Below are 56,632 nucleotides of genomic sequence, written 5' to 3' on the forward strand. Positions count from 1 at the left end.
GACACGGACTTTTAGTAGTCGTCATCGTGAGTTGAGGCCCGTGGATGTGGTATGATAGGAATAACCTGAGATTCAAGCCCAACTCACCCTGTTTTTCATTCTGTAGATGACGGGGTAGGTGGATGAACCCGACGTGTGCGCTAGGCACAAGGATTCGGAGCCGACACGACGATTGGCGGGTACACAGGCAGGCACGTGGCCGTCCCCACCATGACAGTCACAAGCGCTCGTTGCATGTCATACCTCCCCTACTTTCGCTTGTACTCCGAGCAAATGGATGACGTGCGGTTCAGAAGAGATCCACGTAGGAAGCCTCTGCAACCGCTATTCAATCTGTCACACAGTCGATGATGGGCAGCAACCGTTACGCAAACGTTACATAGGCATTCACGACGAGGATAGCTTGCGTGTGAGAAAGGCGGGGAACCTTAGGTGAGCGGCCCTGCGATGAAAAACGTGCAGACTGACAAGCATCCGGTTTTCATATTGATTCCTGGCTTAGGAATGGACTGTACAGCCTACCACCAGCTCGTTCCTTTCTTATCTCCATATGGGCATCTCGTCCTGTACGATTTCCCAGGCCACGGAGGCCGTACACAATCGAAATGGCATCGCGACGTGGATTGGGGCTCTCTCATCAACGACGTCATTTGTCATCTGCGCAACCTCCATCAACCTCCGTATCACGTCGTTGGCCACGGGTTCGGCGGTACCATGGCCCTTCGGCTGGCCAAGTTGATGCCAGATTGGGTCTCCACATTGACCATTCTTTCACCTCACGCTTCTCATGGCACGCAAATGGGGACTGAATTCATTGAGGTTGTCAAGGAAATAGAGACAACTCACAGCCTCAGGCCCATGTGGGATACGCTCGCGCCCTTATTAGTGCGCAATCCTACTGCGGCCTATCTTGAGCGCATTCAACAAATGACGGACTCAGTAAATCCAGATATTTACGTACGCATGCTCAAACTCTCGTACCAAACCTCAAGCATGAAGGATTTTGTCGGTATTGAACCCCCAACGCTCATCATTCAGGGTGAACATGATCCCCTGACCGTCGTTGATCTTTCTGTCTTGGTGGTTAACGTTCCGAAGACCAAGCTGTGGACATGCCCAGACGCCGCAAATCTTGTGCACGTGGAACAGCCAAAAGCGGTCGCGCGTGAGATTGTCAAATTTGCATTGGGTCAAGAGGTCGATCGTAAATTTTCAGAAAACCATTCCGCCGTGAACCGATATCTTGTTCATAGAAGCGATGAGACAAAGAACATCTACGTCCAGTGTATCAACGAGTTCCATGTCACCGTCGATCACGACACCATTCGGCACGGTTGGGAAAAGCGCCAAGCGCAGGTACTCATGCTGTATCTAGCACTGCACAGGCGTGCTTCTCGAGATGAACTTTGCGAAGTCCTTTGGCCCTACGAGGACCCAGCCAAGTCAAGGCTCAGATTGCGCGTTTCACTTCACTACCTGCGCACGCTTCTTGGGAAGCACGAAGACATTCTTCACACCACAAAAGAGTACGTAGAATTGAGAGGGCGCGTCGTTTGTGACATCGCCGATTTCTTTGAAAAGCTGAAGATGCTTCGGGGAATGGAACCTGAAAACCGCAGAATTGCAGCAAAGAAGCTGTTGCGACAACTACCCCTTCAAATGATGAAGAACATGTACCACCCATTCGCCACGAGAATTCAGCAATTATTAGAATTTGAAATTGAGCATCTCATCGACTAGAAGTTCATAACTCGCGATTTCATCCTGACGGCCCATGCCTGTGCCTCAGCCGACAGACGCCTACCCGCGCATCCACCGCCTGACTTCTCCGTCCATCGCCGAGGTCACCTCGCCGCGGCTCTCCATCAAATCGAGGTGGCCCTGCACCTCGGACAGCCCGAGCATGACGACGGGGCCCTCCAACTTCGGGAAGAGGAAGCGGGTGATCTCCGCCACGGTCGTCGCGCCCTGAGCCAGTGCTTCTTGGATCTGTGCGCAGCGCGCCTCGTGCTCGGCGAAGCGCCTGTCGATGAGCGCCCGATGATCGGAAAACGGATCTCCGTGCCCCGGGTAGACCATCGTGAGATCCAGCGCGCGCGTGCGCTCCATCGATGCGCGGTAGTCGAGGAGCGGCTTCGGGCGAGGGGCGGACGGATCGACCGGCGGCTCGACAAACGCGTTCGCCGAGATGGTGGGCAGCAGGTGATCGCCCGCGATGGCGTGGCCAGCGGGATCCACCAAGAGGATATCGGTCCGGCTGTGGCCGGGGACGTACATCACCCGCCAGTCGCGGCCGCCCGCGCGAACCACGTCGCCGTCGCGAACGTAGACGACGTCGCGCCAATCGTGCTTCTGCATCCAGATGCGCGACTCCCAGCGGACGTCCGATCCGGCCTCGCGGGCAAACGCCGCGTAAAACGCGTCGAAGCGCCTGTGTTCTTCTTCGCCGAGCTCGACGATTCGGCGCGCCGCCTCGGAGACGACGATTCGCGCACCGGACGCCTGTTGCACGGCGGACACGCCGCCGATGTGGTCCAAGTGCATGTGCGTGACGACCACCTGCTCGATGTCCGCAAACCGCAACCCGTGCCGCGCGAGCCCGGCCTCGAGTTGCGTCAAAGACTTTGGAAACAGAAGCCCTGTGTCCACCAGCGTGAGCGGATCGCCCAAAATGAGGTACGCGTTCACGTGATCTTCGGGATACGGCGTTTCGATCCGCACCCGCTCAATGCCCGTCTGCATAGCCATCCCTCGGTTCGTCGTTGAAGTTCTCTCTCGAGGTTACCACACTTTGCCGGAGCGTGCGCAGGAATATTCAAACATGAAATCCCGTTTTGCCTGTGCAATCCGAGGCGCGGCCGGCGGGACAGGGGTAGGCGCTACCGCGCGCGCGAACGCGCCTCGAGCCATTGGCGGAGGAAAGCGGCGAGATGGTCCCAACTCGGAGCGCCGGGTGCGTCCGGCGCGAACCCGTACAGCTTTGCCTCGGCGGCGCGAAGCCAGGGACCGAACGCATCCGAAGCGCCGGCGCCATCGGCGAGCGGCCTCAGATGGCGCAACGTGGCGCTTGGAGGCAGGCCGAGCGCCGTGCGCGCCTCCTCCACAGCGCGCAGGAAAGCCTCGATCTCGCCCTGCTGCGCCGAGCGCGAGCGGCGCCGGCGGGATCGCCCGAGGGCGCCAAGCGCAAAGGCGGCGGCGACAGCGGCACCAAGCGCGACGCACGCCGCGAGTGTCCCTCGCCGGAACGTGGGCGACGATGCGCGGTGCTCGAGGTGCCACTCGGATGCCGGCGGGAGCTTCGCATGCGGGCTTCGCATCGGCGCCGCGACGGGCGCAAACGTCATGGAAAACCCGGGCGTCGGATCGAAGGGAATCCAGCCGTACTCCGGGAAAAAGACCTCGATCCACGCGTGCGCGTCGGCTTCGGAGACCACGTAGGTATGCGGCGCCACCTGGTTTTGCGCGCTCACGGCAAATCCCGTGACAAAGCGCGCGGGCACGCCGAGCGTGCGGAGCATCACGGCGGCGGCGCTCGCGAAGTTGTCGCAGTATCCGCGGTGCGTGTCCAAGAGAAACTGCGCGACGTAGTCTTGCCCTGGCTGCGGCGCGGGCACGTCCGACACGTCGTACGTTTCGTGAGCGACGAGATATTGGATGATGGCATTGACCATCCCGTACTCCGTTGCGGCGTGCGCCTGCGCCACGGTACGCGCCGCCAACTGCCTGACGCTCGCAGGCAACTCGGCGGGCAACTGCGTGTCGACCGCGCGGATGCTCTCCGGAATATCCCGTCGAACGGCATTGAACGGCGCCCTCAGGGAGGCGAGGCGCGCGTACGGATTCACCGGCACGTCCACCTGCACCTCATACGATTCGCCGGGACCAAGCGGCGCCACCTTGATGTTACCCTGCACCGTGTCGATGGCGAACTCGTTGCCGTAGAGCCCCGGCAGGCGCAGGACGCGATCGACCGCATACGGCGCGAGGAGGTCGGTGGTGTTCACGGCGCCTTTGACCGACACCAGGACGTCTATGGCGCGGTAGGGAAGATGCGCGAACGGAAGCCCGCTCGGCAGGGCCTGGCCGACAGCTGCCGCGGCGACGTCCGATCCGTCGAGCGGCACCGACATCCACCCCTGCCCCGTGTAGTCGGACAGCACCTGTCCACGCAGGTCGAGCGGCAAAGGCGCCCGCACCTCGAGGATCGGCTGTGGATCCGTGACAAGGGATCCGCCGAGATGGCTGTCGTCCAAGCTGTAGCCCGTGCGCGCAGGCGTTCTTGGCACGACGGACATGACCATCCGCGCCACGCCAGGAAGGAGGGGAGCCTTCGGTGCGATCACGGCGCACACCGCGCCGCAGAGCATGACGCCAGCGCCCACGCCCGCGGCGCGGCGCCAATCGGAAGCGGCGGAAAGCCTGGCCGTGGCCCCCTCCCGTCGGGCAAACGCGAAGAGCGCGAGCATGGTTCCGAGACAACTGAGCTCCAACGCCGCGCCTAGGGCTGGGTGCGTCAGCGAGACGGCCACGAGCCCAATCTGAGCCAAGCCGTTGTAGAGCAACCAGGTCAGCGGCCGCCGATACGCGTAGCGCACAAGCCCCATCGCGGCAAGCCCCGCCACGCTGAACGCGTACAGCCGCCAGGGCACGGCGCCGAGTCCCGCGATCCCGCCCGCGACGCGAGCCGTTTCGAATCCCGCGGGGATCTGAGCGAGGACAAGTGTGGCCCAAGCGACGCCGCGTGTCCAAACGCTCCTCGGCGCGGCGCCCAGGCACATGGCGAACCAAAACGCGGCCACTTCGAAAGCCTGGCGCCACTCGAAGTTCAACGCCACCGGCGCGAGCGCCGTCATCACCCACGCGAAACAGAGCAGGCTTCGGACCATCCGTCGAGCCGGCCGTTGGGCCATCCACTGTCCCCCCTTCCCCGTGAAGCCCGAGCGCCGGGCGGTTCTCACCTGCGCATCCCGACGCTGCCGTCCAATCCCGTCGCTCGGCCATCAGCCGCCGACACCACGAGCGCGCGGCCGCCTCGCGTGGGTTCCCGTCCTTGCCAAGTCCCCGCCGTGACATAGACGGCCGCGGGCCATTGTGGCACGTCTGCGCCTCGCGGGGCCGTGCCAGCGCACAGGTCGATCTCGGCCAGCGCAACCCCCGCCTCGTCCAACGTGCGGCACCGCCGCCACGCCGACCGGTGACCTTGGCCGGCGGGAATGACGCATTCCATCGGCAGGCCCCTGCGCCTCCCATAGACGAAGATCGACAGCACCACCGAAAGCGCGCGTTCCGCCGCGTGCGGCGGATCGCCCGGGCGGATCCACGGCACGATGCGCCACGGCCGGAGTCCCTCCGCCGCCATCTCTCGGGCGTACAAGTCTCCTGTTCTCAGCGATGTCGGCCAGTGCATGAGGCTCAGCCGCTCGCCCGGGCGATACGGCGCCACCCCACCCGTCGGCGCCAGCTCGGCCTCGCGCGCGGTCAAGCCTTGAGCCCGAATCCTTCGCTCGATCTCGCCCACCCACTCGTCGACGGGCACAAGCTTCGGGTACACCGCGATGGCGCGTTGGACCGGCAGGCGGCGTTCGACCGCAACGAGGCCGAATGCATCGGCCCATAAGAGCCGCACCGCGCTCAGCGCGTATCGCCCGCGGCGAAGTGAACAAGCCTCGAGTTCCACGCGGCAGCCCTCCCGCCGCTTGCGCCAGGCCACCGCGTTCACGGCGTCGCTCGGCTCGCGGTGGCCTTTCCACTCGAGCCACAGCTCTGCGCGCCGCTCCCATTTCCCCAACGCGCGCGCCCGAGTGGCGATCTCGACCGCGATGCGCACGCTCTCCCCCGCGAACGCGCGGGGCGGGAGCTCTGCGCGCGCGTTCGAGATGGCGATGGCGGCCGTGACGACCGACAGCTCGTACAGACAGAGCGCGTCCAGGGCGCCCCCCAGCGCCCGCAATCCCACCTGCCCCGTGCCGAGCGCGAGAGACGTCACGGCGGCACTCGCAAACAGGAGTGCCATCAAAATCCAGGGCCTGCGGACACGCGTGGTCATCGCCGGTCACCCAATTTGGGCGCGGGGATCTGATTCAAGACCTCTTCGAGGATGTCATCTGATGAATCTTCGATCCATGAGTCAGGGTTTGGACGAAGGCGATGCCGCCACACGGGCCGAGCGAGCAGGCGTACGTCGTCCGGGACGACGTACGTTCGCCCCCAGACGTAGGCGCGGGCCTTCGCCGCGCGGATCAGCGCGAGCAGCGCGCGCGGGCTCGGCCCCATCGGCGCGCGTGGATGGTCGCGAAGCGCACGGGCGAGAAGCACGGCGTAGCGGAGAATGGCCGGATCGACGTAGATCTGGTCCGCCTCGCGCTGCCACCGCAGGACGTCGGCCGCAGTCGCCACGGGCTGAAGGCGCGAGAGTTGGGCCTGTCCGCCGCCTGAAGCGAGCATGCGGATCTCGTCTTCCATGGATGGATACCCGAGCTCAACGCATATGAGGAAGCGATCCAGCTCCGACTCGGGCAAGGGATACGTGCCTTCGAACTGCCGGGGATTTTGCGTGGCGAGCACCCAAAAGGGCTGCGGAAGCGGATACCGCTGCGCGTCCAGCGTCACGGAGCCCTCCTCCATCGCCTCGAGAAAGGCGCTTTGCGCGCGCGGTGAGGCGCGATTCAGTTCGTCCACCAGCACCATTTCGCTGAAGATGGGCCCCTTGCGGACTTCCACGGCGCTCCGCTCCTTGTCGTACACCGCGTAGCCAAGGATGTCCGCCGGAAGAAGATCCGAGGTACACTGCACCCGGCTCAACGCGAGTCCAAGGAGGCGCGCGACGGCCATGGCAAGGGTCGTCTTGCCGACGCCTGGCACGTCTTCAATCAGGACATGGCCGCCCGCGACAAGCGCGCACAGGACGAGATCGACCGCGTCGTCGTGTCCGTACACGACGGATGAGATGGCGTCCCGCAGGCGCGCGAACGTCGGAGACATCGTTTCCAACTCTATCTTGGTCTGACGCGAAGCCAAGGTCCGAATCCCCATTCCCGTGTCATGTCTTCTTCCCGATTCTAGCAAACCGGCCGACCACCGCATAGCTCGCGCAAAGGGCCATATAGTGGATAGGGAAGAGACGTGCTTTCGATCCGGCCAACGGCATCATGCTTGGAAGGAGATGGGCAATTGAAAGCCCCCACCGCGCGCTTCCCCAGGGCCATCCGCATCGGAACCGCTTGGCTACCGCTCGCCGCTCGTCGCAATCCGCGTGGTCTTGTGATACGATCCATAGAGGAGACAGCGCCGAAGAGCTCGAGTCCACTGCATGAACTTCCACCGCAGCCAAAGCGTCTTTTTGCGCGGATGGAGCGGCCTCCGGACAGGCCGAAGCCCTTCGACCAAAGGAGGGAGACGCACGTGGCGAGGGACACCGAGGAGATCTCGCTGTCGGCCCTCAACCCTGAGCCTGTACCCCTGTACGGCAAGAAGCCCTTCCCCAAGAGCGCGAGCCGATGCAAGCGGTGCAAAATGCCGTCGGATCTTCAGTTTTGTGTGATGTGCCAGACGGAGTTTGTCACGCAGGCTCGGATGTGCTTTCAAGCCATTTTGGACGCGCTCGAGATTCAGCGCGATCCCAACCGGTCGTACGAGGAGAAGCGGGCCGCGTACAAGTCGGCGAAGCGCCGCTTGAAAGCCCTGCAGGAACTCAAGACGTACGGCGTGACGTTCGAGCAGACGAAGGCGTTTCGAAAAGCATTGCGCGCGCTGCGCGAGGCGCTGCGGGCGGAAAAAGCGGAGCAGCGGTTCGTGAGCCTCTCCTAGCACGGGCGATGACGAACCGCGAGCGGGCCTTGGCCTCTGAAGGTCCGCTCGGCTGCACCCCGTTCAAGCGACCAGCGGCGCTCGGAGGCTGAGCGTTTACAAACATTTCAGGCATTCGCGTCGATTGGCCCTCCCGGCAACGGCGGATCCACAAGCCCGCTCTCGTAGGCGTAGCGGATGAGCGCAGCGCGGGACGTCGTGCCCAGGCGGCGTGCGATGTGCTGACGGTGCGTCTCCACCGTTTTGACGCTGATGTGAAGGGCATCTGCAATCTCGCGATTCGTATACCCCTTCGCCAAGAGCACCAGCACCTCCGCCTCGCGCGGCGAAAGGCGGACATCGACGCGCCCACGGGCTTGCCTCTCGCACCCGGCTTCGCGCTCCACGTTCCAGCGGCGCGAGATGTAGGGGCAATCCGACCGCCCATGGTGAATGGCCTCCACGATTTCCTGCGCGTCGTCGTGCTTGAAGACGATGCCAGCGACTCCGGCGTCCAGCATCTTCTCGACGTGCAGCCGGTCGTCAAACATCGTCAACATGATGACCCGCACCCCAGGCGCGACCTGGCGGACATGGCGCGCCGTTGTAATCCCGTCGAGCCCCTGCGGCATGTGCACATCCATCAGCACCACGTCCGGGTGTTCTCGCGCGATGACCTTGAGTGCCTCCTCGCCGCTCGCGCACTCGCCCACCACGCGGATGCCGGCAATCCCGTTCAAAATCATCCGCAACCCCTGACGCACCAGCGCATGATCATCGACGATCACGACCCGAATCTCGGGCACGGCCTTCTCCCCCTCGGCTCAAACTGGCATCAACCTAGCGGATTGGATTGGGAAAAACCACTCGCACCACGGTGCCATGGCCAGGCTCACTGACCACCGTGAGATGTCCAGCCAAGGCAGAAGCTCGTTCGCGCATATTCTTCAAGCCGTAACCGGGCAGCGTGCGCATGTCCCGGGTGTCAAAGCCCTTTCCATCGTCGCGGATCTCGACCTCGCACCAATCGGCGCAGTGGAGCCGGATCTGAACTTCCCGCGCCGCGCCGTGCCGTGCGACACCGCGTTGTGAACCGCCTCCTGCACGATGCGGTACACGTGGATGGCTGCGCCGCCGAGATCGCCCGCAGGAAAGTCCTTGTTCATGCTCACTTCAATGCGGCAACCGCTCGTCGACATCTCTTCGGCGAGGAGGCGAATGGCGGCGCTGAGGCCGAGATCGAACAGGAGCGCTGGATACAAGCTGTGCGACAGCGCCCGCACCTCCTGCGAGCAGCGCTTGACCTGGGCGCGAAGATCGTCCAGCGCCCGGTGCAGGCGGCGCGGGGCCTGCCGCTTGAGATGCTCGATGCCGAGATCGACGGCGTAAAGGGACTGGCTCACGCCGTCGTGCAGCTCCTGCGAAATGCGCCTGCGCTCCTGCTCCTGCACTTCGAGCGTCATGCGGTTGAGCGTCGCTCGCAGTTCGAGCTCCTTCGCCTGCCGCTCGCGGGTGACGTCCCGGATGACGATGACCATGTCACGACTGGACTCGACGCCGTCAGCATGGAGAAAGGTGCGGCTCATGCCAACCGGCACAAAGCCGCCGCATTTCATGGGAAGTTCCGATTCGAAATACGACACGTCGGTCTGACTGGCGAGAAAACAGCGCTCTTCACCGTCGCCGACTTGGCGCTCTTGGCAAAAGCGGCAGTACGGAATCCAGTCTCCTAATTCCCACCCGGTGATCCGCGTCGCAGAGGGGTTGATGAACACGATGATGCGGTCGCTGTCCATCACGATAATCCCGTCGTTCAGCGCATTGAACAGGCGCCTCAGCCGTTCGGCGCTGTCACGTCCTGGGCTGACAGCCATGTCCACCACCCCACCGGCGTTTCCCTCACCATAACGCATCACGGCTCGACAGGAAAGCCCTTTGCCCGCCAGGCGGTGTAACCACCAACCATGTTGCGCACATCCGCGATGCCGTGCGCCTGCAACACACTTGCGGCGATGGCGGAACGCCCGCCCGTCCGGCAATACACATAGACGGGTTGATCCCGCGGCACGTCGTGGATGCGAGCGGCGAGTTTGGAGAGCGGTATGTGGTGGGCCTGCGGCAGGTGCCCTGCCTCCCATTCGTCTGGATTACGGACGTCCAGCAGCCAGACACCTCGCGTGTCGAGCGCGCCACGCACCTCCTCGGGCGACACGTTCGCATAAGACGCGACATCGTCCGGGGCAGCGCGCTCGACGGCGGCCGGATCGGCCCAGTCCACCGGGCCGTCGATGCCGATAGACCGAAGCGCGCGGGTCACGTCGGGGACCACCCCGTCCGCAGCGAGCAGGTGGATGGGCTGGTCGGCGTTCAGCAGCCATCCTGCCCATGTCACGAACGACTTGTTCCAGGGGATGTTGATGCTTCCAACGATGTGAGCGTTGGCAAATCGGTCTGCCGGTCTCACATCCAGCACCACGCCGCCTTCTCGCCACGCGCGAAGCCTCTCCGGCGTCAGGTCCACCCGTTCGGGCACGCCGAGTTCCGCGAGCAGGCGGGGACCGTTCTTATTGACCTGCTTCATGCGGGCGAAGTAGACCGGGGCCTCCGGTTGACCGGCGAGGAGGGCCTGGACGAACGCGTCCTCGTCCTTGTGCTGAAGGGCCCAGTTCACCAGCTTCTCGTAGCCGACCGTGGACGACGGGACGGCACCGAGCGCCTTTCCGCACGCGCTGCCCGCGCCGTGGGCCGGCAGGACCTGGACGTGATCGGGGAGCGCCTCAAATCTGCGCAGAGACTGAAACATCTGGCGGGCGAGCGCCTCCGAACTGCCTCGCTCACCTGCCACGCGCTCGAGAAGGTCGGGACGCCCGACGTCGCCCACAAACACGAAATCTCCGGAAAAGAGCGCCATGGGCACATCTGGCGAGGTCTTTCCGTCATACAAAAGGTACGAGACGTGTTCCGGCGTGTGACCTGGCGTGTGCATCACGACAAGCTTCACGTGGCCGAAGTGAAGCTCGTCGCCGTCCTTCAACAGGCGGTGAGGATACGACCGGACGTACTCGGACTTCCACTCTGGCGGTCCTTCGTCGGACACGCAGATGGCCGCACCGGCCCGCTCCGCCAGCTCCCTCGCGCCGGAGACGAAGTCGGCGTGGATGTGGGTTTCCAGCGCGGCTACGATACGCAGTCCCTCTCGCTTCGCAGTCACCAGGTAAGGCTCGATGTCGCGGGCGGGATCGATCACGCACGCCTCCCCCGTTTCCTGACAGCCAACCAGGTAGGAGGCGTGCGCCAACCCCTCATCGTAAAAGCGGCGAAGGTACATGTCACCCATCCTCTCTTGTGTTTGGATACCCGGCGCGATGGCGCCAAGGGTTCACAGGTTGCTCAACGTCGATGCGTCATCCCGCTCCTGAGCGGCCTGCAAAAAGGCCTTCGCGTAGCGCAGGCCCTTCTGCACGACCGGTTCCTTCAACAGGCGAATGAGCGACCAGACGGTCACGGGCGTTCGGTCCTGTTCCGCCATCCGTCCGGCCTCTTGCGCGATGGCGCGCACCTCCTGCAGCCTTCGCTGCATCGTCTCCCATTCGGATGTCAGGCTCGTGACGAGGTATTCGACGGACGCACGGTCCTCGAACACGGCTTTGGCAAACTCGGCCAACTGCAGGAGAGGCCGCATGAGGGCGACGAGGGTCGGCAGCGCGTTCAGGAGGTCGACGATCGCGACGAGGGTGTCGCGATCGACGCGCAACGGGATCTCCTCAGACGCCGACTCCATGAGATAGCGCATGGATTCCCGGTCCTGCACCAGCTCCCGTCCAAACGAAATCGCGGCGGGCAAATCGCCAAGTGCCTCGTCCCACTCGGCCAAGCGCTCGATCACGCGCACAAACTTCGCCTGAAAGTCGGGATCGCCGAGGGCTCGCTTGGCTGCGTCGACCTCCATGGTATGATGGTTTGCCATGATCTCACCCCCCAGAGCCTACATCAGGCCCTTGAGCATGCCGTCCCAGTATAAAATCGGCAAGAACGACTTCTTGAGCACGTACATACTGAACCGCTCCTGTCCCTGATCAAACGGGAACGTCTCCTCCGGCTCATGGCTGTAGTCGAACTCGGCGAGAATCAGTCGGCCGTAGCCCGTGACCAGCGGGCAGGAGGTGTAACCGTGGTACTCGGCCTCGATGGGCCGATCTTTCAAGTAGGCCGTCAGGTTGTTGACCAAAACAGGCACCTGCTTGCGAATGGCCGCGCCCGTCTTTGACGTGGGAAGGCCCGAACAGTCACCAAGGCTGAAGACGTTCGGAAAACGGACGTGTTGCAACGTGAATTTGTCCACGTCGACCCACCCGGCTTCGTTGGCCAGCGCACTCCGCTTGATGACGTCCGGCGCACTCATGGGCGGTACTACGTGCAACAGATCGAACTCGAGAGCCATGGTCTGGCCCGTGTCGAGGTTCTCGAACACGGCGACCTTGTCGTCCGCCCTCACCTCGATGAGGCGATGCTTGAAGTGCAGCTGAATCTGTTTGCGTTCGACGACTTTCATGAGCGCATCGGCGTACTTCTTCACGCTGAAGATGGTGGGCGTTCCGGTCACGAAGTGAAGCTGCGCTTTGTGGCGGATTCCTTTTTTCCTCAGGTAATCGTCCGCGAGATACGCGATTTTCTGCGGCGCACCTCCGCATTTGATGGGCGTCTCCGGCATGGTGAACACGGCGTTGCCGCCGCGGAAGTTTTGCAGCGCGCTCCAGGTCGTTTGGACATATTCGTAGGTGTAGTTGCTACAGATCCCGTTGCGGCCGATGTTGCCCTCGAGTCCTTTGATCTTGTGCCAGTCCATTTGGATCCCCAAAGCGACCACGAGTGCGTCGTAGGCCACGGTGTCTCCAGAAGCGAGTTCCACTTCGCCCCGCTCGGGGTGGAACGCGACCACGGCATCGCGAATCCATACCGCACCCGGCGGGATGAGCGATTCTTCGTCCCGCACCGTGGCCTCTCGCGGCGCCGCACCCGCGCCCACGAGCGTCCATAGCGGTTGGTAGTAGTGCTTATCGGCAGGTTCAATGATGGCCACCTGGCCTCGCCATCTCGGGTGCTCTCGCAGCAGCCGAGCCGCTGTGGAGATGCCAGCTGTTCCGCCGCCCGCAATGACGATGGGATAGCGCATGAGGCTCCCTCCTCTTGTGAAAGCCTTTTCATCCTCAAGCCTACTCCCGCCCGCAATTTCCGACCATCCGGGAAAACCCTGATTTCACAAACGCGGCGGGCGATCTCGGCGCCTTCAAGACGGGAGACTGCCAAGGTCCTCCTTGCCGTGCCTCCTGGCAATAGAAAAGGCATCCGAATGGTCGCCCATTCGGATGCCTTGATTCCTCGGAGAATCCTCACATCATGTCGCCCATGCCCGCGCCGGGAGCCGGAGCCTTCTCCTTTTCCGGCTTGTCGGCAACCGCAGCCTCGGTCGTGAGGAAGGTCGCCGCGACGCTCGCCGCATTCTGCAGCGCAGAGCGCGTCACCTTCGCCGGGTCGACGATACCGGCCTCGAACATGTTCACCCACTCGCCGGTCGCCGCGTTGTAACCGATGCCCGGTTGCTCCGTCTTCAGGCGCTCCACGATGATGGAGCCCTCGACGCCCGCGTTCTCGGCAATCTGGCGGACCGGAGCTTCGAGCGCTTTGCGAACGAGGTTCACGCCCGTCAGCTCGTCGCCCTCAGCCTGCACGTTGTCGAGCGCCTTGATGACGTTGACGAGAGCCACGCCACCGCCAGGAACGATACCCTCCTCGACAGCCGCGCGCGTCGAGTTGAGCGCGTCCTCGATGCGGAGCTTCTTCTCCTTGAGCTCGGTCTCGGTCGCAGCACCCACCTTGATGACCGCGACGCCACCCGCGAGCTTGGCGAGGCGCTCCTGCAGCTTTTCGCGATCGAAGTCGGAGGTCGTCTCCTCGATCTGCGCCTTGATCTGGTTGATGCGAGCCTGGATAGCCGACTTGTCGCCAGCGCCGTCCACGATGATGGTGTTCTCCTTGCTCACGCGCACCTGGCGAGCGCGGCCGAGCTGATCCAGCGTCGTGTTGCGCAGCTCAAGCCCCAGCTCCTCGCTGATAACCTGACCACCCGTGAGGATGGCGATGTCCTGCAACATGGCCTTGCGGCGATCGCCGAAGCCCGGCGCCTTGACGGCCACGGCGTTGAACGTACCGCGGATCTTGTTGACCACGAGCGTCGCGAGCGCTTCGCCCTCCACATCCTCGGCGATGAGCAGCAGCGAACGGCCAGCCTGCACCACGCGCTCGAGAACCGGCAGGAGCTCCTGGATGCTCGAGACCTTCTTGTCCGTGATGAGGATGAGCGGCTCGTCCAGCACGGCCTCCATCTTGTCCGCGTCCGTCACCATGTACGGCGAGATGTAGCCGCGATCGAACTGCATACCCTCGACGACCTCGAGTTCGGTCGTGAAGCCCTTGGACTCCTCGACGGTGATCACGCCGTCATTGCCGACCTTCTCCATCGCGTCCGCAATGAGCTCGCCGATCTCGTTCGAACCAGCCGAGATGGCGGCAACCTCCGCGATGTTCTTGCGGCCCTGCACCGGCTTCGCGATCTTCTTCAGCTCCTCGACCGCAGCCGTCACGGCCTTCTCAATGCCGCGGCGGAGCACCATCGGGTTCGCACCAGCAGCGACGTTCTTCAGGCCCTCGCGGATCATCGCCTGCGCCAGCACCGTGGCTGTCGTCGTACCGTCGCCCGCGACGTCGTTCGTCTTCGTCGCGACTTCCTTCACGAGCTGAGCACCCATGTTCTCGTACGGATCCTCAAGCTCAATCTCCTTCGCGATGGTCACACCGTCGTTCGTGATGAGCGGAGACCCGAACTTCTTCTCCAGCACCACGTTGCGGCCCTTCGGCCCGAGCGTCACCTTGACCGCATCCGCAAGCGCATCGACTCCGCGCATCATCGCACGGCGAGCTTCTTCACCAAAGCGAATCTCTTTTGCCATGTTGCATACCTCCCTGACGACTGTGGAATGTTCCGTTCATGGAGCGTTCGTCACGCGAATCTGGCATTACTTCTCGACAATCGCCAAGATGTCGCTCTCGCGCAGGATCAAGAGCTCCTCGTTGTTCACCTTGACTTCGGTGCCCGCGTACTTCGAGTAGATGACGCGATCGCCAACCTTGACCTCCATGGCCACGCGGTTGCCCTTCTCATCGAGCTTCCCCGGGCCGACGGCGATCACTTCACCCTCCTGCGGCTTCTCCTTCGCGTTGTCCGGCAGGAAAATCCCACTAGCGGTCTTTTCCTCACGCTCCACCGGACGGACCACCACGCGATCAGCGAGCGGCTTCAACATTGCGAACGACCTCCTTGCGAGATTGTAGTTCCGAACCTTTGTTAGCACTCTCGCTCGGTGAGTGCTAACACCATGGACTATGATAATCGGTTCGTTGCGAGAGTGCAACAGGGAATTCAACTTTTTTGCGGGCGATTTAGGAGGAACCGAGGACGCCCCCTTGTCAGCCTGAAATCGTGGGCGCAACCAGCGCGCCTTCCCGCCACCCATTGCGCCACCAGGCCAGGAGATCCCGCGCCTGATGAGGCCGAAACACCGGCACGGGGAACCCCTCCGGCGCCCAATCGGGCGAGACCACCGCCGCGATGGCCGTGGCGCCCGCGGCGAGCAACCGCCTCCACTCGTCCTCGCCGCGCACCACCACGACCTTCGCGTGCGCCTCCCGCTTGCCTCCCTCGGCGATCACGACGTCGACGTCCGCGACGGCGCGGATGGCCGCGAACCACTCGCGAAACCCGCCCTCCTGGCGCGATCGCAAAAGAAAACCGCGCCGACTGGCGACCATGGTCACCGACGCGCCGGCCTGCGCGGCGCGCGCGGTGTCGGATCCGGGCTTCTCCCAATCGTCGGCGTCCTCGTCCGCGTGCCCGTCGTGCTTCAGGTAGGCCACCCGGAGCCCTTGCGCCGCGGCCTCGCGCACGAGGGCCTCCGCGAGACACGATTTGCCGGAGCCCGAAAAACCGGCGATCCCGATGATGACGGGCGCCTTTGCGTCACGCATTGAGCCATCCGCCCACGCCCAAGACCGCGATGTCCCGCTTGCGGACGCGAAGCCCGGTGAGGACGCGCGGCAAGAGGCGATCGAACGACGTGATGGGATCGTAGATGACTGCGCCCGGCAACCCGAAGATGGCAGTGTCGTTCCGGTACGCCAGCATGAGCATGGAGCCTGGCAGCATCGGCGTGCCGTACGTCACGACCTCCGTGGCCGCGTCCCGGATGGCGCCGGGCGATCGGTCGTCGGGATCGACCGACATCCCGCCCGTGACGAGCACCAGCGTCGCGCCCTGTTCGCACGCCTCGACAATCGCGTCCGAAATCCGCTCGCGCTCGTCGCCGACGAACACCTGGTGTACGTCCTGGATGCCGTAGCGCGCGAGCTTGGCCCTCAGCACCGGGCCGAACTTGTCCTCCACTCGCCCGTGCAGGATCTCGCTGCCCGTCGTCACAATCCGCACCTTCTGGGGCTGATACGGCAACACGTCGATCACGGCGCGCTTCTGCGCCTGCGACGCAATGACCTCCACCGCGCGCACCTTGTCCTCGGCGATGACGAGCGGGATAGGGCGCACGGCGGCGAGGCTCGTCCCCCGACTGACGTGCTGAAACGGCCGCTTGGTGGCGATGGAGATCTCGTCGATGGTGTTCATGGCCGTCACGCGCCGCGCGTCCACCCACAGCATGCCGTCCCGCTTGGCGCGAAGGATGACCTTGCCCTCCGACACCTCGGACAGCTCCACGCCGTCCCCCGCGATGGCTTGCGCCATGCGCACGGCCGCGTCGTCTTCGTGCAACTCGCCCGGCTCGAGCTCCAGGATGTACAAATGCCGCTTCCCCATGTCGAGCAGGACCGGGATATCCTCTTCGCGCACCACATGCCCGCGCTTGAATTGGCGCCCCTTAAATTCTCCGGGCACGATGCGCGTCATGTCGTGCGCGAGCGCCAACCCAATCGCGTCTTCGACAGGCACTTCTCGCCGGATCACGCCATCCCCTCCCTCTTGCGCCAGTCCTCGTAGTCCTCCGGCCGGTGCACCGGCCGCACCGTCCACTCGTCTTCAAACGCGACAGTGCAAATCTCAAGCCCCTCAAGGGCCTTGAGGATCCGCTTCTCACCGCGCGCCGCCGCATCTGCGATGGCTCGCACCGCCCGCTTGGCGTAGACGGCGGCAAGCGGCTGCATCCTCCCCTCGCGCTCCGCGGCGGCGACGTCCGCGCCGGTGCCCGTCAAGGCGTCCACGAGCGCCCGCACGGCGTCCGCGGTGATTCCCGGCAGGTCCCCCGCCAGCACGACAAGCGGCGAGACGTCCGACGTTTGCCCCTCCAAAAAGCGGCCGAGCGCCGCGAGCGGCCCCTGGTAGCATTCCCTGTCCCTGACCCAGGCGATCTCGCCTTTCGCCCATGGCGCGACCGCGGCTCGCAGGGCATCGTCCGCGTACAGGACGGCGACGCGAGAGGCCACCTCTTCCGCCACGCGCACGACATGCGCTGCCATCGGCATGCCACGCGCATCCCGAGGAAGCCAAAGCTTGTTCCCCCGCTCCGCCATCCGCCTCGACGCGCCCCCCGCGAGCACGGCGGCCCAACTCACCCGCTGCAGGGCGCAAGCCCCCTCTCGGTCAGGAGGGCATGCATGCGCACGTCGTGCGGATGGCGAGGGAGTGCGTCCGCCAGCTGTTCGACGAAGCACACGCCAATGCGCCGGATGGATGCCGCCTCCGGCCGCTTGAAGTAGCGATCGTAAAACCCGCCGCCGTACCCGAGCCGCGTGCCGTCCTCGGCAAAGGCGAGGCCCGGCACCAGGACGGCCACAAGCTCGTCGGGCCGGACCACCGGGGCGCGAGGCCCTGGCGCCGGGATGCCGTAGGCGCCTGCGTGCAGATCCGCGAGGGACAAGACGGCGCAGAACTCCATCCGCGCCGGTCCCTCTACGCGCGGGAAGGCCACCTTCGCCCCTTTCCGCAGCAGCGCCTCGGCCAGCGGGGCGAGATCGACTTCCCCGTGGACAGCCGCGTACAGCCCGATGAACCCATCAAGCTGGAGAGACGCCTGCGCGTGTGCGCAAATGGCCTCCTCCTGGCGGCGCCTCGCGTCGGGCAAGATGGCGGCTCGTTTCACGCGATATTGTAGGCGCAGCGCCTGTTTATCTTCGATGGGAATTCGCCTCCCGCGTGTACAGCCCAAGCACGTGGAACAGCCATGGCGCAAGCACCGTGGTCCAGGTCGCCACGGCAGTCGCGCGCACGTACTGCCACAGGGGCTCATCCAGATGCGCTTGCACCGCCAATTGTACCGCAACCACACCCCCGAGCGCGATCACGCCCGCCGCCACGCGCTTCCACAGGACGGGATCGATGGAGGTGCGAAGAAACCGCCTCTCGATGGCCGCGCCCGCGCCGCCCACGAGTAAAAACACCGCGTACACCGACGAGGTGACGTCGCGCGCGAACACGAGGAGGACGGCTGGAAACAGCACGGCGAGTACCAGGGAAACGCCAAACGGGACGCCGCGATACGTCCACCAGCGCCCGATTTGCCAGCCGACATAGCCCACCGCAAGGCCAGCCGCCCAGCCGATGACGACATCCATCGGCCAGTGAAGCCCGAGATAGACGCGCGAGATGCCGACGGCGATCGAGAGGAGGACGGCGACAAAAAACGCCACCGGTCGGCGCAGCCACAGCGCGATGGCCGTGAAGAAGGTCATCGTCCCCTGGGCGTGGCCGCTCGGCATGGACAGCCCAGTCGCAGAGCTGACATCACCCGAGCGAATCCCGGGCACACCGATGGGCCTGGCGATGTGATAATAGGACTTGAGCCACGCGTTCAGGTACATGCTGGTGAAAAACACGTAGGCGAGCCGCATGCCGAGGGCGCGATCGACGGCGAGGATGAGCACGGGCAGCGCGGCAAAGTAGAACGACTCGTTGCCCAAGTAGGAACATGCCACGGCCATCCGATCCAGGATGACCGCGTGATGCGACTGCAACCACACGATGAGGTCATATTGCCAACTGAAGCCTTGCGGCAACGGGAACGACGCTCTGGACATGACGGAGCCTCCCCACCTCGTCCGAACTTGGCTGCTAGAGTGTATGGACAAAGGAGCGTACGTATGATCCTTTTGCAAGCGAACCGGGTGAACAAGCGTTACGACGGCGTGGAGGTGCTGCGCGAGGCTTCCATCACGGTGCGCGCGGGTGACAAAATCGGCCTCGTGGGCCCGAACGGCGCGGGCAAATCCACGCTCCTGCGCATTCTCACGGGGGAAGAGGCGCCGGACGAAGGCCACGTGTACGTGAAGAGCGGCGTAGAACTGGGCTACGTCGCGCAGTTCGTCGGCCGTGGAGAGGACATGCGCGTCTACGATTTTGTCGCCGAGGCGAAGCGCCCCGTTCAGCAGCTGGAGCACGAGCTGCGCGAGCTCGAGGCTCAGATGAGCAGTGCGGCGCTCGATGAGGACGCGGCGCGATTTGCGGACATCGCACACCTGTACGAGGAGAAGACGCGCCGCTTCGAGGCGCTCGGCGGCTACCAGTGGGAGACGGACGTGCGCCGCGTCCTCGCCGGACTCAGCTTTCCACGCGAGATGTACGACCTCCCCATTTCGGCCCTTTCCGGCGGACAGCGGACGCGACTCGCCCTCGCGCGGCTCCTGGCGTCGCGCCCCGACGTCCTCCTGCTGGATGAGCCCACGAACTACCTCGATATGGACACGCTCGCCTGGCTGGAGGACTTTCTGTCGCACAGCGAGATGTCGCTCGTCGTCGTCTCCCACGACCGGTATTTCCTCGATCGCGTCACGCGCCTCACGGTGGCGCTGGAGCGCGGGCAGACGCGCGCCTACCCAGGCCCTTACCGCGTCTACCTCGAGATGCGCGCCGCCGAGCGCGAGGAGATGTGGCGGCGGTACGAGGCACAGCAGGACGAAATTGCCCGCATGGAGGCGTTCATCGAGCGAAACATCGCGCGGGCGTCCACGCACCGAAGGGCACAGAGCCGCCGCCGGATGCTCGAGCGCATGGAGCGGATGGAACGCCCTCCGGGGGACGATCCGTCGCTTTGGATGCGGTTTCCGGTGCGACGCACCTCGGGCGAAGACGTGCTCGAAGTGCGCGATCTCGCCATCGGCTACGGCACTCAGCCGCTCGCGCGCCACATCAGCTTCCGCGTCCAGCGCGGGATGCGGCTCGCCATCCTCGGCCCAAACGGCGTCGGCAAGACGACACTTCTGCGCACCCTCGTCGGAGAGCTCCCGCCGCTTGGCGGCTGGTTCCGCTTCGGCCAGGGCGTCGACCTCGGCTATTACGCGCAGGAGGATGGCGGGCTTCCGCCCGACGAGCGCGTGCTCGACGTCGTGTGGAACGCATCCCCGGAGCTGGATCACACGTCGGTGCGCAAGCTTCTGGCGCAGTTCTTGTTCCGGGGCGAGGACGTCTTGAAGCCCGTCCGCGCGCTGTCCGGCGGCGAACAGAGCCGGCTCAGGCTGTGCCTCCTGATGCAAAGCGGCGCGAACGTGCTCGTCATGGACGAGCCCACCAACCACCTCGACATCCCGAGCAAGGAGGCGCTCGAGGCCGCGCTCGAGGATTACGACGGAACGGTGATCTTCGTCTCGCACGATCGCTACTTCATCGACAAGCTCGCGACGCACGTCGCGGTGTTACAGCCGGACGGAGTGACGTGGTACATCGGCAACTACACCGACTACGTCGAGAAGGTGATGGAGAACGAGCGGCTCAAGCGCATCGAAGGCGCGGAGGACGGAGCCGAAGAAGGCGAAGCCGGAGCGGGCGGAACTGGCTCGCAGGCGACGTCCCAAGCGTCACCGGTCCGCCGGCGCATCCGCACAAGCGAAGCGCGCAAGCTCGAGGCCGAGATCGCGCGGTGGGAGGAGGCCGCACACCGCATGGAGCGCGAGATGGAGCAGGTGGCCAGGGAGCAGAGCGAAGCCGCGGTGGCGCAGGAGGTGGACCGCCTGCGCGAGCTCGACGAGCACTACCGTCGCCTCGAGGCGGAGTACCAGCGCGCGCTCGAGCAGTGGGAGGCGAAGTCGCTGGAACTGGAGGAGCTGAAAAAGGCCCTGGAGGCGTGGCGCGGCTAGGAAGATTTCGCCGGGACGCGCGCTTTCGAATGCGAGCAATGTTCAGTTATCCACATTGTCCACCGACTTATCCACAGGCTCGATCCCGACCGTTTCGAGCCTTTTCGACACGTTTCCACATCATCCACAGCGCGATTGGCCCGAGTTATGCACAGGAACGGCCGTTCGCCGCGGAAGGCTGCGCCGCCCGTCCTCGGCGCGGCGAGATCCGCCACACGACAAAGGGCGAGGCCGAAGCCTCGCCCGCTCCCGTTCATCGTCCGATTCAATCCGCCGGATAACGCCCGCTCTGCCACTCGTCCAGCGTCAGATCGGCGTACGCGCCGAGCTCGAGCGTGTCGAAGCGGCCTTCCCGCGCGCGCGCGTAGGCCGCCGCCGCGATCATCGCCGCGTTGTCCGTGCACAGGCCAGGCGACGGAAAGTGCACGCCGATCCCTTCCTCCGCCGCCATGGCGCCCATGGCCGCGCGCAGCCCGCGATTGGCCGCTACGCCTCCGGCCACCACCACGGTCCTGTGGCCCGTCAGGCGGATGGCGCGCCGCGTCTTTTCGACGAGCACCTCGATCACGGCCGCCTGGAAGCTGGCGCACACGTCCTCCACCGGCACGGCCTGGCCCTGGCGCTTGAGCTTGTCCAGCGCCACGAGCACGGCCGTCTTCATGCCGCTGAAAGAGAAGTCGAGCGACGGATCGTTCAAGAGCCCGCGCGGGAAGGCAAAGCGCGCCGGATCGCCCAAGCGCGCCAGCCTGTCCACCTCGGGCCCTCCGGGATAGGCGAGGCCCAGCAGCCTCGCCACCTTGTCGTACGCCTCGCCCGCGGCGTCGTCGCGCGTGCCGCCGAGGCGCGTGAACCGAAACGATGCATCCACCTCGTACAGTTCCGTGTGGCCGCCCGAGGCCACCAGGCACAAAAAGGGCGGCCGCACGGCCGGCCGATCCGGCTCTTCCAACATGGCGGCCGCGACGTGCCCAGCGATGTGATGCACGCCGATTAAGGGCAGCCCTGTGGCGAGGCTGTACGCCTTGGCGGCGGTCACTCCGACGAGCAGCGCCCCGAGCAGCCCCGGCCCCATGGTCACCGCGATGGCGGCGAGATCGGAAAACCCGATTCCAGCCTGCCCGAGCGCGGCGTCCACCACGCGCGTGATGGACTCGACGTGCCGGCGCGAAGCCACCTCGGGCACCACGCCGCCGAACTGGCGGTGAACCTCCGTCTGGCTCGCCGTCACCTGGCCGAGCACGCGCGCCCCATCCGCAACGACGGCCGCGGACGTCTCGTCGCAGCTCGTCTCGATGGCGAGGATGTTCATGCTTGCACCTCTCTGTCGCGCATCACCTTGGGCGGGAGATCCACCCACATGATGAGCGCGTCCTCGTTGTTGTCCGTGTAGTAACCCTTGCGCACGCCGACGCGCTCGAAGCCGTACTTCCGGTACAGATTCTGCGCCACGTGATTCGTGACCCGCACCTCGAGCGTCATCTTGCGTCCACCGAGGGCCATGCACATCGACATGATGGCCTCGAGCAGCCGTTCGCCCAGCTTCAGCCCGCGGAAGTCGGGATCGACCGCGATGTTCGTGATGTGCCCCTCGTCCATGATCATCCAGAAGCCCGCGTAGCCCACGACGCGCCCGTCGTACTCCGCCACTACGTAGCGCGCGAGCCGGTTCTCCACCAATTCACCCACAAACGCCTGCCGCGACCACGGCGCTGTGAACGATCGCGTCTCCACCCGCATGACGTCGTCGAGATCCTTCAGCATCATGCGCCGGATGGAGAGCTTCTGCGGGTCGAAAGCCGCCGCGGTCACTCGGCGCCCTCTCCCTTCGCGCCAAGCTTCGCCTCGGCCTCTGTCGGCAGCACATAGAGCGGCGCGAGGAGGTGCACCCGCTCGCCCTCGAACCGCTCGTACGATCCCGACAACCCAAGCCGCACGAGGGCGGTCGGCATCATCGGGGCAATTTCGTTCCACGATCTCACCCGCACGCCCTCCGCCTCCGCGGAATCGCCGAGGCGCCTGCCGCTCGCCACAATGGACGCGTGCTCCCTGTCCGCGATGGCCAACCAGTCGCTGAGCGACTGCACCGTCGGCTCGCACTGCGCCCACAGGCGCCCGTCCTCCAACCTGTACCAGCAGCCAAAGGCGCGATCGCGCCTCGCGTCGATGAGCGCCATGAACGCGCCCAACCGTTGGCCCTCCGCACAGGCCAGCGCCATGGCCATGCCGTCGACCGTCGGCACCGCGACGATGGGAATGCCGCACGCGTGCCCGATGGCCTTCGCCGCCGCCACCGCGATGCGGACGCCGGTGTAGCTGCCGGGGCCGACGCCGGTGACGCAGAGCTTGACGTCGTGAATGTTCATGCGCGCGCCGGCCAACAGATGGCCGAGCGACGGCTGCAACAGGCGCGAGTGGGCCCGCGGCAGAAACTCCACCAGGGAAGACATCAGCCTCCCGTCCTCGTCCGCGACTGCAAGCGCCAACACGTCGGTCGCTGTATCCATGGCGATCACGCTCATGAAGCCGTCCACTCCTTCAGTATCGATTCCGGGCGCTCTCCGAACGCCTCTGCACGCACCGTGCGCGCGCTGCCCTCGGGACGGAGGACGATCCGAAGATAGGCGTCCATCTCCGCGGCCATGGGCCCCGGCCACTCGATGAGGACGATGACGCCGCCGGCGAGATCGTCGTCCAGCCCGAGCGCCCATACGCTTTCGACATCGAGTGTCTCCGGCCGATCTGGGTCGGCGTACAACCGGTACAGGTCGTAGTGCGCCACGCGGAAGCGGCCCCGGTGCTCCTGCCGCAGGACATAGGTGGGACTCGTCATCGGCTGGGTCACGCCTGCCCCTGCACCGACGGCCGCCGCAAAGGTGGTTTTGCCAGCCCCCATCGGCCCCTCGATGAGCACGACGTCGCCAGGTGCAACCAGCGCGCCGAGGCGCTCGCCCAGGCGCTGCATCTCAGTCACGTCATCGACCCGCCACTCGTGTGCCTCCATCGTGCCGTTACCTCTCAAGATGATTGTATCCCCTGCGCGCAACCTCGGAGAGCTTTCCGGCTCGGCGCATGACCACGCCGTCGCCCTCCTCGACGCGCCCTATCGCCGTGACGGAGGTCCGAACAACCGGTGCGACGGCGAGCAGCCGCGCAAACACGTCTCGCGGCGCCGCGCCGACGAGCTCGTAATCCTCTCCGCCGAAAAGCGCGTACTCCAGCGGATCTTTGCCCACGGCGCGCGCGTATTCGACGACCTCCGGCTGAATCGGAACGCGATCCCCCTCCAACACCAACCGCACGCCGCTCGCCTCGGCGATTTCATGCAGCTCGCTCGCCAAACCGTCGCTGATGTCGTCGAGCGCCGTGGCTCCGAGCCGCGCCGCTTCCCGGCCGAAGGCAAGGCGCGGCGTCGGACGCCGGTGCCGCTCCACGAGAACCGCCTGCGCGACGGCGGATCCGCCCCGCCTGCCGAGCAGGATGTCGAGTCCCGCCGCGCTGCCACCCAGGCTGCCCGTGACAAACAACACGTCCCCTGGGCGGGCACCGGCGCGCGTGACCGGGCGCTCGACGCGGCCCACGGCCGTGATCGACATCCAGAGCGGACCTGGGGTGGAGACGACGTCCCCGCCGACGACGCTCGCACCGAAAGCTGCGGCCGCTTCCGCAACACCGTCGTAGATGGCCACCACGTCGTCCTGCGGCCAGGACGGCGGTACGGCGAGCGCAACCGTGACAAAGGCGGGCTCACCGCCCATGGCCGCGATGTCGCTCACCGCCGCCGCCATGGCGCGATAGCCCACCTGCGGCGGAGACATGGTATCGCGGCGAAAGTGCACGCCCTCCACCACGGCATCCGTCGTTACCGCCAGACGACCGCTCGCCTCCACCACCGCGCAATCATCGCCGATGGGGACCTGCACGTCCGCACCGGGAGGCGGCAGTTTCGCAACCAGCGCTCGGATCAGCGCGAACTCGTCCATCCCCTCGCCCCCTCCTTTCACCGCGCGGAGTCGTTGCCGTTGCCAATACCATAACAATGACAGCCCCCGAGGTCCCCGTCAATCATGAGCCGCGCCTCTTGTCCATAGACATCCATTAGGGCGCGTCGCCCACGACGGAAGCGGGGTGGACATGTGGACGCCATCCGGGAGATGCTGCAGTCGATCAACGCAGGCCTCCTTTTGCTGGGCTACCCCGGCACGTATGTCGCCATGGTCATGGAGGGGCTCGGCCTCCCGTTCCCAGGCGATGTGTTTCTGGCCTTTTACGGTTACGCAATCGCGCTTGGAACCATGCGCGCGCCCGCCGTCTTCAGCCTCAGCGCGCTCGGGTATTTCACCGGCGTGAGCATCGTCTTCCTCCTCACCCGCCGCTTCGAATCGCTGCTGCTGAACCCGCTGTACCGGCTTCACCTGGTCAACGAAACGCGCCTTCGGCATACCGGCAGCCTGTTGGAACGCTACGGCTGGATGGTCCTCATCCCCGGCCGGTTTTTGCCCGGCATCCGTTCGCTCAGCACGTACGCCGCGGCGCTGTCCGACATGTCCTACGCGACGTTTGCGCTCTACTCCATCGTCGGCTCGATGGTTTGGTGCGGAGCTTGGCTCGCGTTTGGCTACTGGTTCGGCGAAAATATGGACGAGATGATGAAGCACGTGCAGTCGGGGCTCAGCTGGATCACGGTGGGCATGGTCGCCTCGGCTCTGCTGTACTGGGCCTGGCGCCACGTGCGGGCGAAGCGTGGGGAGCGATGATGGTGAGCCTGGAATTGGCATGGTGCGTGAACAACGCGCTCACAGGGGTGCGCGAGGCCATCGAGCGCGTCGCGGCCGAGCGCCCCGATCTGATGGTGAAGAAGTACGCGTGCGTGGAGCAGTGCGGCCTTTGCGCGCGCCAGCCGTTTGCGCTGGTCGGCGGCGACGTGGTGACGGCCGAGAGCCCCGCGTCTCTCGCGCATCGCCTGCTTGCCGCCGTGCGCGAGGCCGAACGCCAACCCGGCCCTCGTGAGCTTCCACCGGCATGAGCGTCCCCTCCCCGGCGGCGCGGTCGCCGAGGAGGGGTTCTGGTTTACGACACGCTCTGGGTATCGGTCTGGGTTTGCTCAGCCGGGAGCGCCTGCACGATTTTGCCCTGCGGCAGATCGAAGACGCCCTTTTCCACAATCAGCTGTGCGGCGTTCTGCACGGCGGTCGGATCGACAGGCTGCTTCGGATTGGGAATCGCGATGCGAACCTTCTTGTTTCGATCCGTCATGAACATCAGGTGAAGGGATACTTTCGCGGCCATCGACGCGCCTCCTGTCCATTCAAATCGGAATCCACGCCCATCCATGTTGGGCTCTGCGGCCGTCACGCGCTCGGCCCCTGCCCGCCGGAGCCCGCGCCGCCGCTCGTGCCGCTGCCGCCAGCCCCACCGCTGCCCGCGCTCCCGCCGGCGCCGGACGCGTTGGTCAACAGCGCCACATCGACCCGCTCCACCTGCACGAGCGGCTCGTCGATGAGCTGCGCGAGCGCGAGGCCGACCGCGAGCAGATCTTCGTTCGCAGCCTGCGGAGACACGTGGTTGAACTTGTGGACCTTCAGTTTGGGTTGCCCATTGGCGCGCGTGCCCGACTGCGTTTGCAGCTGCAGCGTCGTGCCGAGTGCGAGGCTCGTTCCTGCCATCGCTCGTTCCTCCTTCCGCTGATTCCGCCGCCCGGGCGGGCACCGAGAGACATGCAGCGACGGCCCCCACGCGTGGACACCCCCCGCGAATCGCGCCTGGCAGCTTGACGCCCGTGATCCTGCGCAAATTTGCGCGATGGATGGCCACATCGGCAGGAAACGAGCGCAGCAGGTGGAATTATTCGTTCGAATGCGCCATTGCGTTCGACGAGATGTGGGGTGCGGTATGAGCTGGACGGCGAACTACGAATTCAAGCGCTTGGTCAAGCGGCTCATCCTGAACTACTTCGCGGGTTCCATCGTCGCCGTCCTCGGCGTGGGCGGCGCGCTCATCTTCACCACTCTCCACCTGACTCAACAAGACCTGCGGATCATCTGCGCCATCCTCGGCGGATCGCTCGTGTTGATGCTTACCGCAGATTCCATCGCATTTCGCCTGCAAATTCGCCCGATTCGGAAAGCGCTCCTCACCGCCCATCCGACGGAAGATGTGCTTGTCAACGGGTACAAGCGAGCGCTGCACCTGCCGGCGCTCGCCGTGATCCGCGTCATGGGGCCGCACTGGCTCACGTTCCTCATTCCCGGACTCGTGTCGTCCTCCATTCTCGTGCACCGCGGGCTTTTGCACTTGTCGATGGGCTACGTCTGGCTGGCATCGCTCGGCACGCTGATTGTCGCGTCGATGCACGCCGTGATCGAATTCTTTCTCACTTCCCGCTCCATCGAGCCGACGCTGGTCACCATCCGACGCAGGAGCGAGCACATGTACGGCGCGTCCGTCTTGCTCCGCGGGCAGGTGGTGGTGCCGCTTGCGCTCAAATTCGCGATGAGCGCCGTCGTGTTTGGGGCCCTGCCGCTCCTGTTGTTCGGATTGGCGAACGCCGTCCGTCTGACAAACGCGGGGCTCGGCTCATCCACCTATTGGACGTGGGCCGGCGGCATTCTGGCGCTCGGTTCGCTGTGTTCCGGTCTCGGGGGATTCCTGCTGGCGAGCGACGTGCAGCGGCCCATCCGCAGGCTGGAGGCGCTGATGCGGCGCGTGGAGCGCGGCGACTTTTCACTGCGCGTGGACGACACCTACATGGACGAGTTCTCGGATCTCATCCAAGGCTTCAACCTGATGCTGAACGGCCTGGCGTATCGCGACGCGATGAACCGCCAGCTCATCGACAGCTATTTCGCCACGCTCGCCGCGGCCCTGGACGCGCGAGATCCGTACACGGCCGGCCATTCGCAGCGCGTCGCGCGCTACGCCGAAGCCATCGGCCGCAAGGTGAACCTGTCCCCACAGACCGTGCGCGAACTGAGACAGTCCGCGCTCCTGCACGACATCGGGAAGATTGGCATCCGCGACGAGATCCTGCTGAAGGAAGGGAAGCTGACAGACGAGGAGTTCGCCATCATCAAGCAGCATCCGGTGATTGGCGAGAACATCATCAAACAGATTCAACCCGACTACGCGATGAAGCCGCTGTTGCCGGGCATCCGCTCGCACCACGAGCGATACGACGGCAAGGGCTATCCTGACGGGCTGGCCGGCGAGGAGATTCCGCTGTTTGGCCGCATCCTCGCCGTGGCCGACGCCTTCGACGCCATGACCTCCGACCGCCCGTACCGTTCCGGCATGCCCGTGGAGCGGGCCATTCAGGTGCTTCGAGAAGGGCGCGGGACCCAGTGGGATCCGCACTTCGTGGACGCATTTATCGAGGTATATCGCGAAGTCTACATTCCGGACGAAGCCAAATTCGCCGCGCGCGAAGCCGCGGCCTCCACGAGCCAGTGAAAGAGAGCCATCGCGCCCTCGTCCTCTCGCCACAGGTTTTCCGGGTGCCACTGGACCGCCACGACGGGCCAGCGCCCGTCCGACTCCACCGCCTCCACCAGCCCCTCGCTGTCCCACCCCACCGGCTTGAGCAGGGGCGCCAGGTCCTTCACCGCCTGGTGGTGAAAGCTGTTCACCCGAATGGCGGTCTTTCCGTAGCACTGCGCCACGCGCGATCCCGGCTTCAGCTTCACCGTGTGCGTGGACGCGTTGCGCGGCGCCTTTTGGCTGTGTTGGATTTTCCCCTTCCACTGGCGCGGCAGATCCTGATACAGTGTCCCGCCGAGCGCCACGTTCAACATCTGCATGCCGCGGCAAATGCCGAGCACCGGCTTCTGTTCCCGGCGCATCACCTGCACGAGCAGCATCTCGAGCCGGTCTCGCTCCGGCTCAAGCGCGCCCAGCCCCTGAACAGGTTCCTGGCCGTACAGATTGGGATCCACGTCGTTGCCGCCCGTCAGGACGAGCCCATCGAGCCGCATGCCAAGTTCGATGGCACTCGCCTCGTCCGCGAGATACGGCACGACCACCGGCAATCCGCCGGCCCGCTCCACGCCGCGGGCGTAGTCGTCCGTCAGCATTACGGCCTGGAGCGGCACTCCAGGCACCGCGCTCTGCCTCAACTCGTGCGATCCCGTCAGCCCAATCAACGGCCGCGTCAAGCGCCCCACCTCCGCCCCTACCATCAGGCGTTCCAGCTCGCGAGATACTGCTTCTGCGCTTCGGTCAACGCGTCGATTTCGACGCCCCACGTCGAAAGTCGCATGCGCGCCACCTCTTCATCCATATGCGCCGGAATCGCGTGCAACCCAGGCGGATACGGCTTCGTCATCACCTCGCGCAGGCCGAGCGCCTGGAGCGCAAACGTCATGTCCATCACCTCGACCGGATGGCCATCCCCCGCCGCGAGATTGACGAGCCTTCCTTCGGCGATCAGGTACAACCGGCGCCCGTCGGCCAATCGATACTCGTCCACATTCGGGCGGGCGGTGCGTACCTCGACGGCGAGATCGGCAAGAGCAGCCTTGTCCACCTCGACGTCGAAATGGCCCGCGTTGCCGAGAATCGCCCCGTCCTTCATCCGCTCCATTGCGTCGCGCGAGATGACCGCCTTGTTGCCCGTCACCGTGATGAAGATGTCGCCCACCTCGGCCGCCTGCCGAATAGGCATCACGCGAAAGCCCTCCATCACCGCCTCTACCGCGCGAACGGGATCCACCTCGCACACCACCACCTGCGCGCCGAGGCCTCGCGCGCGCATGGCCACGCCCTTGCCGCACCAGCCGTAACCCACCACCACCACGGTCTTGCCCGAAATCATCAGGTTCGTGGTGCGCATGAAGCCGTCCCACACGCTCTGCCCCGTGCCATACCGGTTGTCGAACAGGTGTTTGCACTGCGCGTCGTTGACGGCGAGCATCGGATATTTGAGCACACCCTCGCGCGCCATGGCGCGGAGCCGGAGAATGCCCGTGGTCGTCTCCTCGCATCCCCCGCGGATCTTCGCCGCCTGCTCCGGCCGCTCGCGGTGCAGGATGGTGGCGAGATCGGCCCCATCGTCAATCAGTCCCTCGGGATCCCAGTCGAGCACCGCCTCGAGGTGATGGCGGTACTCCTCCGGCGTGGCGCCGTGCCACGCGTACACGCGCACGCCGCGGCGGGCGAGGGCCGCCGCGACGTCGTCCTGCGTGGACAGCGGATTCGACCCCGCGATGGCCACTTCGGCGCCCCCCGCCTGAAGGACGAGGGCAAGGCGGGCTGTCTTCGCCTCGAGGTGCAGGCACATGGAGATGCGCTTGCCGCGAAACGGCTTTTCCGCTTGGAATCGGCGCTCGATCTCGCCCAACAGCGGCATGTGCGCCCGCGCCCACTCGATCTTCTCATCGCCGGATGAGTAGGCGTCCGGGTTGCGGATCATCGATGGCTTCGGTTGTGGCATGTCGGTTTTCCACGCTCCTTCTTAGGCATGAAAAAAGACGGATGGCCCATCCGTCCTCCTTGGCTTCGAACCCGCATCTCCGGCGGGAATGTTCAGAAATCGACCAGACCGAGGCTGATCAACAGCCCCTCGTTGACGAGCTTCATCGCTTCGTCGTCCAGATGCGTGATCTTGTCGGTCAGGCGCTGCTTGTCGATGGTGCGCAGCTGTTCCAGCAGAATCACGGAATCGCGCTCCAGACCGTACTTCTCCGCCTTGATCTCCACGTGCGTCGGCAACTTGGCCTTCTGGATCTGCGCGGTGATGGCCGCCACAATCACCGTCGGGCTGAAGCGGTTGCCGATGTCGTTTTGCACCACGAGTACGGGGCGAAATCCTCCTTGCTCCGAGCCGACCACGGGCGACAGATCCGCAAAGAAGATGTCCCCACGCCTGACATTCAATCGTTCACACCCCGCTCACCAAGCGCTCCACGGTGTTGCCGGCCTCCTGCTCGACCAGAAACGCCTCACAGGCGATGCGCAGGTTGAGAGGCGCCATCTCCTGATACCCGCGCTGCATGGTCTCGCGCAGATCTCCGGGCTCTCTCCTCGATACATACATACGCAGCGCCTCGCGCACGATGTCACGCGCGCGTTTGTCTCCGGATTCCCGACCCGCGGCTTGATCCCAGGCGTGAAATTTCGAACTCGACAAGCGCGGCACCTCCACTGTTTGCAGCGACGTCCCAGACGGCTTCCATGCCGCCATTATAGCCGTCTGCTTCCTTCGGCGCAAAAGGCGTCGAAACGCGACGGGCGCCCCGTCAATCGCACACGACGCGCGGCACGCGCCGGTGCACGCGGCACAAGATCTCGTACGGGATGGTCTGCGCCCGCTCCGCCAAACGGTCAAGCGACAACACGCGCCTCTCTTCTACATTCGACGCCATTCGATACGTTTCCTGCACGCGAGCCGCACGTTCTTCCGGGCGCAGTCGGCTCCACCAGCCGCCGCGCCAGGCGACGGGCGGATCGTAACCGAAGAGCGCCGCGATGTCGCCCGCAACGGCCTCGAGCCCCGTCGCGTCCACCATGAGCTGATCCATGCAGACGCGACCGATGACAGGTCGCAACTCGCCGCCAATCAGGACCTCGCCCCGGTTCGACAACTGGCGCGGATAGCCGTCCGCGTACCCGCCCGTGACGGTGGCGATGGTCATGGGCCGCTGCACCGCGAAGGTCGCGCCGTACCCCACGGTTTCCCCCGGCTGTGCCTCGGCGACGCGGAGCACGCCCCCATAGAGGCTCATGACCGGCCGCAGCGAGGGCGCCGGGAGAACCGACGGATCTGGGGAGTACCCATACGCGGCAATCCCCACGCGAACCATGTCGAGGTGCCACGCAGGGTTGCGCAGAAGCGCCGCGCTGTTCCCCGCGTGGACGCGCGGCGGGCGAAGTCCGGCGTCCTCGAGCGCGCGCACAAACGCCCCGAGGCGCTCCATTTGCCCCTCCGCGTGCGCCGGATCCTCCGCGTCGGCCGCGGCCAGGTGCGTGCCGGCGCCCACCAGTTCCAAATCCTCGCGCGCCGCGATGGAACGCGCCAGCGCCACCGCCTCGTCCGTTCGCTTGACCCCCAGCCGATTCATGCCCGTGTCGAGCGGCAGGTGGACGCGGAGCCGCTTCGGCAGTCGCGGGATATGTTCAATGGGGCTCAGGTCGGTCAGGGCGATCTCGACCTCGGCCTCCGCGGCCTTCACGCACGCGTCCGGCGTGACCGCGCCCAGGACCAGGATGTTCACCTCGCGATGGAACGCGCGGATCTCGAGCGCCTCCTCGACGGAAGCCACGGCCACGTGGTGCACCCCCTCGCGCACCAGGCGGCCCACCACCGCGCGCACGCCGTGGCCGTAGGCGTCCGCCTTGACGGCCACCATCAGGCTCGTGCCCGGGCGCAACCTACTTTTGAGATACCGGATGTTGTGGGAGAGATGAGCGAGATCAATCACGGCAAACAGGGGTCGATACATTCGGGGTCACCTCATGTGCTGAGTGTAACACAAACGCGCCACCCAGAGGCCTCGGGCTTCCTCTGAGATGGCGCGGATAGCGCGGCGGAAAGCGACGTGGGGTCACTTTCCGACCTCGGCAAACGTGGAGATGGCGATGTTCTCGAGCTCGGGCAGGGTGAGATCGTTGGACGTGAGATCGAACTCGATGCCGTTTTGCATCCAGGTCAGATTGGCGACATGGGTGCCAGGCGCCTCGTCGTAAATGGCGGGAACCCCGTACAGGTCTACCAACTCCGCGTTCGGCAGCCCCGCGGCGCCCGGCGTCAACGCGGACTCCGTCAGCACGTAGTGATGGCCTCCGCCCTGGTAGCGCATCATGATGCTCGACTGATCGGGCTCGGCGAGATCGGTCAGTTTCGTGCCGTACATGGCCGGTGGTTCGATGTAGTCGAAGGCGTGATCGGATGCGAGGGTGGGTTTGGCGGCCTGCCCGGCTTGCGCGATGGTCTGCGGGTCGAAGGCGTTCTTCGGGAACTCGACGCCGGTCTCGAACGACTGATACGTGATGACGACCGCGGCCTTGCCGTTTTTGTCGAGCAACGTGACCGACTGCGGCTTGAGGTCCTTGGAAAGCACGATTTGCTCCCGGCTGATCACGTCGCTCGCGGGCACCACGGGCACCTCGAACGCGTAGGCGTCCTTCTCGCGGCTCACCTTCACGGATTTGTCGGACGCAATCCGCTGCAGGAGCTGATCATACAGGTAAATCTGCCCCTGGTTCTGCGCCCAATTGCCGTTGAAGCGGAACACCTTCCCGAGCGACGGGCTGACGATGAACATGCCGTTTGGCGTGCGGACAATGACCTGGTTGATCTGCTTGTCAGCGTTGCCGAGCTCAATCTTGTACAGATCCTTCGACTCATAGGAGACGCGCACGAAGTACTTCTGGACGTTGTTGTCCATCTGCACCGTCATGATGGCCTCGCTCTTGTAGTTCTTGTTCTCGAGGGCCTGCGCCTCCGACTGGATCTTGTGACTCACGGAACTGGTGGTGCCGGAGATGCCGCAGCCAGCGACGACGCCCCCCGCGAGGGTGAGCGATAACAGGACTGCCGTTAGCTTTCGCATAGCCACCTCGCCTTTCTCCGCCACGCACCATCCTCACTCCGAGCCGTCCACCTCCGCGCGATACGCGCGCACCGCGTCCGGAAGCCGCGCAATGACGTCCGACGCCGTGACGGCGACCTCTGTCCAATCCTCTCCCGCGCGTTCACCGGCCCGGCCGTGCAGCCACGCGCCGAGCGAGGCGGCGTCAAACGCGTCCAGCCCCTGGGCAAGGAGGGCGCCGATGACGCCGGCCAAGACGTCCCCCGTCCCCGCCACCGCGAGCGCGCTCGATCCCGTCGGATTCACCCGCACCCGTCCGTCGGGGTGGGCGATGATGGTCCTGTGCCCCTTGAGGAGCGTGACCGCCTGACTGCGTGCCGCGATGGTCCTCGCGGCCTCGAGCCGCCGCGCCTGTACCTGGCGCGCATCCCAGCCGAGCATCCGCGCGGCCTCCTTGGGATGCGGCGTCAGCACGAACTCGCCCGCCACCGGATCGAACTGGCCCCCGTGGCCCACGGCCGCGAGCGCCTCCGCGTCGATCACGCCGCGCGCCACGCCCGCCCGGACGAGATCGTACAGCCAGGTGCGCGCCTCGCGGCCGAGCAGCCCGAGTCCCGGTCCGACGATCACGGCGTCGACGTCCTGCAGTAGCTGGGCAGGATCGCTGCCTTCTCGCACCACAATGTCGGGCGCAAACAGGGACGCTTCCGCGCGGGCGCCTGCGACGACCACCAGCCCCGCGCCTGCGCGGAGAGCCGCGAGCGAGGCCAGCCGGCTTGCGCCCGGCATCTGGCCGAAGGCGATGCCCACCTTGCCGAAGGTGCCCTTGTGGCTCATCGCGCTGCGGAAGCCGAAGCGGCGGCCAAACGCTGCGGGCGACACGTAGGACGCCTGGACGCGCGCCGGATCGACCGGGATGCCGACGTCGGCCACGCGCACGCGCCCGGCGTGGAGGGCGCCCGGCGTGACGGCCGTGCCGAGCTTCTCCGCCGCCATGGCGATGGTCTCGTGGGCGAGAATGGCGGGCCCGGGGACCTCGCCGGTGGACGCGTCGACCCCGGAAGGAAGATCTGCGCTCACGATGTAGGCCGAGGACGCGTTCGCCTCTTCAATCATCTGCGCCACGACGCCTTCCGCCGGACGCGAGACGCCCGTGCCAAGGAGCGCGTCGATGAGCACGGCGCGATCGCGGCGAGAACGCCCGAACCCTGCGAGCGACTGGCGAATGCTTCCGGGCTCGTAGATGCGCCACGGGACGCCGAAGCGCGCCGCCGCCTCGTGCGCCGTGCGCGCGTCCCCCTTTAGGGCGGCCGGATCGCAGGACGACAGCACCTCGACCTCGATGCCCGCGTGGCGAAGCCACCGCGCCGCAACCCAGCCGTCGCCGCCGTTCATGCCCTTGCCACACAGGACCACCACTTTTTCGGGGCACAGTTCCCGGACGCGCTCCGCGATGGCGCGGCCCGCGTGATCCATGAGGACGATGGCCGGGACGCCGAAGCGATGGATGGTGTCGTGATCGAAACACCGCATTTCATCACTCGTGACGAGATACACACAAGTGCCCTCCCCGAGGATTGGTATATGCATATGAGCCGTGTCCACGAAGTATGTACAACGTTGACAAGCGCTGAGGGCGGTTACCGCTGCTCCACGACGGCGACGGCAAACGCCACGCCAGCGGCATGGGTGAGCGCGAGGTGAATGCGCACGCGGGCGTCCTCCGGCGGACCGAATTGCGCCCAGAGCGCGGACGCCTCTTGCCAGGTCACGTAGAGCCCCGCTTGCCCAATCGACACGGACACGTGCGGCATGGACAGGCGGGCGAGGCCGCACCCCACCGCCTTCGCCAAGGCCTCCTTGGCGGCGAACCGACCCGCGACAAACTCCGCGAGCCTGTCGGGATGGGAGATGGCCGCCGCCCGCTCCTGCTCGTCCGGGGCGAGCACGCGCCGGAGAAATGGCGCGCCGTGTCGCTCGACAGCTCGCAGGATGCGCCGCGTTTCGACGACGTCGTTGCCGATTCCGACGATCACGTCTTCACCACCCTCATGGCCCGATTGTACTACGGCGCAAGCGACGCCGCGTGGGTCGCTGGAAAAGATTCATCTACGATGCGACATTCTGTGGACGAATCGGAACCCATTTCCGCGCGCGGACATCTGCGGTAGACTGGGAGGCGGGGGAATGCGCATGCATATCATCGGTCACATGGTCCGCTTCGTCGTCTCTGCACTCGTCCTGTTGCTGGTCAGCCACCTTGTGCATGGCTTTTACATCCGCGGATTCTGGCGCGCCATCATCGCCGCGATTGTCATCACGCTGTTGGGCCTGGCGATGGAAGCCCTGTTCGGGCGGCAAATTTCGCCGTACGGGCGAGGCATCATCGGCTTCATCAGTGGTGCCATCGTCATCTATGTCGCGCAGATCTTCGTGCACGGCATGCACGTGAGCATCATCGGCGCGCTTCTGGCGTCGCTCGTCATCGGCATCATCGACCTGTTCATCCCGACGAGCTTCCGCCGCCCGCGGAACGAGTAAGCGCGTTGCGGGAGAGGCCGGTCCGCGAACCTGCGGGCCGGCCTCACTTTTTTGCGCGTGTTCTGACGGGCACCACGATGTACCCTCCCGGAAGTGCTTCCCGTCGCCATCCCAGGTGGGCACATCGCCAAGCGCTCTGACCTGGCCGTTCAGCAGGTGTTCCGCCGCGACGGCGCAGAGCATGGCATCGACCTGATCCACCGTCGGTTGGATGACGCTCGTGCATTTCTTGTTCGTTTATGGCACAATGATTGGGATATGTCCACAGAAAGGGCGGACAGACGTGCATCACGTGCTTGAGGCCATCTTCGTTCTCTTCGTCGGCGTCGCCTTCACGTACCTGATGAAGATCCGCCCAGGCGCACAGCCCATGTCGCGGGCGAAGATGATCGCGTACTTTGTGCTTGGCGTCGTGATTGGCGTCATCTTCATCACCACGGACCACATCTACGCGCCCACGACGGGGCTTTGAACCACGCTGCCCCGCCCGGGCCACGACATCGAACGGAGCGATACATGGCATGCAAGGGTTGATCACGCTCAAGAGCCGGCATGAACAAAACCTGATGCGAGAGGCGGGCAAGGTGGTTGCGGGTTGCCATGAGGCGCTGCGCAGCTTCATCCGGCCCGGCATTCGAACCCTCGACATCGACCGGTTTGTCGAGGACTTCATCCGCCGGCACCGCATGGAGCCAGCGCAGAAGGGCTACCGGGGCTATCCGTACGCCTCGTGCACGTCGGTGAACGACGTCATCTGCCACGGCTTCCCAGGCGAATACGTCCTCCAAGAGGGCGACATCATCACGGTAGACATGGTCGCCGTGCACAAAGGGCTGCACGCCGACTCGGCCTGGAGCTACGCGGTCGGCGAGGTCAGCGAGACGGCCCGCCGTTTGCTCGATGTGACGCGCCAAGCGCTCTACATCGGCATTGAACAAGCGGTGCCGGGCAACCACATCTCCGACATTGGACACGCCATTCAGACGTACGTCGAGGCGCAGGGGTTCTCCGTCGTGCGCGATTACATCGGCCACGGCATCGGGCGCCAGATGCACGAGAGCCCCGAGGTTCTTCACTTCGGGCCGCCGCACCGTGGGCCCAGGATCAAGAAAGGCATGGCGTTCACCGTGGAGCCCATGGTCAACGTCGGAACCTACGAAACCAAGCTCGATCCCGACGGCTGGACGGCTCGCACCGCGGACGGCAGCCTGAGCGCGCAGTACGAGCACACGCTCATCATCACGGACGAGGGGCCCGAAATCATCACCAAACAAGATGGCGAATGAACCCAAAAAAGCCGCCGGGGCAATGCGCCTCGGCGGCCCTCATATTCACCCGTGAACGGTCTTCGGCACTCGCTCCCGTCGGGGAGGTCGGACCTGGAGCCACTGCTCGTCGATTTCAAAGTGCGCGTCTGCGAGAATCTTCGCCAGGTGTTCGAGCGGCGTGCGGGCAACCTCGCGATACGATTTGCGCGTGTAGAGGTCAATCGCGTTCGGCAGCTCGCGCTTCAGCTGCTTGCGCAACCGATTCCCGGCCGCATCCGCGTCCACCAAGATGTACACCTCTTCGTGCTGCAACGGGACGATGTCGTTTTCCACCTGCTCGTAGCTCAACGTGCCCTGCGTGCACACCACGTCCACCTCTTCGCGCAGCACCTTCAGAATCCTCGACTTGTCCGTCTTGCCTTCGACGATGATGACTTTTCGCGAAGTCGCGTGCGTCCGCATGTCGCTCAACTTCCTTCCGTCATCGCGCGCGGCCGATGCCGCGCGGCGAAGGTGACTTCGTCGGCTCACGTCCATCATAGCACGAGTCGCGCCCCACCGGCAGAGGTCGTCCCTGGCAGCTGCGGCGCCACGGCGCGCCGGATGGAACATGCGTGCCAAGATGCCATCTCGCCCCCTTTTTCGCAGTGTATGCAGGGCTCACTCGTCCCCATACGGACGGGGCTGTCGGCGATATGTAGAAAAAGGCCGCCTCCAAGGTGGGGGCGGCGGTGCGGACGCTTCCCGGCCTCACGCCACGGGCGTGCAGACCGTGGTCGTCGAGCACGTGTACGCGGGAACGAGCAGGAAGAACAGCACGAAGATAATCAGAAACACCACTGCCCAACGCGTGTAGCCACCAAACACTCCGTACATCTGCGTTCCCTCCTCCGACAGGTTTGTGCCGGCCGGCACATTGCCATAGAATGCGGGAAGAACGCGATGGTGCGGGCGAATGGCCAGGGCCCATGCCAAGTCCACGCCGAAGGGAGATGAATCCCCATGTTCACCCCGTTGCCCCTCAAAGGCCCCGAGGCGCTCGACACGCTGCCCACCGTGGCGCTCGTCTTCGTCCACACGCCGCTCTGCGGCACGTGTCAACTCGCGCGGCGCATGCTCGAGGTGGTCGACGCCGCCCACGCCAACCAACTCCCGCTCTACGATCTCGACGCCAACCTCGCGCCCGAGGCCATGCAGGCTTGGAAGATCGAGAGTGTTCCGGCGCTTTTGTACGTGAAAAACGGCGAGATCGCCCACGTCCAATACCGGTTTGGCGACGTGGTCTCTCTCGCCGAAGCGATTCACCAGTTTCTCGGACGTTAGCGCGGAATGCCCGGCACAACCGCCGCGAGCTCGTCCCAGGTGAGGTATTTGCGCTCGATGTCCTCTTCCACGAGCCCGCGCCCGCGCTGAACTTCGATGAACTGCATGCCGGTCTCCGTGCGAATGGCGTGCCACACGCCCTGCGGCGCGCGCACGATGTCGCCCGCCGCGACCTTCTGCCAGCGGTCATCGACGACGATCTCGCCCTCGCCCTCGATGATGGTCCATATCTCTTCGCGCCACTTGTGCCGGTGATAGCTGAGATTGCGGCCCGGCAGAAGCTCGACGCACTTCGTCAGGACCTCCGTCTCGTCGTCGAGCAACTGATAGTCAATCACGCGGTAGCGCCCCCAGCGGCGCTCCTCGTACATGGGCCGGTTGTCGAGCGGGGCGACGACGTCCTTGAGGCCGGCGGCCATGTCCTTGTCCGCCGCGAGAATGCCGTCCGGCGTGGCCACCACAATGGCCCTCTTCAGCCCGAGCGCCACGACCGGGAGCCCCAGCTCGTTCACCACGTGCGTGTCCTCGCACTGGGAGAGAATCGCGCGCCCCACGGCCTCGCTCTCCATCTGCTCCGCGAGGGACGACCAGGTGCCGAGATCGGACCAGGTCCCCCGGTACGGGTGTGCCACGATGGACGTGAGCTTCTCCACGACCTCATAGTCGAAGCTGCGCTTCGGGAACTGATCGAAGCCATGGCGCGCCTCCGCGTACGTCGAGGGCAGGCCGCGATCGCGCAAAATGCGGACGATGGTCCGCGGCTGGAAGCAGAACACGCCGCAGTTCCAGAGCGCTCCCTGGCGAATCAACTCCTCCGCCACGGCGCGTTCGGGCTTTTCGACGAATCGCTTCACGCGGAAACAGTCGCCCTGCGCCGGCGCCTCCGGGACGATGTAACCGAACTTGCTCGTCGGCTCCGTCGGCCACACGCCCATGAGCGCCATCTCGGCGCCTTCGCGGAGCAGAATCGGTCCGAGGTTTTGGATTTCCTGGAAGTAGTGATCGTCCACGAAATGGTCCACGGGGCAGACGACCACCGGCTCGTCAGCGTCCACGCCCCGCTCGTCGAGCAAGTACAGCGTGGACAGGGCGATGGCCGCGAAGGTGTCACGCCGCGCAGGCTCCTCAATCACGTCGATCTCGCCGAGCTGCGCGTGAATCATCTCCACCTGCGGCTTCGACGCGCACACGAACACGTCGGTCGCGGGGAGCCCCGCCTGGCCAATTTGCCGCCAGACACGCTGAAGCATCGATTCGAGCCCCTCACCTTCCGGGCGGGGCAGGATGCGCAAAAACTGCTTGGACCGGACGTCGTTCGACATCGGCCACAGGCGTTTGCCAGATCCGCCGCTCAAGAGAACCAGTTTCATCGTTCACCACTCCCTTCCCCGGAATGTGCCGCCTTGGCGGATGGATACACTCCCCATCAATCACAGTTCTCACTATAAAACATCGGCAGGTGTTTCGTCCATGGGTGGACAGCCCTCGAGGCAGACGAAGACGGGGCCGCCCGCCGCTGGTGCGGCTCGGGCTGCCCCGCTTGACTCAAGGTGTATTGGCTTTGTTGGCCAGCGCGCCGTTCGCTTCCGAAGCGTTGGTGTCCCCACCTCCGCTGCCATGACCGCCTTTCCCAGATGACACCACCTGCGACTTCGGACTCGGGCTGGCGGTCTCGGGAGGTGTCGATGTCACCGTCGTGTTGGCCGGTGTCGTGTTCGCCGTGTTGGTGATGTTGTTACCCGTGCCCGTGGTGGTGTTTCCCACGGTCGTGTTGCCCAGGCCCTGGTTCCCAAGACCGCCCGAACCGTTTCCCGGGAGCGTATTGTTGAATCCGTTGCCCGGCGATGTCACGTTCGTCTGGTTGTTCACGCTCGGCGGCGCCTGACTCGTCGTCACCGTCACGGACACCGGCTGGCCCAGCGCTTGACCGGTCGCTTGGCTGGTGGCCTGCACGGTATAGATGTACGTCTCATTGGGCTGAACGGACGTGTCCGTGATGGTCTGCGCGGTCGTCTGGCCAACCGGCACCGTCTCGTCCGCGCCGTTGGTGGACACGCGCGTCACCACGTACGTCACGGGCTGCGAAAAGCTGCCCGACCAGGACAGGGTCACCGTGTTGGCGTTCGGGTCGTACGTCGCGGTCAGGTGCGTGATGGCATTGGTCGGATTCGCGTTCGTCTGCCCGCCGTTCATCTGATTCACGTAGTCGACCCCTTGCGCAGTGCCGGTGATGTACGGATACGGGCCCGCCGAGAACTGCTCGGGCGTCTCGTTCGCCAGCGCGAGCGCAATGATATCGTGGAAGATCTGCGCGGCGTTCGCGGACGGATCGACCGGCGACATGGTCATATGGTGTTCTGGCGTCGACACGTCGTAGCCAATGTGAATGCTGCCCACCAGATTCGGCGTGTAGCCGTCAAACCAGCCGTCGCGCACCCAGTTCGGGTGATCGCTCACGAGGCCGGCGCTGTACTGCACGGTCCCCGTCTTGCCGGCGACGCCCCAGCCCGGCAGCTTGGCATTCTGGCCCGTGCCGTAATCCACGACATCCTCCATGAGGCGCGTCATGTCGAGCGCCACCTGCGGCGTCATCACCTGCGTCTGCTGCGGCCCCTCGTGGTAGATAATCCCGCCCTGGCTGTTCACGATCTTCGTGACGAGATACGGCTGAGATCGAATGCCGTTGTTGTCAAACGGAGTGTACGCGGCCACCATCTCCATGGGCGTCACCCCATTCTCCAAGCCGCCGATGGCGATGCCGAGGTGCTCATAGTCCTTGGGCGTGAGCGGGATGCCGTCCGCCTTCGCGAAGTTGGCGCCCGTGTCAATACCGATCTGCGACAACAGCCACACCGATGCGACGTTCTGCGACCACTCCAGCGCATACTGGAGCGTCACCTTTGGCGGCGCATTCGGATCCCAGTTCTGCGGGATGTACCCGCCGCCAAAATCCTGAGGCGTGTTGTCCAGGATGGACGTGTAGGTCCACTTGCCCGTGGCCAGGGCCGGCGCGTAATCCATGATGGGCTTGATGGACGATCCCGGCGAGCTCGCCTGGTAGACGCGATCCAGCCCGAGCGGCACGTACCCTTGGCGGCGCGAACCCGCGGCGCCGAGGATGGCGCCGGTCTTGGGATCCACGAAGATGGCGGCACCTTCGACCACGGTTCCCGTCGTCGGCCCCGGGAAGTCCGAGTCGTACTTCCCGCTCCAGAACACCTCGTCGATCGCGTTCTGCACGTTCGGCGCAACGGTCGTGTAGATCTTCAGCCCGCCCTGCATGACCTCCTGAGGCGGAATGCCATGCCGATTCAGGTAATCGAGCAGGAAGTTCGTCAGGAGCGGCTGCGTGTTCCAGCCATCCCCCGGGAACGAGTGGAACGAAACCCCGAGCGGCTGCTTCTCCGCCGCGTCGGCCTGTGCTTGCGTGATGTAGCCGTACCGCACCATGTTCTGCAGCACCTGATTGCGCCGCGCGAGCGCGGCCTGCGGGTGCACGAGCGGATCGTACGCCGTCGGCGCCTGCGGCAGCCCCGCGAGCAGCGCGGCGTCCGCGAGCGTCAACTTGTTCGGCTCCGTCTTGAGGTCGATGCCGAAGTACCGCAGGGCTCCTTGCTCAATGCCGACGGCGCTCTCCCCCATCGGAATGCGGTTCAAATACATCGCGAGAATTTCCTGCTTGGTGAAATTCCGCTCGATCTGCATCCCCAAGATGACCTGCTTGAACTTGCGCACAAACGTCTTTTGATCCGTCAGATAGACCATCTTCGCGAGCTGCTCGGAAATCGTGCTCGCGCCCTGGGCCAAGCTGCCCGAGGAGACATCCACGAACAGCGCGCGAAAGATGGATTTGATGTCGATGCCCGTGCTGTTGGTCCAGAACGTGTGATCTTCCGTCGCGACGATCGCGTCCTGGATGTCCTTCGGGATCTGGTTGTATGTCAGATCTGTGTTCGGCGAGCCGAGCGTCAGGAGCTTCGTCCCGTCGGCGGCGTACACGACCGTCGGCTGATGCGATTCCTCCAAGAGACTCGCGTTAAACGGCGTGAGTCGGACCGCGAGGTAAAAGCCTACCGCAATCACCACGACAAGCGCGACGACCGTTCCGAGGGCGATGGCAATCCATCGTCGAACCAAACGGCCCACCTCCATCGATATGGACTTCTCAGAGCCGCTTCATGCGCCAACTGAGCGTGGGCGCCGGAACCGGGGACAGAGCGGCCACCGGCACGCGCACCACCTGCGATCCCACCTGAACCTGGAGTTGGCCTACCACTTGGTTGGCCGCAATCGGCTTTTTCGGATCCAGCGCATCCGCGCGGTACGACTGCTTTACCGAAAGCCCTCCCCAGCCGATGACCGAAACGGGCGCCGTCGCGACGAGCGAAACAGGCTTCGCCCACGGCGCGGACAGCGTCCCGACCGTCTGCCCGGCGGAGACAAGCTGCACAGAGCGCAGCGCCTTCTGAGCGTCTTGCGACATCGAGACGGCCGCGTTCAACGCCTCGGCGAGAGGCTGCGGACCCTTCTGGCCCAGCACCGCGCCAATGATGAGCACCTCGCGGCTGCCGATCACCTTGCGCGCGGCAAACACGAAACAGCCGCCCGCCGCGAGGGTCGATCCCGTCTTGCCCCCGATGATGGTCCCATGCCCCACCACCGAATCGACGTTGTACACCATCCCAGCGACAGGAAGCACGGCTTGCGCCTCACCCACAATCTGGCGGAACACCGGGTTCCGCATCGCCAACGCAAACAACTTCATCTGATCCGCCGCGTCGCTCTGGCTCGCGGGTGAGTATCCCGTGGGATCCGCGTAGTGCGTTTCGGTCATGCCCAGCTTCTTTGCCGTCGCGTTCATCTCCTGGACAAACGCCTGCACGGATCCGTCGCACCACTTGGCCAAGAGCGTGCCCATGTTGTTGCCGGACGGCAAAAGCAGCCCCTCGAGCGCCTGGTACTCCGTGATCTGCTCGCCCGCCGCCACCTTCACCACGGACTGCCCCTGAGCCTTGTCCTTCTGATAGACCTTCACGTCCTCTGGCGTGACCGTGATGGAAGGTCCCTGTTGCCCCAGCTGGAGCGGGTGCTTCTGAAGCACCAGGTACGCGGTCATAACCTTGGTCACGCTCGCGATGGGGACAGGCACCTGGGGCCCGTAGGTCCCGAAGCTCCCCACGCCGTCGGCCATCAGCGCGGCCTCCCCCTGCGAAGGCCAATGGATGACAGGCTTCTCCCCCGGGATGACACGCGGAAGCGGCGCGACCACGTCGGCGGCCGCCTGCGGGATGGGGCGCACCAGTTGCACAATCGGCACGCCGATGACGATGATGGCGATCACGATAGCAATGACGAAACCGCGCAAACTACGCACAACCATCCTCCTATACTGCTGGTCCCGCGCCCATCAGGTCGCAGGCTGTTCTGTCTTGGCGCCGGACTTCGACGCCTCCATTTCGCGCATCAAGCGCTTGTAGCGCACAAACATCGCGATGCGCCACGGCACGAGCATGCCGAACGCCAGGCAGAAAAAGAGCGATCCCGTCTGGTACACATCCACATACCGCTCGACGACGCTGTGGAGGACAATGCGCACCACCAACAGTCCGAGCAGGATATAGATGAACGCCCGCGACCGCTTCAGGTAGACGCCATCTTCTCCTACGTAAAAATGGCTCGTCGCGATGAGCGGATAGCTGAACATGCACCCCACCAGGAACGCGGCCACGGCGTAGAGAATCGGCTCGCGCGTGAACGGAAACAGATACATCAAGAATCCCGTGCTCATGGCGAGCGGCGGAATGAGGATCTTCCGCGCATTCGTCGGGCGCTTCGATGCCCTCAGCCGCACAAAAATGACCGTGACGGCAAACACGATGGCAACCACGGTCGCAATGAGCGTGGTGACTTCGCTGTGATTCACGCTCTCCCCTCGCCTTCCTGCGAGATCCGACGAGCTCATTTGGCGACAATTGCTGCCCCCATGCGGACTACGTGTGAGTATACCACCATTGACTCAACGCTTTCTTGAACAGCGATCTACAAAACTACGAACTTTGCACACGCGCGGGCGCGGCGGGCGGCAGATCATCTGGAAAACCTGACAGCCGCCTGCTAGAATTCTTTCGGTCACTAAATCAGTTGTCAAGCCTGTCCCAGGGAAGGAGGCGCGTCCGTGGCAGAACGTTACGCGCATTTCATCGCGCGCTTCAAGTACGCCATCATCGGCGTCTGGATCCTTGCCGTGGCGCTGGCGCACGTGTTCTTGCCGCAGTTGAACGCAATTGTCGCCCACAAGAACACGGAATTTTTGCCAAACTCGTCGAGCGTCGTGATCGCCAGCAACTGGTTGAAGTGGGTCGACCCGTCCCGCCAGGCGGGTTCAAGCGCCGTGGTGGCCTTGTACAACCCGCATGGATTGACGCCGGCGGACAAGGCGTGGTTCACCCAGAAGCTGAGGCAGGTGGCCGAGCACAAGCGTGCCTACGGCGTGAAGACCGTCACGGCCGCCTACAACCAATCGAAGTCCGTGGCGAACCAGTTTTTCAGCGCCGATGGCACCGTCGAGATCGCGACCATCGGCTTCCCGGGCAACGACGTGTCCAAAGCCACCGACGCATCGCTGAACCAGCTTCATCAGGTATTTCAGCAGCCGCCCAAGGGCGCACAGGTGCTATTCACCGGCGACACGCCCATCGAAAACGACAACATCAACATCTCCATGGACGGCGCGTCGAAGACGGCGGGCGTGACCATCGCCCTCGTGCTCGTCATTTTGCTCATCGTCTTTCGGTCTGTCGTAGCCCCGTTCTTGACGCTCGTCAGCATCGGGCTCTCCTATCTTCTGACCACGAACCTCGTGGCCGTCCTCGCGAACGTGGGCCTGCCGGTCTCCACGTTCACGGACACGTTTCTCATCGCCATCATCTTCGGCGCAGGCACGGACTACAGCATCATCGTGCTCAATCGGTTCCGGGAAGAGGCGAGCCGAGGCCTCGCGCCGGTGGACGCCCTCGCGCGAGCGATGTCCGGCGTGGCCAAGACCGTCGTGTACAGCGCGCTCACCGTCTTTCTCTCGTTTGCGACGCTTTACTTCGCTCGTTTTGGCCTCTTCCGATCCGGCGTCGGCGTGGCCGTCGGGCTGGCCGTGACCCTGTTTGCATGCCTGACGTTCCTCCCGGCGCTGATGATGGCGCTCGGGCGCTACGTGTTTTGGCCGCGGCGCAACCTGGATGGCGCAAGCCACAAGCCCTCTCGCATCTGGGATCTGACGGGCAGAACGGCGCTCCGCCATCCTTGGTGGACGCTCGCCGGCGTGCTTGTGGTGCTCACTCCCGTGGCGCTGTCGTTTACCGATCAGCGCACGTTCGATCCGACCTCCGACATCCCGACGGCGCCTTCCGTCGTGGGCTTTCACATCGTGTCCAAAGCGTTCGGCCCCGGCAAGGTTCTGCCGATGGATGTCGTGATCGACACACCGGAAAACCTGCGCACGCCGCAGGGGCTGACGACCATCGAACAGGTGTCGGAGGCCATCGCGAAGCTACCATTCGTGCAACAGGTGCAAAGCGCCACGCGGCCGACGGGCAGCGTCATCACGGAATTTGAATTGGCCAAACAGAACCAGCTCGCAGCCAACGGCCTGGGCAAGGTGCAGAACGGCCTGAATCAGGTCGCGAGCAGGGTAGGGCCGGCGGGCGCAGCGCAGGCGGCCGACGCGGTGAACCGGCTCGCGGGCGGCGCGACGGCGCTCGCGCTAGCGGGAGGAAAGCTGAGCCAGGGCGCGGCGCAAGCGCAGGCGGGTGCATCGAAGCTCGCCTCCGGCGCGCAGGCGCTCGCAAACGGCGCAGCGCAGCTCGCGCAGGCCAACGCCAAGCTGCAGGGAGGCGCGGCCCAGGTGGCGGCCGGATCGCAGCGAGTGGCGCAAGGCGCGGGGCAACTCGCCGGTTCTGCGCGCAGCCTTGCATCGGGGCAGTCGACGCTTGCGCAGGGGGCGGCTCGCGAAGCGCAGGCGGCCGAGCAGCTCGCGAACGCCATCGCGGCCTGGACGAAGGCCCATCCGGCGGAAGCCTCCGATCCCAACTGGCAGCAGATTGTCGCCCTGGCGCAGGGCAGCGCATCGGGGGCGCAGCAGACGGCGAAGGCGGCTAGCGAGCTTGCGAATGGCACAGCGCAGTGGGCGAATGGCGCGACCTCACTGGCGGAGGGGGCGAGCAAAGTCGCGGAGGGCGCAAACCAGATCGCGGCGGGCAGCCAAGGCGCGGCATCTGGGGCCAAAGGCCTGAGCGACGGAGCCCGCCAAGTAGGACAAGGCGCTTCTTCGCTGGCGCAGGGGCTGGATCAGCTGAGTGGCGGCGCTCGCCAACTTCAGGCGGGGCTCGGTCAGTGGTCGGCCGGCGCTCGCCAATTCTCCTCCGGCCTTTCGAGCGCGGGTGCAGGGGAAAATCAGCTGCACAGCGCGCTCGTCAAGCTGTCGAACGGCGTGGGCACCGTCAAGTCGGCGCTCGACGAGACCGCCAAGGCGCAGACCTCGGGCGATCCCGGCTTCTACGTGCCGGCGTCCGCCATCTCGTCGAACAAGAGCCTGCGTCAGGCGCTGGACAGCTACATCTCTCCGGACGGACACGTCGCGGACATTCGCGTCACCCTGAAGTCGGATCCGTATTCCATGACGGCCATTCAGGAGATGCCGCGGCTTGAGGCGGTCGCCCAGGCGGCCTTCACAGCCGCCCCCATCCATAGCGGGCAGGTCGGGTTTGCGGGTACCACGCCGACCCAGTACGCGCTGAACCAACTGTCCAATCAGGACTTCGTCCGCATGATGGCGCTCATCCTGGGATCCATCTTCGTCCTCCTCGTGGTGATGCTGCGGTCGCTCATCGCGCCGCTGTACGTCATCGCCTCGCTCACCGGGACGTACTTCGTGACGATGGCGTGCCTGCAGTTTGTCGCGGTGGACGTGATGCACAAGGCGGGGATCAGTTGGACGGTTCCGTTCTTCGCCCTGCTGCTTTTGGTCGCGCTCGGCGTGGATTATTCCATCTTCCTGATGTCGCGCTTCGACGAGGAGTTGCGGCGCCATCCGGAGCTCAACCTGCGCAGCGCGATGCTCCACGCCATGCGCCAGATGGGCGACGTCATTTTTTCCGCGGCTGCCATCATGGCGGGCACGTTTGGCTCCATGTCCGTCTCCGGTGTGACCACGCTCGTGGAAATCGGCCTGTCGGTCATCATCGGGCTCGCGCTGTACGCGCTCATCGTGTTGGCGCTCTTCGTCCCGGCCTGCACGGCGATTGTCGGAGCGGCGCACTTCTGGCCATTCCGCCGAGCGCCTCGCGAAGAAACCGAGTTGAGGCTGCCGCAAGAAGTCGCGGCGGAGTAAAACCGAAGCTCTCGGGAGCGGACCGAAGACAAACGCCACCTGCCGGCCGTTACGCCGCAGGTGGCGTTTCGCGTGCATTCCGCGCTGAGCATCGAGGAGCTCACCCAGGGGATGGGCGACGCAGATCCCATGTCGGGTCGAAGATCAGTCGGTCACTAGGCCGGGCGCGGCATCTGGTGTCAGAGCGCGCTGAAGGTCTGGTTGCACAAAGACTACCCGCTGATTCCCGTCGGGCAAGCTCGTTTTGAACCGCAACCCGAAGAACTACTTCGCGGAAGTCGAACAGGCGGCCTTCTCCCCCGCCCACGTGGTGCCCGGCATCGGCTTTTCGCCCGGCAAAATGCTGCAGGGGCGGCTCTTCGCCTACGGCGACGCGCACCGGCATCGCCTCGGCGCAAATGACAACCTGCTGCCGGTCAACCGGCCGCACGCGACGAGCGCGCAAAACGACCAGCGGGACGGCGCCATGCGTTTCGACGACAACGGTGGGTCGGCGCCGAACTATTATCCCAACCACCCGGGCCACCCGGCGCCGACGGAACGCGCGCGCGGGCCCGAGTACCCCGTGCAGGGGCTTGTGGGGCATCACGAGTATCGCGATCGCGACTTCTACACCCAGCCCCGCAAGCTGTACCACGTGATGCCAGAACAAGAGCGGGCCGATCTCGTCGACAATCTCGCCGCGTCGCTGCGACAGGTGGATCGCGGGATTATTGAGCGGCAGATGGGGCATTTTGAGCAGATCGACGGAGATCTGGCACGGCGAGTGGCCGAAGCGCTCAAGAAAGGTTAACCCTCGAGGGTGCCGCACACGCGAAGGGGCGCCCGCGCGGTTCTCCGCCTGGGCGCCCCTTCCGTTGCAACCTTCACATGTTTAGCCCTCACACGCGCAAAGCGCGTCACCACTCCGACTGCGCATCGCGAACCCAGCGGTCCACGCAGTCGTCACAGAGCCGATCCCACTCGCGCTCTTCCCAAGGGCGGCAAGGCTCCGGGATCTCCGTGCCGCACAGCACACAGGTGGTGGTCTCCGCCGTCCTCTGCATCCTTCTCACCACTCCCGTCAGAATCACGTGTCTTTTCGATTGACACCCATCATACCACGGGAGCGCGAGAGTTTCAACAGAATGTTCAGAATATGCAGTTTCGTCGGCGCGAGCCTCGCACCCAGGGCGCCTGGAAGGCGCCCCGTGCGCCCATAGCGATTCGACGGGAGAACGAACTTCAAATGAGCCCGTACGAAGACAGTACGCCGCGCAGCTTGGCCGTCATCTCATCGCCAGGCAGCGCGAGCGGCGGCCTCACCACTGGCCGAATTTTTCCGAGCATCGCAAGACACGCCTTCACCGGACCCGGATTCGTTTCCCAGAACAAAGCCTCGTTGAGGTCCGCAAGTTGAAAGTGGAGATCCATCGCCTCGTGCCACTTCCCGGCCTGCACGAGATCGTACAGGCGAGCGACTTCTCTCGGCAGGAGATTGGCGGTCGCGCTGAAATGCCCCGCACCTCCGAGCGCCAGCATCGGGTAACACAAGAGCTCGATGCCCGAGTACACCAGAAAGTCCCGGCCGCACGCCTGGAACACCCGCGTGACCTGATCAAAGTCCTTATTCGACTCTTTGACGCCGATGATGTTCCGGCAGTCGCGCCTGAGGCGCGCCATCGTGGCGGGCTCGAGGTTCACGCCGGTGCGCCCAGGAATGTTATAGAGGATGATGGGGATGTCGACGCTGTCCGCGATGGCGCGAAAATGCCGATAAAGCCCCTCCTGCGACGGTCGATTGTAATAGGGAACAATGACGAGCGCGGCGTCCGCCCCCAGCCGCTCTGCGGTCTTCGTCAAGCGAAGGGCCTCTGCGTGATGGGTCGATCCAGTCCCTAACACCACGGGCACCCGGCCGCGCACGGCATCGACCGTGACTTCGAACAGGTACTCCCGTTCTTCGACGGTGAGCGAACTCGGCTCGCCGGTGGTTCCTGCGCACGAAATACCGTGAGATCCGCTCTCGATTTGCCACTCAATGAGATCGCGATACGACCTCTCATCAAACGATCCGTCTTCCAAAAACGGCGTCACCATCGGAACGATGGAGCCGCGAAGACGCGAATACACGTCCAGCTCGCCACGCATGTCTCGTCCCCTCTCACCCTCATTTGATGTACCCAGCGGCACGTGCGTCCGTGACCCCGCGCAGCTCCACGGGAGAGCGGCGTCCCCAGTCCATCACGACGGTGCCGTCCCGCCACCAGCTCTCAGGCGTCTGATGCCCCCACAGTGTCTGCCGCCTGGGATCCGTCGCGCTCCAGCGGATGGGCCTATGATCAGGGTCAACTGTCAGGTAGTCCGAGGTATACAGTTCGATACGGTGACCGTCGGGATCGCGCAGATAGAGGAAGAACGCGTTCGATATGCCGTGTCGTCCGGGCCCCCGCTCAATGTGCTCGTGCATCTCCGCCCCGCCCAGGATGTCGCAGGCCCGTATGATGCTCCCCATGTCGTCCATCCAGAAGCCGATGTGGTGCAGGCGTGGCCCCTGGCCCTCCATGAGCGCGAGATCGTGGACATTGCCCTTACGCTGAAGCCAGACCGCCTTCATCGCGCGAGGCTCTTCATCCGTCTCCACGTACTCCGTCACGCGAAAGCCGAAGCCCTCGCGCCACATGGCCTCGCAGCTTGACAAGTTGGAGACAAAGCAGTTGAAATGGTCAAGCCGGCGCACCCCGGCGCCCTTGTGCAAGTGGTATTTCTGAAGGAAGCATTCGGCGGGCGACATCTCGGCATAAAACTCGAGCGGGAAGCCGAACGGATCTTGCACGCGCAGCGCCCGACCCTGGCCGGGCTCTTCGCCCGCGTCGACGAAGTGCACCTCACATCCCAGCGCCTCAAAATAGGACGCGATGGCATCGAGATGATCGTCCTCCGCCACGCGGAAGGCCAGGTGCCCGAGCATGGGCACGTCGGACTCCGTCAGCACGAGACTGTGATGGTGGCGCTCCTCCACGCCGCGAAGAAACAGCTGTCCGTTGCGCTCCTCGGTGACGACGAAGCCCAGGATGTCTTCGTAGAATCGACGAGACGCGGCGAGATCGCGCACGAAAAGTTCCGCGTGGCCCGCGCGCACGACCGAATAGGCAACCCGGGGTGTCACTGTGCCTCACCGTCCAAAAACGCCTTCACACGCGACACGTAGGGCGTTTTGTCGTAGGAGTCGTAGAGTGCGCCGTGCATGCGGACGGGATCGCCGAAGAAGAACCGCTCGTACAACACCTGGCGCGAACCGAAACTCGAGAGCGCGGCGTCCCAGGCGAGGCGGAACAGCTTCAGGCGGTGGAACGCGTCCACATTGCGCCCTTGGAGAAAGCGCTCGAGATCTTGGCGTATCTCCGAGTTCCAGTCGGCCTCGGTGGGGATGGCCATCAGGCCGCTCGCGCCCAGTTGTTGGATGATTTCAACCAGGCGAGGATACGTCTTGGGGAAGAGATTCCTCGCCGCGTTCAGCGGCGCCCACGCTGGCGTCATCACGCCGTATTCATCGAGCTCGGCGTCCGCTTCGGAAGCCCGCAAAAACGCTTTCATACTCTCCAGCGCGAGGATAATCTCGGCCACCTTCTCCTTGACATGCTGGAACTGAGCAATGCCGATGGCGTCCACCATGGCCTCCGCGAGCCCGAGCAAAAACTCACACTTCGCGATGTTCTTGTGCATCACCTGGTACGTCATGTGGACGACGGCGTGGGTCGCCTGGTGCAGCTGGTTGCAGCGCTCCGCATCCTCGAGCAGAAAGACGCGGTCCCAGGGAACCAGAACGTCGTCAAACACGACAATCGCGTCCATTTCCTCGAATCTCGAGCCCAGCGGGTGATCGAAGTGAGACCGCCCGTAGTCGAAGCTTTCTCGGCAGATGTAGCGCAGGCCAGGAGTCGAGCTCGGGATGGCGAACGCGAACGAGTACGGCGCGTCCTCTTCGGTGTTCCGAAGCAGGGTGGACGGAAAGACCAGGATTTCATCGGCGATGGGCCCTTGCGTGGCCAAGAGGCGAGCGCCGCGGATGACCACCCCGCGGTGATTTTTCTCGACCACGCGGGCCGCGATGTACGGGTCCTGAAGTTTGCCCACGCTCACGGAACGGTTGACCTGTGGCGCGATCAGCGTGTGCGTCAGCGTGAGATCCCGTTCGCGCGCGTATTGATAATAGGCCTGGATGTTTTCCGCATACGACGGGTGATTGCCCGCAAAGTGAGCGCTCGCTTGAGCCATGGCCATGATGGCGACGTTGAGGTAATCCGAGGTCCTGCCCATCATCCCAAAGGTTGCGCGCGCCCATCGCTGCATCATGCGCCCTCTGCGGGCGAGATCGTCATGCGTCTTCGGAACCAGCCAGGACAGGCCGTAGCGCTGACCACCCTCTTCATAGGTCATCTCGTCAAGCGTGGCAGGATCCACCTGCATGTCGTACAGCCTCGCCATGCTTTGGATGACGTTGCGAAACGCCGGGTGTTCGGAGATGTTGCCCTGAAGACGCTCCCCATGAATCCACACCTCGCGAGGCTCCGCATTCAAGCGCTCCACGTATTCAGCGCCACTCTTTGCACCCATCACTCATCACCCACCTTGAGTTGATCAGCTTCTGGTCTTTGCATCCGACGCGCCGAAGCGGGGAATGGGATGTTGCCCGAGCGCCACATGCACCGTCTTCCATTCTGTGTAAAACTCGAAACTGTAGTGACCACCTTCCCTCCCGACGCCGCTCTGCTTCATTCCTCCGAACGGCGTGCGTAAATCGCGGACATTCTGCGAATTGATCCAGGCCATGCCTGATTCGATCCGCCTCGCCATGCGGTGAGCGCGCTCGAGATCCCGTGTCCAAATGTATGCGGCAAGGCCGTACTGCACGCCGTTGGCGATCTGGATGGCCTCCTCCTCCGTGTGGAACGGGATGGACACGAGTACCGGGCCGAAAATCTCCTCCTGCGCGATGCGCATATCGTTGCGCACGTTGACGAAAAGCGTAGGCATGACGAAGTTTCCGCGCGCGAGCTCCTGCGGGACGGGGCCGCCCACGGCCATCGTCGCACCCTCGCGCTGGCCAATGTCGAGATACTGCTCCACGCGCCGCTTGTGCTCCGGGTGAATCAAGGGGCCCACCTCGGTCTCGGGATCCAGCGGATGACCAAGGCGAATCCTTTTCACCCGCTCCGCCAAACGGGCTTCGAACTCGTCGCGGATGGAGTCCTGAACGAGCAGGCGAGAGCCCGCCGTGCAACGCTCCCCGTTCAGCGAGTACACGCCGAACACGACGGCGTCCAGAGCCCTGTCGAGATCGGCATCCGCGAACACCACGACCGGAGACTTCCCGCCGAGCTCCATCGAAAACCGCTTTAGCCCGTCGGCCCCGTTTTTCATGATGGTGCGGCCGGTCACCGTCTCGCCGGTGAAGGAAATGAGCGGAACCTTCGGATGCTTCACCAAGGCGTCTCCGGCGACTTCGCCAAAGCCGTGGACGACGTTGAACACGCCGGGCGGGAGATCGACCTCCTGGACGATCTCGGCCAACTTGGTCGCCGTGAGGGGGGACCATTCGGCGGGCTTGAGAACCGCCGTATTGCCCGCAGCGAGGCAAGGCGCAATCTTCCACGTCGCGAGCATCAAGGGCGTGTTCCAGGGCGTGATGAGTCCCGCCACCCCAACCGGAACGCGGATAGCGTAGTTGAGAAACTGCTCCCCCACCGGAAACGTCTCACCGGTCATGCGCGTGGCCATCTCGGCGAAGAAACGGAAATTTTCCGCGGCTCGCGCGGCCTGCCCGCGGGCCTGGGCGATGGGCAGGCCCGTGTCCGCCACTTCGAGGCGGGCCAGCTCCTCGCCGTGTCGCTCGATGGCATCGGCAATGTGCACGAGGTATCGCGCCCGCTCCTTCGCGCTCATTCTGCCCCAAGGCCCCTCGTGAAAGGCCCGATAGGCTGCTTCCACGGCGCGATCTACGTCGCTTGCCGTTCCTTCGGCGACCCGGGTCAACACCTCGTTGGTCGTCGGATTCAACGTGTCAAACCATCCGCCCTCCACGCTCTCCACAAACTGGCCGTCGATGAAGTGCAGCGCGGGGCCGGAGATGGGATCAAACGCAAGGCGCTCCTTCGCCTCCGTCGGATGTACGCCGCTCATGACAGCACCTCCCTCGCCGGCTCGCCATTCGACTCGCCCACCACGGGGTTCACCAGCCGGCCTATGCCCTCGATTTCGATGTCGATCACGTCCCCCGGTTTCACGGGTGAGATGCCGGGCGGCGTGCCTGTGAGAATGACGTCGCCCGGGCGGAGCGTCACAAACGAGCTGATGAACGATATCACCTCGTCGATTCGAAAGATCAGATCGCGCGTGTTGCCGTGCTGGCGGACCTCGCCGTTCACGTAGGTCCAGATTTCGAGCTGGTGTGGATCGGGCACATCCGCGGCATCCACCCACCACGGGCCGAGCGGCCCAAACGTGTCGAAGCCCTTCGCACGGATGGGAGGGCGGAACATGTTCCCTACGAAATCGCGCACCGTGACATCGTTCGCGATGGTGTACCCGAGGACGTGATCTAACGCGTGGGCGGTCCGAATGCGCCGTCCGGCGCGCCCGATGATCACGGCCAATTCGGCCTCGTAGTGCATGTACTCCACGCCCTCGGGATACACGATGGGCGCCCTATGCCCGATGAGCGACGCGTTCGGCTTGATGAACAGAACGGGCTCCTTGGGCCTCTCCAAACTGAGTTCCGCCGCGTGGTCGGCGTAGTTCAAGGCAAGCCCGTAGATGGTCCTCGGCTCTATCGGCGGCAGCCAAGTGACTTGCTCCTCCGAGACCACATGTCCTTCCTCGTCGATGAGCGCTCCGCCTTGCCAAACGCCCTCATGAATCCGCCCCCGGTCGATGAATCTCGCGTGGCGCACGATACCCCTCCTTCCGCTCCTCCACCAGGCGCATGTGTTGCTCGTTCCACCGCCTGAAGGCTTCCAGCGTCGCCAACCGGTGTTGGCGGGCAAACCGTTCCACCGCATCCTCGCCGACATCGACCGCCATCAACTGAATCAGCTTGTCGTGTTCGGCAATCGAGTCGCTCGCGCGATGCGGGATCAGGTTGAACACGGACACCCTCATGGCGTCCATCCGCTCGCGCACCCCATGGATTTCGTCCACGAGGAAGCGATTGCTGCAGCGGCGCAGAATGATCTCATGGAACTGTTGGTTCAGCCTGCTGTACAGCGTGAGATCAAAGTCGGTTCGGGCCTGGCGCATCGCCTCGTTGGTCTGTCGAAGCGCATCGAAGTCCTCATCCGTGAGATGTCGATAGGCCTGGGCAGTGGCGTAGCCTTCGAGCACCGCGAGAGCCGACAGGATATCCTCGTACATCTTTGCGTCGATGCGAGTCACCTTGGCGCCGCTGAACCGTTCCACCTCGACAAATCCCTCTGCCTCCAGGCGGCGGATGGCCTCACGAATGGGAATCGCACTCACCCCCAATTCTCTCGCGATGCGGTCGATCACGATGCGATACCCGGGCCCATACGTGCCGTCGAGAATGCGCTGCTTCAACGTTTGATAGGCAACCTGTTGCTTGCTCGGCGTGTGTTTGGTCATGACGTTATCGTATACGATTTCCTATTTGTGCGAAAGCAACACGAGCGCTGCGAAGACATCCTACGGCGAAATCTCTTCCAGAACCTTGCCCCGCGACGCGATGCCGCCGAGGGCGATGAGCGCAGCCACCAGGAGGAAGCCCGACATCGCCACAAAGCCCGCCGTCACACCCAGGGAGGGGATGAATGGCGCAATCGCCCACAGCCCAACCCCAGCGCCGATGTGGCCCGCGCCATCCACCAGCGCGAAACCACTCGTTCTCGCGCGAGACGGGAAGTTTTCCGCCGTCCACGCGTAAAACACCGGCACCCACACGTTTTGTCCGAAGAAGAGCAAAACCGCGCCGAAATAGGACCACCCAAGGTGATGCCCCGCAAGCCCTACCACGAGCCCACCCGCAATGGTCAGGACCGCGGCGACCAACAGATACGTTTTGCGTTCCAGGACTTCACCCGCGAGGTACGCCACCACGCCGGCCAGCACCATGCCGAAGACGCCGACGGCCACGATGAGCCCCGCCTCGCTCGGCGCGTAGCCTGCGCCGACCAACAGGGTGGTCATCCCTGCGGAAAATCCGTAGACGGTGACGTAACTAAAGAGCCAGACGAAAAACAGGAGGAACACGCGCTTGCGATACCGCGAGCTGCCCAAAAGTTCACCATAGGGCATGCGCGGATCGGAGACCGACGAGCACGAAGCAGGTCCATCCCTCTGCGGAACCGAGTCCAGGCCCAAGCGCTCTTCCATCGCGGCGACCACCGCGGAGGCTTCTTCCACGCGGCCTTTCGCGGCCAACCAGCGCGGTGACTCCGGGAGCTCCAGCCTCAGCAGGATGGCGATGAGGGCGAGGACCGCCCCGATGGCGTACATCAGCCGCCAGCCCCAGTGGAACGACGGCGTCGCCAGCGCAAACGGAAGCCCTTCCGGAAATGGCGCGCTGGGCGTCGTCAACCACAAGCCGAGCCAAATGCCGAGGAGTGCTCCGACGCCTGAGAAAATGAACAATC

General features: G+C 64.6%; 58 protein-coding genes (1 of these 58 cut by a window edge). 12 read left to right on the forward strand and 46 right to left on the reverse strand.

The window, feature by feature from the left end; all coding sequences use genetic code 11:
- The first annotated feature begins 447 nt into the window (after positions 1-447).
- A complete protein-coding gene (locus AS26_RS01780) occupies positions 448-1,740 on the forward strand; it encodes an alpha/beta hydrolase (protein ID WP_157068426.1) in 1,293 nt (430 codons plus the stop codon).
- A gap of 60 nt (positions 1,741-1,800) precedes the next feature.
- On the opposite strand, the gene AS26_RS01785 is transcribed toward AS26_RS01780, so the two are convergent.
- From AS26_RS01785 to AS26_RS01800, 4 genes are all read right to left on the reverse strand, one after another.
- Entirely contained in the window at positions 1,801-2,742 is a 942-nt protein-coding gene (locus AS26_RS01785; protein ID WP_062305649.1) for an MBL fold metallo-hydrolase, read from the reverse strand.
- A gap of 137 nt (positions 2,743-2,879) precedes the next feature.
- The gene (locus AS26_RS01790; protein WP_062305650.1) at positions 2,880-4,910 is read right to left on the reverse strand and encodes a transglutaminase TgpA family protein; all 2,031 of its coding nucleotides are present in this window, start codon (positions 4,908-4,910) and stop codon (positions 2,880-2,882) included.
- 44 nt (positions 4,911-4,954) lie between these two features.
- Positions 4,955-6,046, reverse strand: a complete 1,092-nt coding sequence (locus AS26_RS01795; RefSeq protein WP_062305652.1) for a DUF58 domain-containing protein — start codon at positions 6,044-6,046, stop codon at positions 4,955-4,957.
- On the reverse strand, positions 6,043-6,981 hold the full coding sequence (locus tag AS26_RS01800; RefSeq protein ID WP_245629554.1) for an AAA family ATPase: 939 nt from the start codon (positions 6,979-6,981) through the stop codon (positions 6,043-6,045). The genes AS26_RS01795 and AS26_RS01800 overlap by 4 nt, the downstream gene beginning before the upstream one ends.
- Before the next feature lie 420 nt (positions 6,982-7,401).
- Between AS26_RS01800 and AS26_RS01805 the strand changes: the two genes are divergently transcribed.
- Positions 7,402-7,806: a hypothetical protein gene (locus AS26_RS01805; protein ID WP_062305655.1), complete on the forward strand. Its 405-nt coding sequence runs from the start codon at positions 7,402-7,404 to the stop codon at positions 7,804-7,806.
- 107 nt (positions 7,807-7,913) lie between these two features.
- Here the strand turns inward: AS26_RS01805 and AS26_RS01810 are convergent, their stop codons facing one another.
- The 13 genes from AS26_RS01810 to AS26_RS01865 form a co-directional block, all read right to left on the reverse strand.
- Positions 7,914-8,591 (reverse strand): response regulator transcription factor, encoded by a 678-nt coding sequence (locus tag AS26_RS01810; protein WP_157068427.1) that lies wholly within the window; start codon positions 8,589-8,591, stop codon positions 7,914-7,916.
- A 34-nt stretch (positions 8,592-8,625) separates the two neighbouring features.
- Positions 8,626-8,832 (reverse strand): sensor histidine kinase, encoded by a 207-nt coding sequence (locus AS26_RS14580; RefSeq protein ID WP_306303044.1) that lies wholly within the window; start codon positions 8,830-8,832, stop codon positions 8,626-8,628.
- Positions 8,733-9,659 (reverse strand): PAS domain-containing sensor histidine kinase, encoded by a 927-nt coding sequence (locus AS26_RS01815; RefSeq protein WP_245629555.1) that lies wholly within the window; start codon positions 9,657-9,659, stop codon positions 8,733-8,735. Before AS26_RS01815 ends, AS26_RS14580 begins: the two co-directional genes overlap by 100 nt.
- A gap of 38 nt (positions 9,660-9,697) precedes the next feature.
- The gene (locus AS26_RS01820) at positions 9,698-11,113 is read right to left on the reverse strand and encodes an MBL fold metallo-hydrolase (RefSeq protein ID WP_062305657.1); all 1,416 of its coding nucleotides are present in this window, start codon (positions 11,111-11,113) and stop codon (positions 9,698-9,700) included.
- 51 nt (positions 11,114-11,164) lie between these two features.
- Positions 11,165-11,752: a helical membrane plugin domain-containing protein gene (locus tag AS26_RS01825; RefSeq protein ID WP_062305658.1), complete on the reverse strand. Its 588-nt coding sequence runs from the start codon at positions 11,750-11,752 to the stop codon at positions 11,165-11,167.
- Between the two features lie 18 nt (positions 11,753-11,770).
- The gene (locus AS26_RS01830) at positions 11,771-12,958 is read right to left on the reverse strand and encodes an NAD(P)/FAD-dependent oxidoreductase (RefSeq protein ID WP_062305659.1); all 1,188 of its coding nucleotides are present in this window, start codon (positions 12,956-12,958) and stop codon (positions 11,771-11,773) included.
- A gap of 217 nt (positions 12,959-13,175) precedes the next feature.
- Positions 13,176-14,792 (reverse strand): chaperonin GroEL, encoded by a 1,617-nt coding sequence (gene groL / locus AS26_RS01835; RefSeq protein ID WP_062305661.1) that lies wholly within the window; start codon positions 14,790-14,792, stop codon positions 13,176-13,178.
- 66 nt (positions 14,793-14,858) lie between these two features.
- Positions 14,859-15,146, reverse strand: a complete 288-nt coding sequence (gene groES, locus AS26_RS01840) for a co-chaperone GroES (protein ID WP_008336392.1) — start codon at positions 15,144-15,146, stop codon at positions 14,859-14,861.
- 163 nt (positions 15,147-15,309) lie between these two features.
- The gene (mobB, locus tag AS26_RS01845; protein ID WP_062305662.1) at positions 15,310-15,867 is read right to left on the reverse strand and encodes a molybdopterin-guanine dinucleotide biosynthesis protein B; all 558 of its coding nucleotides are present in this window, start codon (positions 15,865-15,867) and stop codon (positions 15,310-15,312) included.
- Positions 15,860-16,852 carry a molybdopterin-binding protein gene (locus AS26_RS01850; protein WP_062305664.1) on the reverse strand — a complete coding sequence of 331 codons (993 nt, stop codon included), beginning with the start codon at positions 16,850-16,852 and terminating at the stop codon, positions 15,860-15,862. The genes mobB and AS26_RS01850 overlap by 8 nt, the downstream gene beginning before the upstream one ends.
- The gene (gene mobA, locus AS26_RS01855; RefSeq protein WP_062305665.1) at positions 16,849-17,457 is read right to left on the reverse strand and encodes a molybdenum cofactor guanylyltransferase; all 609 of its coding nucleotides are present in this window, start codon (positions 17,455-17,457) and stop codon (positions 16,849-16,851) included. Before mobA ends, AS26_RS01850 begins: the two co-directional genes overlap by 4 nt.
- Positions 17,454-18,074 (reverse strand): 5-formyltetrahydrofolate cyclo-ligase, encoded by a 621-nt coding sequence (locus tag AS26_RS01860; protein WP_306303043.1) that lies wholly within the window; start codon positions 18,072-18,074, stop codon positions 17,454-17,456. The genes mobA and AS26_RS01860 overlap by 4 nt, the downstream gene beginning before the upstream one ends.
- Complete coding sequence (locus tag AS26_RS01865) at positions 18,010-18,918, reverse strand: phosphatase PAP2 family protein (protein ID WP_062305668.1); 909 nt, start codon at positions 18,916-18,918, stop codon at positions 18,010-18,012. Before AS26_RS01865 ends, AS26_RS01860 begins: the two co-directional genes overlap by 65 nt.
- Before the next feature lie 63 nt (positions 18,919-18,981).
- Here AS26_RS01865 and AS26_RS01870 point away from each other — a divergent pair, with 63 nt between their 5' ends.
- Entirely contained in the window at positions 18,982-20,970 is a 1,989-nt protein-coding gene (locus tag AS26_RS01870) for an ATP-binding cassette domain-containing protein (RefSeq protein ID WP_062305670.1), read from the forward strand.
- Positions 20,971-21,235: 265 nt separating this feature from the next.
- Here AS26_RS01870 and tsaD read toward each other — a convergent pair whose 3' ends face one another.
- From tsaD to thiL, 5 genes are read right to left on the reverse strand one after another with little or no spacing between them, the layout of a single operon-like run.
- The gene (gene tsaD, locus AS26_RS01875) at positions 21,236-22,279 is read right to left on the reverse strand and encodes a tRNA (adenosine(37)-N6)-threonylcarbamoyltransferase complex transferase subunit TsaD (RefSeq protein WP_062305672.1); all 1,044 of its coding nucleotides are present in this window, start codon (positions 22,277-22,279) and stop codon (positions 21,236-21,238) included.
- Positions 22,276-22,779 (reverse strand): ribosomal protein S18-alanine N-acetyltransferase, encoded by a 504-nt coding sequence (rimI, locus tag AS26_RS01880; protein ID WP_062305673.1) that lies wholly within the window; start codon positions 22,777-22,779, stop codon positions 22,276-22,278. The genes tsaD and rimI overlap by 4 nt, the downstream gene beginning before the upstream one ends.
- Positions 22,776-23,489, reverse strand: coding sequence for a tRNA (adenosine(37)-N6)-threonylcarbamoyltransferase complex dimerization subunit type 1 TsaB (gene tsaB / locus AS26_RS01885; RefSeq protein ID WP_062305674.1), 714 nt, complete (start codon positions 23,487-23,489; stop codon positions 22,776-22,778). The genes rimI and tsaB overlap by 4 nt, the downstream gene beginning before the upstream one ends.
- Complete coding sequence (tsaE, locus tag AS26_RS01890; protein WP_062305676.1) at positions 23,486-23,971, reverse strand: tRNA (adenosine(37)-N6)-threonylcarbamoyltransferase complex ATPase subunit type 1 TsaE; 486 nt, start codon at positions 23,969-23,971, stop codon at positions 23,486-23,488. Before tsaE ends, tsaB begins: the two co-directional genes overlap by 4 nt.
- A gap of 7 nt (positions 23,972-23,978) precedes the next feature.
- Positions 23,979-24,950 (reverse strand): thiamine-phosphate kinase, encoded by a 972-nt coding sequence (gene thiL / locus AS26_RS01895; RefSeq protein ID WP_062305678.1) that lies wholly within the window; start codon positions 24,948-24,950, stop codon positions 23,979-23,981.
- Between the two features lie 153 nt (positions 24,951-25,103).
- Between thiL and AS26_RS01900 the strand changes: the two genes are divergently transcribed.
- The gene (locus AS26_RS01900; protein ID WP_062305679.1) at positions 25,104-25,724 is read left to right on the forward strand and encodes a DedA family protein; all 621 of its coding nucleotides are present in this window, start codon (positions 25,104-25,106) and stop codon (positions 25,722-25,724) included.
- Positions 25,724-25,993: a DUF1450 domain-containing protein gene (locus AS26_RS01905; RefSeq protein WP_062305680.1), complete on the forward strand. Its 270-nt coding sequence runs from the start codon at positions 25,724-25,726 to the stop codon at positions 25,991-25,993. Before AS26_RS01900 ends, AS26_RS01905 begins: the two co-directional genes overlap by 1 nt.
- Positions 25,994-26,037: 44 nt before the next feature.
- Here the strand turns inward: AS26_RS01905 and AS26_RS01910 are convergent, their stop codons facing one another.
- Together AS26_RS01910 and AS26_RS01915 are read right to left on the reverse strand one after the other, a co-directional pair.
- Positions 26,038-26,256, reverse strand: coding sequence for a DUF2922 domain-containing protein (locus AS26_RS01910; protein ID WP_062305682.1), 219 nt, complete (start codon positions 26,254-26,256; stop codon positions 26,038-26,040).
- A 62-nt stretch (positions 26,257-26,318) separates the two neighbouring features.
- Positions 26,319-26,633 carry a DUF1659 domain-containing protein gene (locus AS26_RS01915; protein WP_062305684.1) on the reverse strand — a complete coding sequence of 105 codons (315 nt, stop codon included), beginning with the start codon at positions 26,631-26,633 and terminating at the stop codon, positions 26,319-26,321.
- 226 nt (positions 26,634-26,859) lie between these two features.
- On the opposite strand from AS26_RS01915, the gene AS26_RS01920 reads away from it, so the two are divergent.
- Positions 26,860-28,416 carry an HD domain-containing phosphohydrolase gene (locus AS26_RS01920; protein WP_062305685.1) on the forward strand — a complete coding sequence of 519 codons (1,557 nt, stop codon included), beginning with the start codon at positions 26,860-26,862 and terminating at the stop codon, positions 28,414-28,416.
- Here the strand turns inward: AS26_RS01920 and AS26_RS01925 are convergent.
- The 8 genes from AS26_RS01925 to acpS all read right to left on the reverse strand — a co-directional run bounded on the left by AS26_RS01925 (position 28,356) and on the right by acpS (position 35,527).
- Positions 28,356-29,117 carry a gamma-glutamyl-gamma-aminobutyrate hydrolase family protein gene (locus tag AS26_RS01925; RefSeq protein ID WP_062305687.1) on the reverse strand — a complete coding sequence of 254 codons (762 nt, stop codon included), beginning with the start codon at positions 29,115-29,117 and terminating at the stop codon, positions 28,356-28,358. The genes AS26_RS01920 and AS26_RS01925 overlap by 61 nt on opposite strands.
- A gap of 23 nt (positions 29,118-29,140) precedes the next feature.
- Positions 29,141-30,394, reverse strand: a complete 1,254-nt coding sequence (locus AS26_RS01930) for an adenosylhomocysteinase (RefSeq protein WP_062305688.1) — start codon at positions 30,392-30,394, stop codon at positions 29,141-29,143.
- A 92-nt stretch (positions 30,395-30,486) separates the two neighbouring features.
- Positions 30,487-30,837, reverse strand: coding sequence for a type II toxin-antitoxin system PemK/MazF family toxin (locus AS26_RS01935; protein ID WP_008336350.1), 351 nt, complete (start codon positions 30,835-30,837; stop codon positions 30,487-30,489).
- Between the two features lie 4 nt (positions 30,838-30,841).
- Positions 30,842-31,090 (reverse strand): hypothetical protein, encoded by a 249-nt coding sequence (locus AS26_RS01940; RefSeq protein WP_062305727.1) that lies wholly within the window; start codon positions 31,088-31,090, stop codon positions 30,842-30,844.
- A 109-nt stretch (positions 31,091-31,199) separates the two neighbouring features.
- Positions 31,200-32,402 (reverse strand): alanine racemase, encoded by a 1,203-nt coding sequence (alr, locus tag AS26_RS01945; RefSeq protein WP_062305690.1) that lies wholly within the window; start codon positions 32,400-32,402, stop codon positions 31,200-31,202.
- Positions 32,403-32,504: 102 nt separating this feature from the next.
- On the reverse strand, positions 32,505-33,512 hold the full coding sequence (locus AS26_RS01950) for a LolA family protein (protein ID WP_245629557.1): 1,008 nt from the start codon (positions 33,510-33,512) through the stop codon (positions 32,505-32,507).
- Between the two features lie 33 nt (positions 33,513-33,545).
- Positions 33,546-35,048: a bifunctional ADP-dependent NAD(P)H-hydrate dehydratase/NAD(P)H-hydrate epimerase gene (locus AS26_RS01955; protein ID WP_062305692.1), complete on the reverse strand. Its 1,503-nt coding sequence runs from the start codon at positions 35,046-35,048 to the stop codon at positions 33,546-33,548.
- 83 nt (positions 35,049-35,131) lie between these two features.
- A complete protein-coding gene (gene acpS / locus AS26_RS01960; protein ID WP_062305694.1) occupies positions 35,132-35,527 on the reverse strand; it encodes a holo-ACP synthase in 396 nt (131 codons plus the stop codon).
- Positions 35,528-35,684: 157 nt separating this feature from the next.
- Here acpS and AS26_RS01965 point away from each other — a divergent pair, with 157 nt between their 5' ends.
- The 3 genes from AS26_RS01965 (at position 35,685) to map (ending at position 37,318) form a co-directional block, all read left to right on the forward strand.
- On the forward strand, positions 35,685-36,032 hold the full coding sequence (locus AS26_RS01965) for a phage holin family protein (protein ID WP_062305729.1): 348 nt from the start codon (positions 35,685-35,687) through the stop codon (positions 36,030-36,032).
- Positions 36,033-36,315: 283 nt separating this feature from the next.
- Positions 36,316-36,504, forward strand: coding sequence for a hypothetical protein (locus AS26_RS01970; protein ID WP_062305695.1), 189 nt, complete (start codon positions 36,316-36,318; stop codon positions 36,502-36,504).
- Between the two features lie 49 nt (positions 36,505-36,553).
- Positions 36,554-37,318, forward strand: coding sequence for a type I methionyl aminopeptidase (gene map / locus AS26_RS01975; protein ID WP_062305696.1), 765 nt, complete (start codon positions 36,554-36,556; stop codon positions 37,316-37,318).
- Positions 37,319-37,363: 45 nt separating this feature from the next.
- Here map and AS26_RS01980 read toward each other — a convergent pair whose 3' ends face one another.
- Together AS26_RS01980 and AS26_RS14815 are read right to left on the reverse strand one after the other, a co-directional pair.
- Entirely contained in the window at positions 37,364-37,762 is a 399-nt protein-coding gene (locus tag AS26_RS01980; RefSeq protein WP_242549240.1) for a toprim domain-containing protein, read from the reverse strand.
- 288 nt (positions 37,763-38,050) lie between these two features.
- Entirely contained in the window at positions 38,051-38,176 is a 126-nt protein-coding gene (locus AS26_RS14815) for a hypothetical protein (protein ID WP_281176930.1), read from the reverse strand.
- Between the two features lie 126 nt (positions 38,177-38,302).
- On the opposite strand from AS26_RS14815, the gene AS26_RS01985 reads away from it, so the two are divergent.
- A complete protein-coding gene (locus tag AS26_RS01985; RefSeq protein ID WP_062305699.1) occupies positions 38,303-38,623 on the forward strand; it encodes a thioredoxin family protein in 321 nt (106 codons plus the stop codon).
- On the opposite strand, the gene AS26_RS01990 is transcribed toward AS26_RS01985, so the two are convergent.
- The 4 genes from AS26_RS01990 to AS26_RS02005 form a co-directional block, all read right to left on the reverse strand.
- Positions 38,620-39,993, reverse strand: a complete 1,374-nt coding sequence (locus tag AS26_RS01990) for a sugar phosphate nucleotidyltransferase (protein WP_062305701.1) — start codon at positions 39,991-39,993, stop codon at positions 38,620-38,622. The two genes, AS26_RS01985 and AS26_RS01990, sit on opposite strands and share 4 nt — an antisense overlap.
- 175 nt (positions 39,994-40,168) lie before the next feature.
- A complete protein-coding gene (locus tag AS26_RS01995) occupies positions 40,169-42,769 on the reverse strand; it encodes a transglycosylase domain-containing protein (RefSeq protein WP_245629564.1) in 2,601 nt (866 codons plus the stop codon).
- Between the two features lie 19 nt (positions 42,770-42,788).
- Positions 42,789-44,003 (reverse strand): D-alanyl-D-alanine carboxypeptidase family protein, encoded by a 1,215-nt coding sequence (locus tag AS26_RS02000; RefSeq protein WP_245629558.1) that lies wholly within the window; start codon positions 44,001-44,003, stop codon positions 42,789-42,791.
- Between the two features lie 27 nt (positions 44,004-44,030).
- Complete coding sequence (locus tag AS26_RS02005; protein ID WP_062305705.1) at positions 44,031-44,546, reverse strand: CcdC family protein; 516 nt, start codon at positions 44,544-44,546, stop codon at positions 44,031-44,033.
- A gap of 252 nt (positions 44,547-44,798) precedes the next feature.
- Here AS26_RS02005 and AS26_RS02010 point away from each other — a divergent pair, with 252 nt between their 5' ends.
- Both AS26_RS02010 and AS26_RS02015 read left to right on the forward strand, forming a co-directional pair.
- Entirely contained in the window at positions 44,799-48,005 is a 3,207-nt protein-coding gene (locus AS26_RS02010; protein ID WP_062305706.1) for an MMPL family transporter, read from the forward strand.
- A gap of 244 nt (positions 48,006-48,249) precedes the next feature.
- Positions 48,250-48,798, forward strand: a complete 549-nt coding sequence (locus tag AS26_RS02015) for a catalase (RefSeq protein ID WP_245629559.1) — start codon at positions 48,250-48,252, stop codon at positions 48,796-48,798.
- A gap of 106 nt (positions 48,799-48,904) precedes the next feature.
- Here AS26_RS02015 and AS26_RS14150 read toward each other — a convergent pair whose 3' ends face one another.
- The 8 genes from AS26_RS14150 to AS26_RS02050 form a co-directional block, all read right to left on the reverse strand.
- Positions 48,905-49,051, reverse strand: a complete 147-nt coding sequence (locus tag AS26_RS14150) for a hypothetical protein (RefSeq protein WP_157068428.1) — start codon at positions 49,049-49,051, stop codon at positions 48,905-48,907.
- Positions 49,052-49,229: 178 nt separating this feature from the next.
- Complete coding sequence (gene hpaI / locus AS26_RS02020; RefSeq protein WP_062305708.1) at positions 49,230-50,135, reverse strand: 2,4-dihydroxyhept-2-ene-1,7-dioic acid aldolase; 906 nt, start codon at positions 50,133-50,135, stop codon at positions 49,230-49,232.
- A gap of 19 nt (positions 50,136-50,154) precedes the next feature.
- Positions 50,155-51,153: a 3,4-dihydroxyphenylacetate 2,3-dioxygenase gene (gene hpaD / locus AS26_RS02025; RefSeq protein WP_062305709.1), complete on the reverse strand. Its 999-nt coding sequence runs from the start codon at positions 51,151-51,153 to the stop codon at positions 50,155-50,157.
- The gene (gene hpaB, locus AS26_RS02030; RefSeq protein ID WP_062305731.1) at positions 51,150-52,601 is read right to left on the reverse strand and encodes a 4-hydroxyphenylacetate 3-monooxygenase, oxygenase component; all 1,452 of its coding nucleotides are present in this window, start codon (positions 52,599-52,601) and stop codon (positions 51,150-51,152) included. The genes hpaD and hpaB overlap by 4 nt, the downstream gene beginning before the upstream one ends.
- Before the next feature lie 24 nt (positions 52,602-52,625).
- Positions 52,626-54,167 (reverse strand): 5-carboxymethyl-2-hydroxymuconate semialdehyde dehydrogenase, encoded by a 1,542-nt coding sequence (hpaE, locus tag AS26_RS02035; protein ID WP_062305711.1) that lies wholly within the window; start codon positions 54,165-54,167, stop codon positions 52,626-52,628.
- Positions 54,164-54,937 carry a fumarylacetoacetate hydrolase family protein gene (locus AS26_RS02040; RefSeq protein ID WP_062305713.1) on the reverse strand — a complete coding sequence of 258 codons (774 nt, stop codon included), beginning with the start codon at positions 54,935-54,937 and terminating at the stop codon, positions 54,164-54,166. Before AS26_RS02040 ends, hpaE begins: the two co-directional genes overlap by 4 nt.
- Positions 54,897-55,625: a GntR family transcriptional regulator gene (locus AS26_RS02045; RefSeq protein WP_062305714.1), complete on the reverse strand. Its 729-nt coding sequence runs from the start codon at positions 55,623-55,625 to the stop codon at positions 54,897-54,899. Before AS26_RS02045 ends, AS26_RS02040 begins: the two co-directional genes overlap by 41 nt.
- Before the next feature lie 60 nt (positions 55,626-55,685).
- Positions 55,686-56,632, reverse strand: the 3' portion of a protein-coding gene (locus AS26_RS02050) for an MFS transporter (RefSeq protein ID WP_062305732.1). 484 nt of this gene lie beyond the right edge of the window; the window shows 947 of its 1,431 coding nt (coding positions 485-1,431); its start codon lies off the right edge, out of view; it ends in the stop codon at positions 55,686-55,688.

The organism is Alicyclobacillus sendaiensis NBRC 100866, assembly GCF_001552675.1.
Taxonomy (GTDB): domain Bacteria; phylum Bacillota; class Bacilli; order Alicyclobacillales; family Alicyclobacillaceae; genus Alicyclobacillus; species Alicyclobacillus sendaiensis.

Excerpts from the sequence above, each read along its gene's own strand:
- AS26_RS01780 (WP_157068426.1), top strand. The coding sequence starts at position 448 with ATGAAAAACGTGCAGACTGACAAGCATCCGGTTTTCATATTGATTCCT.
- AS26_RS01785 (WP_062305649.1), bottom strand. The coding sequence starts at position 2,742 with ATGCAGACGGGCATTGAGCGGGTGCGGATCGAAACGCCGTATCCCGAA.
- AS26_RS01790 (WP_062305650.1), bottom strand. The coding sequence starts at position 4,910 with ATGGCCCAACGGCCGGCTCGACGGATGGTCCGAAGCCTGCTCTGTTTC.
- AS26_RS01795 (WP_062305652.1), bottom strand. The coding sequence starts at position 6,046 with ATGACCACGCGTGTCCGCAGGCCCTGGATTTTGATGGCACTCCTGTTT.
- AS26_RS01800 (WP_245629554.1), bottom strand. The coding sequence starts at position 6,981 with ATGTCTCCGACGTTCGCGCGCCTGCGGGACGCCATCTCATCCGTCGTG.
- AS26_RS01815 (WP_245629555.1), bottom strand. The coding sequence starts at position 9,659 with ATGGCTGTCAGCCCAGGACGTGACAGCGCCGAACGGCTGAGGCGCCTG.
- AS26_RS01820 (WP_062305657.1), bottom strand. The coding sequence starts at position 11,113 with ATGTACCTTCGCCGCTTTTACGATGAGGGGTTGGCGCACGCCTCCTAC.
- AS26_RS01825 (WP_062305658.1), bottom strand. The coding sequence starts at position 11,752 with ATGGCAAACCATCATACCATGGAGGTCGACGCAGCCAAGCGAGCCCTC.
- AS26_RS01830 (WP_062305659.1), bottom strand. The coding sequence starts at position 12,958 with ATGCGCTATCCCATCGTCATTGCGGGCGGCGGAACAGCTGGCATCTCC.
- groL (WP_062305661.1), bottom strand. The coding sequence starts at position 14,792 with ATGGCAAAAGAGATTCGCTTTGGTGAAGAAGCTCGCCGTGCGATGATG.
- groES (WP_008336392.1), bottom strand. The coding sequence starts at position 15,146 with ATGTTGAAGCCGCTCGCTGATCGCGTGGTGGTCCGTCCGGTGGAGCGT.
- mobB (WP_062305662.1), bottom strand. The coding sequence starts at position 15,867 with ATGCGTGACGCAAAGGCGCCCGTCATCATCGGGATCGCCGGTTTTTCG.
- AS26_RS01865 (WP_062305668.1), bottom strand. The coding sequence starts at position 18,918 with ATGTCCAGAGCGTCGTTCCCGTTGCCGCAAGGCTTCAGTTGGCAATAT.
- AS26_RS01870 (WP_062305670.1), top strand. The coding sequence starts at position 18,982 with ATGATCCTTTTGCAAGCGAACCGGGTGAACAAGCGTTACGACGGCGTG.
- tsaD (WP_062305672.1), bottom strand. The coding sequence starts at position 22,279 with ATGAACATCCTCGCCATCGAGACGAGCTGCGACGAGACGTCCGCGGCC.
- tsaB (WP_062305674.1), bottom strand. The coding sequence starts at position 23,489 with ATGAGCGTGATCGCCATGGATACAGCGACCGACGTGTTGGCGCTTGCA.
- tsaE (WP_062305676.1), bottom strand. The coding sequence starts at position 23,971 with ATGGAGGCACACGAGTGGCGGGTCGATGACGTGACTGAGATGCAGCGC.
- thiL (WP_062305678.1), bottom strand. The coding sequence starts at position 24,950 with ATGGACGAGTTCGCGCTGATCCGAGCGCTGGTTGCGAAACTGCCGCCT.
- AS26_RS01905 (WP_062305680.1), top strand. The coding sequence starts at position 25,724 with ATGGTGAGCCTGGAATTGGCATGGTGCGTGAACAACGCGCTCACAGGG.
- AS26_RS01910 (WP_062305682.1), bottom strand. The coding sequence starts at position 26,256 with ATGGCCGCGAAAGTATCCCTTCACCTGATGTTCATGACGGATCGAAAC.
- AS26_RS01915 (WP_062305684.1), bottom strand. The coding sequence starts at position 26,633 with ATGGCAGGAACGAGCCTCGCACTCGGCACGACGCTGCAGCTGCAAACG.
- AS26_RS01920 (WP_062305685.1), top strand. The coding sequence starts at position 26,860 with ATGAGCTGGACGGCGAACTACGAATTCAAGCGCTTGGTCAAGCGGCTC.
- AS26_RS01930 (WP_062305688.1), bottom strand. The coding sequence starts at position 30,394 with ATGCCACAACCGAAGCCATCGATGATCCGCAACCCGGACGCCTACTCA.
- alr (WP_062305690.1), bottom strand. The coding sequence starts at position 32,402 with ATGTATCGACCCCTGTTTGCCGTGATTGATCTCGCTCATCTCTCCCAC.
- AS26_RS01950 (WP_245629557.1), bottom strand. The coding sequence starts at position 33,512 with ATGCGAAAGCTAACGGCAGTCCTGTTATCGCTCACCCTCGCGGGGGGC.
- AS26_RS01965 (WP_062305729.1), top strand. The coding sequence starts at position 35,685 with ATGCATATCATCGGTCACATGGTCCGCTTCGTCGTCTCTGCACTCGTC.
- map (WP_062305696.1), top strand. The coding sequence starts at position 36,554 with ATGCAAGGGTTGATCACGCTCAAGAGCCGGCATGAACAAAACCTGATG.
- AS26_RS01980 (WP_242549240.1), bottom strand. The coding sequence starts at position 37,762 with ATGCGGACGCACGCGACTTCGCGAAAAGTCATCATCGTCGAAGGCAAG.
- AS26_RS14815 (WP_281176930.1), bottom strand. The coding sequence starts at position 38,176 with ATGTACGGAGTGTTTGGTGGCTACACGCGTTGGGCAGTGGTGTTTCTG.
- AS26_RS01985 (WP_062305699.1), top strand. The coding sequence starts at position 38,303 with ATGTTCACCCCGTTGCCCCTCAAAGGCCCCGAGGCGCTCGACACGCTG.
- AS26_RS01990 (WP_062305701.1), bottom strand. The coding sequence starts at position 39,993 with ATGAAACTGGTTCTCTTGAGCGGCGGATCTGGCAAACGCCTGTGGCCG.
- AS26_RS02000 (WP_245629558.1), bottom strand. The coding sequence starts at position 44,003 with ATGGTTGTGCGTAGTTTGCGCGGTTTCGTCATTGCTATCGTGATCGCC.
- AS26_RS14150 (WP_157068428.1), bottom strand. The coding sequence starts at position 49,051 with ATGCAGAGGACGGCGGAGACCACCACCTGTGTGCTGTGCGGCACGGAG.
- hpaI (WP_062305708.1), bottom strand. The coding sequence starts at position 50,135 with ATGCGTGGCGAGCTGGACGTGTATTCGCGTCTTCGCGGCTCCATCGTT.
- hpaB (WP_062305731.1), bottom strand. The coding sequence starts at position 52,601 with ATGGGTGCAAAGAGTGGCGCTGAATACGTGGAGCGCTTGAATGCGGAG.
- hpaE (WP_062305711.1), bottom strand. The coding sequence starts at position 54,167 with ATGAGCGGCGTACATCCGACGGAGGCGAAGGAGCGCCTTGCGTTTGAT.
- AS26_RS02045 (WP_062305714.1), bottom strand. The coding sequence starts at position 55,625 with ATGACCAAACACACGCCGAGCAAGCAACAGGTTGCCTATCAAACGTTG.